Raw genomic sequence first — 57011 nt, forward strand, 5'->3', positions numbered from 1 at the left:
CATTCGACCCAGGAAAACGCCACCGTTTCCTCTGCCGTCGCCTGCACTGCTCGTCGGAAATCGGTGACCTTGCCGTCGGGGACATCGTCGCCCCAGCCCTCGATCACCCGGATGGCCCCCAGCTCGATGAAGATCGGGTCGAGCTGTCGCGCATGCTCAATGAATTTCTGCTTGTTGACAGTGGGAACCGCGATCACGAAACCGTCGATGTATGACATGGCATTCTCCTGGGGATGGAACGTCGGAACGACTCTTAGCGGCGCGCATGGCAACACGCCGCCGTGGGTTGCGGCTCGGGGGCGTAACGGTCGTGATGGCGCACCCATTCCATGGTGCGCGACAGGCCTTGCTCATCGCGGCCGCGGGGCGTGAGGTCCAGCAGCTGGTAGGTGCCCATCATGGCCTCCACGCCGCGGCCGTACGTCGAATAGGTGTGAAAGATCTGCCCGTCCGCATCGCGCTGGAACACGCTGATACCGGGCGCCTCCTCGCTCTCGAACGGCTGATCGCGGTAGTTGTAGTGCACCGGGCCAGCGGCCAGTTGCTCGGCCGTGAAGCTCACGCCGAAGTCGGCATTGAAGTCGCTGCCATGCGAAGACAACCAGTCGAAGCGCCATCCCATGCGCTGGCGGAAACGCTCAATCGCTTCCAGCGGAGCGTGCGAGATGGCGCAGAACGCCACGTCGCGCGCCGCCAGGTGCGGCAGCATGCCGTCGACATGGTCGGCCATGTAGGAGCAACTGGGGCAGCCTTGTTCCCAGCCTTCGCCAAACATGAAATGCTGCACCAGCAACTGGCTGTGGTTGCCGAACAGCTCTTCCAGGGTGCGGACGCCGTCACGGCCCTCGAAGCGGTAGGGCTTGTCCATGCGCTGCCGGGGGAGCGCGCGGCGCTCGCGTGCGATCTCGTCGGACAGCCGCATGAGTTCCTTCTCGCGGGCCAGCAACGCCAGGCGCGCGGCGCCAGGGTGTGATGTCGGGGTCTGCATGGGGCCTCCTCAGCAGTGGTCGCCATCAAGCGGCGCCCTGGACCGAATGTACTCAGCGTCGCGATTCACGGGAAGTGAAAACACGCCTAACCGAGGCTATAAAGGTAAAGCGTTTGACGGGAGGCGCTGGTGAGATCAGCCTCCGGTCGGCAGTGACTGCGCAAGGCCGCAGCGAGTTTCGGCCAGGTCCCCGGCTTCGCGAATTGGCGGTCAGCAGCAGGATCTGCGGTCGCCTTGAGCTGACGGCATGCTCGTGGGGCCAGAATAAACCTGCCACGGCACGGCGCAGTAACACTCGATAGCTTCTGACGCCACGGCAGAAGGACATGGCGCATTGGACTGGCGCCTATTCCTTCTGCCCTTTGCTACGGCAAACAACTACCAGCGGTATCCCACCGTCGCCATTACGCTCCGGCCCTGTCCATAAAACTGCGCACGGTTGGCCGTAGTGACCTTGTCGCCCAAGTTGGCGACGTTTAGTGAGAAGCGAACGGGTCCCTGAGCGTAGTGCACAGCCGCGTCCACCAAGGTGTAGCCCTCATTCCAATAGCGGTTGTAGGTGTCGGCCACTGTGGGCCCCACACGCCGCAGGCCTAAGCCCAGGCTCCACCCGCCCAGCGCCTCACCCGGAAGCGCATACCCCAGCCATAGCTTGGCAGTATTGCGAGCCGTCTGGAACGGACGTTTGCCCAATTCCTGGGCATCGTTGCTACGAGTCACCTTGGCATCCAGGTAGGTGTAACTGGCTAGCAGGTCCAGTCCCACGGTGATGCGAGCCTTGGCTTCCAGTTCCAGTCCGCGAGACCTCACCTCTCCGGTTTGAACGCGCAACGCCGCAGCCGCGGGGTCCAGCGTTGTCACGTTCTGGCGACGCAGGTCGAACAGCGATGCGGTATACAGTTGCTCCGTGCCCGCCGGCTGGTACTTGAGCCCTACCTCGATCTGCTCACTGCTCTCCGGTTGAGGCGTGCTGCGGTAGTTGGCACCGACCACCGGCACAAAGGAGGTGGAATAGCTTGCATACGGGGTCAGCCCGCTGTCCAGCATGTACAGCACGCCTGCACTGCCGGTTGTCTTGGAATCACTTGATGAAGCCGTGGCTGTCGCCGTGCCGCGCTCGGTCTCTGCTCGGTCGTGGCGCAGGCCGGCGTTCACAATCCAGGGCCCCCAACGCATTTGGTCTTGGGCATACAGGCCGACCTGCTTCACCTTGGCAGTGTTGTGCGCAGTCACCGGTGCAGTGAAAGCGGCACCGTAGACGGGGTTCACGAAATCGAGCGCCGGCGCCCGGCCGAAGCCGATGTCCTCCTTGCCCGAGAAGTCCTGGTAGTCGAGACTCACTAACAGCTTGTGCCGGACCTCGCCTGTACTCAAGTCCTTCTGAAGGTTGGTATCAACGGTAGTCACATGACTCTTGCTACGCGAGATCAGCGAGTCACGTGTGACGCTGCGCTGATCAGGTCGAACTGCCGTGGCATACACATGCTGGTAATCGAGGTCGTACTCCGCATAACGCAGGTTCTGACGCACGGTAAGGGAGTCACTAAGAGCATGTTCCAGAAGATAGCCTATTGACGCCATGTCTCGGTTGTAGCGGTCAAAGCCAGGCTCGCCGGCAAACGCATCCACCGGAATGCGCCCCCCCACATAGCTGCCCAGCAGAGACTGGTTCGGCCACCAACTCTTGGGTGTCATGCGGTCCCGCGTGAGGTCTGCCAGCACCGTGAAACTGGTGCGGGCCGAAGGTTTCCAGGTCAGCGCGGGAGCAATGTAGAGGCGATCATCTCTCGAGTGCTCGGTCTGGGTCTTGGCGTCGCGCCCCATGCCGTTGATGCGAAACAGCAGAGATCCGTCTTCATTGAGCGGGCGCCCGATGTCGAAGCCCGTCTGATAGCGGCCGTGACTTCCTGCCGAAGCGTTGACCTCATTGAGCGGCTCGGCCGTGGGCCGCTTGGAGACCTGATTCACCACCCCGCCCGGCCCGCCCTGGCCGTACAGCAGCGCCGACGGGCCCTTCAGCACCTCAACCCGCTCCACACCCTGCGGTTCGGTCAGCCAGTCGCCATAGGTGCCGGTCTTGAACACGCGCAGGCCGTCACGGTAGAGCGTGGCGTCGAAGCCGCGGATGTTCAGGCTTGCATAGCGCAAGTCATAGCCGGTCACTTCAGTCAGCACACCGGAGGTATAGCGCAGCGACTGCTCCACCGTCTGCACGCCCTGCGCGTCCATCTGGTCGCGCGTCACCACCGAGATGGACTGCGCCACCTCCAGGATCGGCGTGTCAGTTTTGGTAGCGACCAGGCTCCGACGTGCCACCAATCCCGCAACCGGACCCGTAGGAGCCTGGGGCGATGCGTCGGCGGTCACCGTCACGGCCGGCAGCGCTGCACCACTGCCATGGGTTGGTGTGGGCCGGATTACCACGGCCGCGCCTTCGGACACCGCGACCAAGCCGCTGCCAACCAAGAGCCGATCCAGCGCCTGCTGGGGTGCAAGCAAGCCCGCCACAGCCGGCGCAGACTTGCCAGCGACCAGGCTCTGCTGCACGACAAGCTGCACACGCGTCTGGCGCGCCCAGTCGTTAAGGGCTTCGGCTAGGGGCTGCGCGGCAATGCGGATTTGCAGGGGTGCGGTGGGCGTGGCGGCATTCTGGGCACCTGCGGCGGCGCAGCCGAAAGCAAAGACAAGGGCCAGCGCAAGCGGTACGGGCCGAACGGTCGGGCGGTTCATTTCAGAAAAATCCTCGGGTCATGGTCGGAACAGGAATGCGTCCTGTTCCGGTAGACGCGCGAGAAAAGCCGATTACGGTAAAGACCCAGAAATTTTTTGCAGCCGAGCCTAGCGGGCTGGCAGAACCTCGGTGGCCCCATCCTGCTCGTGCAGGCGCACCGGCAAGGCACTGGGCAACACGCTGCGCAGGGTGCGCGCATCGCGCGGATCGAAGGTGCCCGACAGGCGCAGGGCCGCTACTGTCGGGTCGCGCAGCACCAAGCCTGTGCTCCCGTAGCGCTCCAATTCAGCCAGGGCGTGGCCCAGCGGCGTATCAACGAAGCTCACTCGGTGCTCACGCCAGGGCGCAATGCCATCGCCCGGCAAGGGCGCGATGGCGGTAAGCGTCCCGTGGGCATCGCTGGACACCTGCTGGCCGGCATTCAGTTCCAGCACTTTGCCACCCAGACCGGAGGCCTGAGAAGCCGTCGTCACGCGCACACGCCCCTCCTCTACCAGCACGTGCACGCCCGCATCGGCTGCCATGTGCGGCGTATGGCGCACCGCAAAACGGGTACCGACCACAGTAATCCGCGTGCTGGCCGCCATTACAACAAAGGGACGGAACGAGTCGGCCTTCACGCTGAACACCGCCTGCCCGTCGAGCAGGCGCACCTCGCGCCGCTGGCGGTAGTAGGTGACTTCAAGCCGCGTAGCGGTGCCTAGGCGAAGCCGGGTGCCATCAGGCAACGGCACTTCGGACTGCTGCCCGCGCAATGTACTGAAGGCCTGGGTGAAAACAGGCTGAACCTGCCATTGCCGCCACGCCTGAAGTCCTGCTCCGCCCGTAATGACCGCCGTGCCGGCCACGGCCAAGGCAGGCAGCAACACCCGACGGCGGGAAGGACTCATCTTCTCGTCCTCCACCGGGCGGGCAGCCACTGCAGGGGACACGCCGGCGGACGCATAGGTGGCCTGCACGGCCTTGTCGCGCGCCAACCGGGCACGCAACAGCGACACAGCATCAGCAGGCATCGCATCCATCGCGTGCCAATGCGCCTGCCACCGCGCGTAGCCGCTGCGATGGCTTTCGTCCTCCTGAAGCCACGCCTGGAAGGCAGACTCGTCCGCTGCATTCCAGTCATCGCGGTCGCGACGGATGAACCAGCCGAGCACCTCCTCGCGCAGAAGCGAGGCGTCGTCATCGGGCGGCAGGCGCTGCAGCGGATTCATTGCAGAAAACAAGAAAGTATCGAAGAGGTAGACGGACGGGACGGCGCCAACACGGTATCGAGCGATGGTAAACAGTTGTTGCCGCTCGTCATCGCCCGGGCTGCTCCGTGCGGCCGTGCGTCGCATCCAGGCACTGCCAGCAGGCCTTCATCGCAATCTGCAACTGCATCTCTACGGTGCGCACCGAGATGCCCATGCGTTCAGCCACCTCGGCATACGACAAACCGTCGAACTTGTAGAGGATGAAGGCCTCGCGGCAACGCGGTGGCAGGGCATTGATCGTGGACAGCATTGCGCCCAGGCCCTGGACCGAAGACAACGCCACGTCGGGCTCAAAGGCCGCTGGTGCGGCGCATTCGTCCGCCTCGGCCAGTTCACCACCGTCGGCCACCTCGCCCGCCTGGGCGCGAACGGCACTGCGACGATGGTGATCGGTCACGAGATTGCGCGCCGTACGGTACAGCAGCGCGCGCGGGTCGCGTATCGCCTGCCCCGCCTGCTCGGCAGCGTAGATGCGAGCAAAACTCTCCTGCGCCAGATCCGCCGCGGTGTCGCGGTCCTTCACGGAGCGGGTGAGGAAATGCAGCAGTTCTCGGTAGTAGTGGGCAACCACGTATCGGCCCACGGCCTGCAAATGACAACGGATCCTCCTGCCAAGCAGCCATGCCAAATAACCAGGCCAAGCCACTCGACAGATGGAAAAGATTCTCATTATCACCCAAATCCATCTGCCGCGGCGGCGGGTAGGCGGAAGCAGGACACGCCAAAGCCTCCAGCTTTAAAAAGCATGAGATGCCGCTCGGTTTATGCGATAGCAGTTGGCTTGTTGTTTTTACTAACGCCACTACGTCGGCGCCTACGCGTGGCTTGCGACACAATCGAGATCTGACTTGACTAATAGTCCGCGTTCCGGGCTCAATTTCGCCCGCTCGCGTCCCTGGATGCTCGAAAGAAGAGCTCGGTTGAGATGACCAACCTGACCTCTCAGGACTAAAACAGGCCGCGCTGCGTCGAAGTGAGCGATGTAAAGCTCTCCCCCATCGGCTGCAAGATGGCATCAGCTATGGGTTGAAGCTGTGTCGTGAGGTAGTGCTCGGGGTCGATGCGAGACCGCCGCGCCTCTAGTGGTTCGGGCCCGCTACTGGTCATCACGTTTGCTCTCGGGTTGCAAAACCACCGGAACTCAGATGCATCACCCTGGTCATGAAGTGAAGTCCCCAAGCACATGGAAAAAATCATGCGCGAATCCTCCCGTGTGGCCTCATGGCGAAAGCGGGCGCAGTTAGTCGGCGCCAGCTTGGTGGTCATCGCCCTCGTCGGCTGCACTGTGGTGCGGCTAGCCTACAACCAAGCGCCTACCTGGGTGTCCATGTGGATCGACAACTACGCCGACCTGGACGAGGAACAGGCGCCCCGCGTCCGCGACGCCATTGGCGCTTGGTTCCGCTGGCACCGCGTCACACAGCTGCCGGAGTACGCCTCCATGCTGGCACGCATGCAGGCGCAGGTGATGGACAACACGACCGACGCCGCGCTTTGCCGATGGGAACACGAGATACGCGGGCGGGCCGAGGCTGCGCTGGCGCAAGCCGTGGCGCCCGCGACCGAACTGGTGATGACGTTGAAGCCGGAGCAACTGCGCCATATCGAAAAGCGCTTTGAGCGAAGCAACAAGGAATTTCGCAAGGAGCACCTTCAACCCGATCTCGAAGACCGTCGGGAAGAACGGGAAAGCCGGAGCATCGAGTGGCTCGAGAAGCTCTATGGGCGGTTGAACGACACGCAACGGGAGCGCATTTCCAAAGCGCTAGTCGCCTCGCCTTATGACGCCGAAGTGTGGCACCAGGAGCGCTTGGCCCGCCAGCTGAAACGCTCCAAACGCTGCGCAAGCTGACCGGCGATGGCCCCGCCTTACCAGCATCGGCAGCTCAAGCTGAGGTCAAGGCCGTAATGGACAGTTGGCTGCGCCCCTCACGTCCTGCTTATGCGGCTTATCAGCGCAAAGTAACGGACAACAATTGCGCCTGGTTGGCCGATTTTCACAACGGCACCACAGCCGAGCAGCGCCGCCATGCGCGCGACAAACTCCGAGGCTGGGAAGTAGACGCCAGAACTTTGGCGGCCACAACCAGTGGTGCTTGAACAGACCACGCGACTTCAGCATCGCGTTTCACGAGTCGCTGCACGCCATGAAACTTATGCCCATCATCGAGGTATAGCAGCCTGTAGGTCTTTGCCTGGCACCGTCATTCCGCGTGGAAATGAAAAGGCGCGCAGTTCTGCTGTTTTGAGCTTTTGGCAATAGTCATAAAGAGGTTTTTTTCTTGCTTGGGATCTGCATAGCATGCAGCTGGGGAATAGCCGTACCCGCCGTTGCAGCCAACCTTTTACGCAAAAGAAACACGGCGGTGCGGTCCGGCCCGGTACCCACCTTTCCATAACAGTGCAAGCGACAAGTCAGGAAGTGGTGTTTACGGTTTAGACTCGCGCAGTTTCCCTCACGAATTGATCCTCCTATGCCAACGTATGCGCAGCTGAAGAAGCAGATCGAACAACTGTCCAAGAAAGCCGAAGCTGCTATGCGCGCCGAGAAAGATGCAGTTTTGGCAAAGGTGAAAGACGCCATCAAGTCATTCGACCTGACAGTCGAAGAGGTATTCGGCGGAAGCGCAAAGAGAACGTCGAAGAGTGCCAAATCAGCGCCAGCCAAGCGCGTGCCAAAAGGAGCGGGACAAGCCAAGTATTCAGATCCGAAAACGGGAGCGACCTGGTCTGGCTTTGGTCGCGCCCCAGCCTGGATTGCATCCGCGAAGGACCGTACGAAGTTCCTCGTCGACAAGCAATCAGCCTCTGCAACACAGACCAAGCTCGACTCGGGGAAACCAAAGCCCGCGACGAAGTCTCCGAAGGCTGCAAAAACGGCCGTGAAAGCTGTTGCTGCTGTTGCACCTTCAAAGAAGGTTGCACGATCTGTGACCACCGCAACGGCAAAAAAGGCTACTAAGCCAGCTTCGACAACGAAGGCCGTTGCGGCAGCAAAGAAGCCCGCCTCCGTTGCGCCCAAGAAAACCGCCGGCAAGGCTGCGGCACCGGCCAACAAGGTCTCACGCCCCAAAATCAAGAAACAGGTGGCACTGGCCCAGGCTCCTGCCTCCGTGGTAGCGCCCACTGACAAATCGGTGGCCTGATACTCTGATCACCCCCATTTAAGTGCCCGCAGTTCGCGGGCACTTTCGCTTCTGCACCTTCTCAACCTTACTTGCATTCATGATCCGGCGGAGTCATTTGTCCCCACAGACCATTCCAGCTCAGGCTGAGGCTGCGGGAAGCTGCAGCAAAGTGCGCCGCTGTTTGCGCGACTTTGGTGCCTCAATCGCTAGCCAAGTGGAGAGATTCTCTGCGCACGGATGGAGCTTGCTGGAACTCGCGCGCCTAGGTCAGTATTCAGTGGAATTCAACAGCCTAGCGATGCCGTGTAAGCAAGCCTTCCAGTCAAGGCTCGAGTTCGGCCCAACTGCTGAGCGTAGGACGCAAGATGGATGATGTCTTGACTTGCCCGCTCTCGAGATAGATCACTGACTGTGCCAGTGCTTCTACATCGCTGGGGTCGTGGGTCACGAGCAAAGTCGGCACCTGTACGCGATCCAACATCTCAGCCAACTCTCCACGCAGACGAGTACGCAGTTGCGTGTCCAGTGCCGACAGGGGCTCGTCGAGCAGGAGCAGCTTAGGCTCGGGCGCAAGCGCTCTCGCGAGGGCGACCCGCTGTCGCTGACCACCGGAGAGGTGCCTCGGCCACGCTCCGCGTAGAGTCTCGAGATCAAACTGTCTCGTAAGTGCCGCGATGCGTTCGCGCTCCTCCTCGTTTGGCCTCTTGCCATGCCGACACAAGCCGAAGGCAAGATTCTGCTCGACAGTCATGTGCGGGAACAGAGCATAGTCTTGGAATACCAACCCGATTCGACGCTCTCGCGCAGGCAGGTTGACGCCGTGTGCGGTGTCCAAAAGCGTTCTTCCAGCCACCCTCACATGCCCTCGCGCATGCTGCGCGAGCCCGGCAATCGCCATCAGAACGGTGGACTTGCCGGATCCTGACGCGCCTATCAATGCGGTGCGCAAGGTGTTGGAAATGAACTGTGCATCCAGCACAAAGCTCCGACCGGTCGACTCGAGGGTCGTCTGCACATGGATATCCATTACCGGCGTCATATCAGTGCTTAGCTTGGAGCATGCGGCTTGAGACAACCAAGATCACGACGCATACGACAGAGATCACCAGGGTGAGCCAGAGCGCCTGGGCGTCGTTGCCCGCTTGAACGGCATCGTAGATGGCTATGGAGAGCGTTTGCGTCTTGCCAGGCAGGTTCCCAGCGATCATCAACGTAGCGCCGAACTCGCCCATCGCTCGCGCGAACGCCAGCATCAGTCCCGCGGCAATGCCCCGGACAGCGAGTGGAAGCGTGACTCGCAAAAAGATCTCGAACTCGCCCGCTCCCAGCGTACGGGCTGCGTGCAAAAAGCGTCCATCGACGTCTTCAAAGGCAGCCCGAGCCGCCTTGTAGATCAACGGGAGTGACACCAGAGCCGCGGCAATCACCGCACCTTGCCAGGTGAACATCAGGTTGATGCCAAACCAGCTGTCGAGGTACTTCCCAATCACGCCATTGCGACCAATGACGACGATGAGGTAGTACCCCAACACAGTGGGAGGCAACACCATCGGCAGCATCAGCAACGCATCCACGGCGTCCTTGCCGGCAAAGCGCCGCTGAGACATCCACCAACCCAGAGCGATGCCCACCACGCCTGCGATCAATGTGGCAAGCAGGGCAATCTTGAGCGTTAACCAGAGAGGGGCGAGCAACTACGGACCACCGGGTTCAAGGCTTGGAGAAACCGAATCCTTCAAGGATCTTCTGGCCGGCATCGCTGCGCACGAACGCGATGAACGCCTTGCCCAGCGCTGCGTTCTTGCTGGCAGCAATCTGTGCGATGGGGTAGCTCACAGGGGTTGAGGTTGGAACGGTAAGCGCGATGCGCGTCTTGTCCTTCTCGATCAAGGCATCGGTGCGGTAGACGAAACCTGCGTCGACTTCTGCACGGGCCACATAGTTCAGCACTTGGCGCACGCTCTCGCCATAGATCCACTTCGGCTCAAGCGCTGCCGTCAGGCCGGCCTCCTGCACGGAGGCCATGGTGTAGCGGCCGACAGGAACGGTACTGGGAGTTCCGGTGGAGACGCGCTTGTAGTTCTCGCCTCCAAGGTCTGCCAGCTTCTGAGGCACCTTGGCTGCAGTAGCTGGAACAATCAGCACCAGTGTGTTGCGAGCAAAATCTGCACGGCTGCCTTCAGCAAGCAGGTTGGCCTTGGCTGCACGATCCATCGTTTCCTGATCGGCGGATGCGAACACATCAACGGGTGCGCCCTGCTGAATCTGGGCCAGAAGTGGACCAGAGGCAGCGAAATTGAAAGTCACCTTGGTACCCGGCTTCGACTTTTCGAACGCTTGGCCGATAGACTGAAATGCATTGGTCAGGCTGGCTGCGGCCGATACCACCAACTCCTGTGCATGCACTGCCACTGGCCCCAGGGACATCGCGGCGAGAAATACTGCTTTTCCCAACCAACGTGAAGAGGTGTTCATTTCCTGCCCTCGCAATCGCTATTCCAAAAGGTAATAGCGCGATCATAGCAAGTGGGGCTTCCGCATGGTCGACGGATATCGACTGTGGATCGAGACAGCAACCGACCGCGATCGCTCCAAGCCGGGCTTCCCATGACTCGAATGCCCTCGGCTTTGACCCTGGTGCGGCTGGCATCAGCTGACAGGCTGCGAGGCAGGCAGTCGCAAGCTTCACACCGTTGATGCATTCGATGCCGCAAGCGCAAAGGTCTACGAACGTTGGTCTGATCGGTCAAAATCGCCACCCGATTGAAAACGGGGTCTCGATCTGCTTCCATTGGAATGCAGCCTCTCGTAACCGCTGTCCCGCTGTGCCTGGCCGTCCATTTCCAAACCGTGTCTGATTCCGCCCCGCCCGCCCCCTCCATGGACGCTGCGCAGCCCTCGCGCGCCCTGTGGGTCATGTTTCTGTGTTTGCTGTCAGGCTTCGCGCTGAGTCAGGCCTTTCGCACGGTCGCGACCATCATCGCCACGGGCCTTCAGGCCGATTTCGGCATCTCGCCCGACTCATTGGGCGCCTTCGCTGGGCTGTTCGGCCTGTCGTTCGGCGTCACGCAGTTGCTGATGGGCATCGGCATGGATCTGTACGGACTGCGCCGCATCGTGCTGACGGCGTTTCCTTTTGCAGTGGTGGGGTCGACGCTGTCTGCAGGCGCGCCGAGCTATGGCTGGTTGATGCTGGGGCAAATGATGATCGGCGTGGGCTGTTCGCCGGCGTTCCTGGCCTGCACGGTCTTCATTTCCCGGCACTTTCCAGCGCAACGCTTTGCATTCTTTTCGGGTGTTGGAGTCGGGATCGGTGGCTTGGGACTGATCTTCACGGGAACGCCATTGGCCTGGCTGGTGCAGCACGGGGGCTGGCGCATGGGTTTCGGTGTCTTGGCGGTGCTGTCCCTGCTGTCGTGGTTGCTGATCTATCTGCGCGTGCATGAGCCGGGTTCGGCCGAGGGCGCAGACCGTCCCAGAGAATCCTGGAAGCAGGCAGCGAGCCGTTTCGGAGACCTTTTCCGAATGCCGCACACCTGGGGCATCTTGGTTCTGGGGATGTGCTGCTATGCCGCGTTTCTGTCGCTGCGGGGTCTCTGGCTGGGGCCGCTGCTGATGGGACGGTTCGGGCTTTCGCTGATCGAGAGCGGCAACGTGGCGCTGGTGCTGTCGTTGATTGCCTTGTTCTGTCCGGCGCTCTTTGGCCGAATGGACCCGGGACCCGTACGCCGCCGCCGGTGGCTCGCATCCTTCTCGCTACTCATGGGTGGTCTGTTCCTGCTGATGGCGTTCCTGCACCACGCCGCAGCGGCGGTCGTTCTAATCTTCGCGATGGGAGCGCTGTCAGGCTTCGGCGTGCTGCAGTACGCCGATGTGCGGTCCTCCTACCCTGCCGAGATGACGGGCCGGGCGCTGTCGCTTTTCACCATGGCCATGTTCATTGGAGTCGCGTTGATGCAGTGGCTCACTGGACTGTTGGCGGGCTGGGCGCAGGCTCAGGGCCATGACCCCTTCCAAGCTGTCATGCTGGGCATCGCCAGCATGCTGGCGGCTGCGTCAACGGCCTTCAGATGGCTGCCGCGTTCGCCTTTGTTACCGTGAGGGGGCGCAGCGTTAGTGTGGGAGGCAATAGGCCGCTACGGGAATGAACACCCCCTCCAATACTGGTTCCCGAGCTAGAAGCTGAGAATACGCTTCTATGGGCGGCCTCGACGAACTTGGAATACCAAGCCTTCCTGCGAAGAACAAGAATGGCGATTGCAATCATCACTGGCGTGTTGCGCGAACTCAGGTCCGACGGGCATGAGCCGTCGGGGCATATCGGCTTGACGCATTTTTTATCTTGCGCTCAAAAAGGGGCCCGCTGCGCAACATTAGCGTGCTAGGCGGATTCATGGCGCTGTGCTGCATTCTCAATGTGGTGGCGGTCTTCGGAGTTTTTCGTACCCAAGGCAATGAGCCACTGCCGCATTACGCTGCTTTTCAGGGAATTCCGCCGACTGATAAGAGATCCTCTTCGGTATCCACATCCTGCACGTAGGCAGGATCGCGCATCTCGAGGAACTGCACCCGGTTCCGATTCTTTAATAACCATCCGCGAATACCCTCATCGGGACGATCAGACTCTGCTATGGCTTTCACGGCCTCCCACGACAGCAAGATTGGATGGCCCCGCACGCCGACATGCGTCGGAACGGCCGCATGAACGTCTCTGGCGAGAGCTAGCCAAGCACTGGTCAGTCGCTGGATATGCGATGACATCAGGGAGGGGAGGTCTCCGAGCAGCACCAACATGTCATGGCCTGCGTGGACTTGATAGTGATCTTGGATCGCCGCCATCTGGGAGGTGACCACATCAGTGGATCCTGTTTCATTGAGCACTAATCGGGCTTTGCAGTGGGCAACCAATGGCTCTAGCTGCGCCCGGTAGGGACCGATAACCACCGAGATCTCGCCGACGCCAGCACCTCTCAAAGATGCAACTTGGCGCTCAAGAATGGCTTGTCCTTGAACGCGAAACGCCGCCTTCGGCACATGGCCCATACGGCTTCCATGTCCAGCCGCAAGAATGCTGGCTGCAAACCTTGCTTGCCCTTCTGGTCGATCGTCCATGCAACAGCATCTCCTTGAATACCCATCCTAAGTCGACTTTTTTACCGCAACCCGTACACCACTGACGGCGGCTGGGAAAAGGCCACTTGTTGTCGCTCCGTGGAAAACTTCACGCACCGGGTTTCCTGGTGAGGGCCTCCCGGGCGTAGCCCCAGGGTTTGCCGTCCGCGTGCTTTCCATATCCCGTGTCAGCAGTCGCGTTGACCTTCGAAGTGTCTCAGCGCAAAAGCAAGCAACGCTAGTGTCGCGCTAAGCAACATTTCCCCCAGTACGAGCTAAGGGCTCCCGTCCCGAGAACGGCTGGGCAGGTGCTTGAGAACGCGCTCGAGGTCGTCGAACTCCAAGGGCTTAACCAGATGGGCATAGAAACCGGCCTGCTCTGACCGCAGGCGGTCGTCGTCTTGCCCCCAACCAGTGAGTGCAATTAGAGAGATTCCGTTGCCCCAGTCGAATTCGCGTATGCGACGGCAGGCTTGGTGACCGTTCATGCTGGGCATGCCGATGTCCATAAAGACCACTTCCGGGCGAATCTCTTGGGCAACTTCCACGGCCTCGGCACCGCTGTATGCGGCGCGCGCTTCATGGCCCTCCATCGTCAACAAAGTGACCAGCGAACGGGCCACATCCTTGTTATCGTCGACAACCAAAATCCTGCGAGGAGGTGCAGGCGCTTGTGCGGCCTGGCAGGCCGGAAGCTGCACAACGAACCCACCCCCTCTCCCACTGCCTTCGCTACGTGCTTGCACGCTTCCGCCGTGCTGCCAACAAGAGTGCGGCCTTGCCCGCAGCGTTGCCGTCGGACAAGCAGTCCAAGCTCGACAAGATGTCGGGCGCCAGGGACTTCGACAAGACTTTCATCGACGAAGTAGGAGTCGACGCCCACAAGACCGACATCTCGCTTTTCGAGAAGGCCAGCAAGGACGCTGACGATGCCGATCTGAAGGCTTTTGCGACCAAGACCCTGCCTACCTTGCAAGCGCATCGCGAGCATGCCGATGGTTTGAAGAAGGGCCGCAAATAGCACCCGTGATTAAGCGGGATCGATCCGGAAGATTGCTGACTGTCCAGTAGTTTGGAACGTACTGAGCAGACTGCCGTTGCAGCGGGCAAAAGCGCCACGACAAGGCACACACTGTCGGCAAACTGAACGGCAACTTTCAGCAGCTTCCGGCAACAGCACGGAAATCCGCCAAATCGTTGTCACCATTGAATAAGTGGTAGGGCGTGAGGGACTTGAACCCGCGACCAAAGGATTATGAGTCCTCTGCTCTAACCAACTGAGCTAACGCCCCATGCGCCAACGCCTTCAGCGGCAGGGGCAGCCGGCCTATTGTAAGTGCTTACCTGCGGTGGCTCAGCGCATTGCTGACCAGCTTGGACGTGATGTCTACGATCTGGATCATCCGGTCATAAGGCATGCGTGTGGGACCGATGACGCCGAGGGTTCCGACGATCTGGCCATCCACTTCGTAAGGCGCGCTCACCACCGACAGTTCCTCAAACGGAACCACCTGGCTTTCGCCACCGATGAAGATGCGCACGCCCTCGGCCTGGCTCGCTACGTCAAGCAGTCGCAGGATTTGGGTCTTTTGCTCGAAGAGGTCGAAGGCCCTGCGCAGGTTGCCCATGTCACTGGAGAAGTCACTGACCGCCAGCAGGTTGCGCTCGCCGGAGAACACCACCTCATCCTGCGACTGCGACATGGCTTCCGTTCCGGCATTCACCGCTGCCTGCATCAGCGTGGCGATCTCGCCGCGCAGCTTGTCCACCTCGGACTTGAGACGCTCGCGCACCTGTTCCATGGTCAGGCCCGAGTAGTGCGCATTGAGGAAATTGGCGGTTTCCACCAGTTGGGACTGGGAATAGTCCAGTTCGGTGAAGATCACCCGGTTTTGCACGTCGCCTTCAGGCGAGACGATGATGACCAGAAAGCGCCGCTCCGAAAGCCTCAGGAACTCGATGTGGCGAAACATCGAAGCCCGGCGCGGCGCCACGACCACCCCGACGAACTGCGACAGGTTGGAAAGCAAATGCGCAGCATTGGCAATGACCTTCTGCGGCTGTTCAGGCACCAACTGCGGCGCCATCAGTTGCTCGCGCTGCACGGTGAGCATGGTGTCGACGAACAGCCGGTAGCCCTTAGCGGTGGGAATACGCCCCGCCGAGGTGTGGGGGCTTGCAATCAGCCCCAGGCCTTCCAGGTCTGCCATCACGTTGCGGATGGTGGCGGGCGAGAGATCCAGCCCCGATGCCTGCGACAGCGTTCGCGAACCCACGGGCTGACCGTCCGCGATGTAGCGCTCCACGAGCGCTTTCAACAACAACTTGGAACGGTCATCAAGCATTGACTCATTTTAATGATGTAATTTCTGAATGAACCCTAAATTCCGGCGCGTTGCGCTCATCGGCAAGTACCAGACGTCGACGTCTGGCGCGGCTTCCGGCAGTTCAAGGCAGACGATCGAGGACATTGCCCGCTTTCTTGCCGGCCGGGGCTGCGCGGTCACATTGGAAGCAGAGACCGCAGCGAATACCGGAGTGACAGGCTATGAGGTGCTGGACGTCGAAGGCATAGGCACGCAGTGCGACTTGGGCCTGGTCGTCGGAGGGGATGGCACCATGCTCGGCATCGGCCGGCAACTGGCCAGCTACCGCACCCCGCTGATCGGCATCAACCAGGGGCGCCTGGGTTTCATCACCGACATTCCGCTGGAAGGTTATGAGGCCGTGCTCACGCCGATGCTCGACGGTGATTACGAAGAAGACGTGCGCCCCCTGATGCGCGCCCGCGTGATGCGGGGCGCAGAGTGCGTCTTCGAAGCGCTGGCCCTGAACGACGTGGTGGTAAACCGGGGTTCGACCTCGGGCATGGTGGAGCTGCGCGTGGAGGTCGGCGGGCAGTTCGTGTCCAACCAGCGCGCGGACGGCCTCATCATCGCGTCTCCCACGGGTTCCACGGCCTACTCGCTGTCTGCCGGCGGCCCCATGCTGCACCCTTCCATTCCCGGCTGGGTGCTGGTGCCGATCGCGCCGCACACCCTGTCCAACCGGCCCATCGTGCTGTCCGACGCCACCGAGGTTGCGGTGGAGGTGGTGGGCGGGCGCGACATCAGCGCGAATTTCGACATGCAGTCGCTCGCCTCGCTGCAGCATGGCGACCGCATCCTGGTGCAGCGCTCGGAGCACTGCGTGCACTTCCTGCATCCGCGGGGCTGGAACTACTTCGCCACCCTGCGCAAGAAGCTGCGCTGGAACGAAGGGGGCTCCTGACATGGCGCTCAAGCGGATCGCGCTGCGCGACTTCGTGATCGTCGAGGCGCTCGACCTGGACCTGCACACCGGCTTCACCGTGCTCACCGGCGAAACCGGTGCGGGCAAATCCATCCTGATCGACGCGCTGCAGATGCTGCTGGGCGCCCGCGCCGATACCGGCGTGATCCGGGAAGGTGCGCAGCGCACCGACATCTGTGCCGAGTTCGACGGTCCGGCCGCCCTGTCGGTCTGGCTGGACGAAGCCGGCATTCCGCAGGAAGACACCTTGCTGCTTCGCCGCACGATCGATGTGCAGGGCAAGAGCCGGGCGTGGGTGAACGGCATTCCGGCCACGGCCGCGCAGATGCGCGCCATCGGCGACCACCTGCTGGACATCCATGGCCAGCACGCCTGGCAGAGCCTGACCCGGCCCGAGGCGGTACGCGGCCTGCTCGACGCCTACGCCGGCGCGCAGACCCAGTCCCTGGCGGTGCTGTGGAGCGCGTGGCGCGATGCACAGCGCGCGCTGGCCCAGGCCCGCGCCGCGCAGGACACGCTGCAGCAGGAGCGCGAGCGCCTGCAGTGGCAGGTGGGCGAGGTCGACAAGCTGTCCCCCCGGGCGGACGAGTGGGACGAACTCAACGCCCAGCACACGCGGCTGTCGAACGCGCAGACGCTGCTCGACAGCGCCCAGGGCGCGCTCAGCGCCCTGGAAGACGACGACAGCGGCGCCCTGGGCCGCCTGGCGCAGGCGCAGGACCTGCTGCAGGACCATGAGCACATGGACGAGGCGCTGCAGGCGATGAGGGAAGTGCTCACGTCCTGCATCGCCCAGGCCGGCGACGTAGCCCATTCGCTGCAGGGCTACCTGCGGCATACCGACCTGGACCCGGAACGGCTTCAGGCTCTGGATGAGCGGCTGTCGCAATGGATGTCGCTGGCGCGCCGCTACAAGCGCACCCCGGCCGAGCTGCCGGGCTTGCTCGAAGGCTGGAAGGCCGAACTGCGCCAGCTCGACTCCGCGGCCGACCTGGCGGCGCTGGAAGCGCAGGAGCGCACGACGGCGGCTGTCTACCAGAAGGCTGCACGGGCCCTGTCGCAGCAGCGCACGCAGGCCGCCCCGCGCCTGGCGCAGGCCATCACCCAGGCGATGCAGGGCCTGGGCATGACCGGGGGCCGCTTCGCGGTGTCCGTGGAGCCCGCCACCGAGCCCGGACCGCAAGGCATCGATGCCATCAGCTTCCTGGTCAGCAGCCACCCCGGCATGACGCCCAAGCCCATCGGCAAGGTGGCCTCCGGCGGCGAGCTGTCGCGCATCTCGCTGGCCATTTCCGTGACCACCAGCGAACTGGGCGAAGCACCCACGCTCATCTTTGACGAGGTGGATTCGGGCGTCGGCGGCGCCGTGGCCGAGACGGTCGGGCGCCTGATGCAGCAGCTCGGCCGCGACCGCCAGGTGCTGGCCGTCACCCATCTGCCGCAAGTGGCCGCCTGCGCCCACCACCACCTGGTCGTAGCCAAGCACAAGCGCGCCGAGGGAACCACCAGCGCCGTCACGCCTGCGCGGCATGAAGAACGGGTCCAGGAGCTGGCGCGCATGCTGGGCGGCGAGCGCGTGTCGGCCACCACGCTGGCCCATGCGCGCGAGATGCTGGAGGGGGCGGCCAGGCCGGCGGCAGCGCTTGCCGATGCTCCGTCCGCCGGCATGGCCCCGAAAGCACCGGCGGCCCGCAAAGCAGCAGTGAAAAAAGCCCCGGCCCAACCCACGACGAAAGCGCGCTGACGCATGGCCCTCGACATCGTTCTGATCACCGGCATGTCCGGCTCCGGTAAATCCGTCGCACTGCACGCGCTGGAGGACGCCGGCTACTACTGCGTGGACAACCTGCCGCCGGAGTTGCTGGCATCGTTCGTCGCGCTGGAGCACCAGCACCACGGCAACCGCGTGGCCATCGCCATGGACGTGCGCAGCGCCACCGCCCTGCCCCTGGTGCCGCAGCAGCTGGAACGGCTGCGCAGCCAGGGCGTGCGCGTGCAGTCGCTGTTCCTGGACGCCACCACCGACGCGCTGGTGCGCCGCTTCTCCGAAACGCGCCGGCGCCATCCGCTGTCCAAGGAAGATCTGCGCGAGGGCCAGCGGGCCCTGCTCCAGACGATCGAGCTGGAGCGCGAGCTGCTGGCCGAGCTGCGCGAGCAGTCCCACGTGATCGACACGACGGCCCTGCGCTCGGCACAGCTGCAGAGCTACGTGAAGAGCCTGATCTCGATGGCGCAGGGCCAGCTCACGCTGATCTTCCAGTCGTTCGCCTTCAAGCGCGGGGTGCCGGTGGATGCGGACTACGTGTTCGACGTGCGCATGCTCCCCAACCCGCACTACGAAACCGGCCTGCGCGAGCTGACGGGCAAGGACCAGGCGGTGGTCGACTTCCTGCAGCTGCAGCCGGATGTCGCCCTGATGCAGACGCATATCCGGCAGTTCCTGGACCACTGGCTGCAGGCCATGGTGCAGAACCACCGCAGCTATGTCACCGTCGCCATCGGCTGCACCGGCGGGCAGCACCGCTCGGTCTATCTGGTCGAGCGGCTGGCGGCGGACTTCGGCGGCCGGCTACCGACCTTGCGCAGGCACCGCGAACTCGACGCCCGCTGAGCGGGCGGCAAACGGGGCGGCGTGACCGCGGCGAGAGCAGGAGTGAGCCCGACCCCGCCGCGGCGGGGGAATTCTGATAGAAATGGGCTGCAGCGCTTATGGAATAAGCGCATACAGCTATCATTTTGATATCACCCTACCGTAGGATGCAGCGGCAGCAAGGGCAGATCGTCCAGCAGCTTGCGTACCGGGGCGGGCAGCCCCAGATCCGGCCAGTCCGCAGGGGCAAACCAGCCGATGCCGGTCACCGACCCCTGCTCTGCACCGGTCAGAAGCGCGCTCCCCTCCACTTGCGCCACGACGGGATGCAGGTGGAGGTCCCGGTGCGTCAACACATGCAGGAAACCAGACAGGTCCTGCAGCGGTGCACGGGCCAGCCCGGCCTGCGCCACATGGTTCTCCAGCGCCGCGCGGTCGGCAAACACCGGCGGGCAGTACAGGCCCGCCCAGATGCCCGGTGACGGCCGGCGCTCCAGCCACAGGCGACCTTGCCCGTCTCGCTGCAGCAGCAACCACCAGGATTGCGCGCTGCGGCTCAGCTTGCGCGTGCGCACCGGGTAGTGCTCCGGGTTGCCCGAGCGCCGCGCAACGCAGGCCTCGTGCAATGGGCAGACGATGCAGGCCGGCTTCTTGGGCGAGCAGATGCTGGCGCCCAGATCCATCAGGCCTTGCGTGTAGCGCGGCATCGCGCGCTCTAGGTCGGCGTGCGGCAGCAGTGCCTCCGCGCGCTCCCACAGCGCACGCTCGTTGCGCGCCACGGCCAGGTCGGCGTCGAAGCCGAGCACGCGGGTGAGTACGCGCCGCACATTGGCGTCCAGGATGGGTGCACGCACGCCGAAGCAGAACGAGGCGATCGCCCCGGCCGTGGACCGGCCGATGCCCGGCAGCGCAGATAGCTCATCCACGGTGCGCGGAAAGTGCCCGCCGTGGCGCTCCACCACCAATTGCGCGCAGCGGTGCAGGTTGCGCGCCCGGCTGTAGTAGCCCAGCCCGCTCCAGAGCGCCAGCACATCGTCCTGCGGTGCAGCCGCCAGCGCGCCCACATCGGGGAACCGCGCCAGGAAGCGGGGGTAGTAATCCAGCACGGTGGCCACCTGCGTCTGTTGCAGCATGATCTCGGAGAGCCACACGCGGTAGGCGTCGCGCGTGTTCTGCCACGGCAGATGGTTGCGCCCATGCTCTGCCTGCCACCGCACGACCTGCGCGGCGACGCTGTCTTCCTGCCCGCTCATGCCGGCAAGGTCTGCGGCTGCGTATCGGCGGCGTCTGCCATCGGCAGCGCAACCAGCTGGGAGGTCAGCTCTCCCAGTCGGGTTTCCAGCTGCGCCAGATCCTGCTCCGCCTGCTCGATCTCGCCGATGCGTTCCGCCAGGCCGCTGGCCGCATGCTGGATGCGGTCCACGGCCTCGATGCGCCGGGCGAAGCTGCGCTTGCGCTCGCGCAGTTGGGCATCCAGCTGTGCCGTGGCCGACTTGCTCCACAGCTCCAAGTCGTTGGCGGCCGACTCGAAGACGGTGCGCAGGCGCATGGCCAGCGCACGCACCAGCCGCTGCGCGAACTCGGGCTGCGCAAGACGCAGCGCATGGCCGACACCCACGTATTGCAGATGCCGCTGCTCGATCTGGCCGATCTCCGCCACGAAGGGCTCCATCTGCGGCGCGGCAGGCACCTGCAGAGAGAACCCGAACTCCGAGTTGAGCTGGCGGAAGGTGCCGTTCAGCATGGCGTGGATCTCGGTCGCCGACGATTGGACCGTGTCCATGATCGCCTTGATCCGTTCGAAGGTCTCCAAGTAGACCTTGCGCGCGCCCAGCTTGAGCCCGCGGTTCTGCAGCGCGTCGGTCAGCGCCGCCAGCTCGGCCTTGAGCGAGCGCGGCCCCAGCTGATGGAACACGTCGCGCAACAGCTTGAGGTGCACGGCACGCAGCGCCTGGATCTTGGCCGTGCTGGCCTCGAACTCGTGCTGTTCCTGCTGGATGCGCCCGCGCATCGACTCGATGACCGACGCATTCTTGCCGCGCAGGCTGCGCAGTTCGAGCATCTGGTCGTCCAGATCGCGGCGGCGGATATTGATGACACGCGCGGTTTCGGCCCGCAGCCCGGCCACACCGGACGCCACGGTCGAGCGCAGGATGGCCTGCCGCTTGCCCATGACGCCCTGTGAGAGCACGTCTTCCAGGCGCGGCAGCCCGCTGCTCTCCAGCAGCAGGTCGTCGCACTGGATCTTGGCGACGAGCCCTTTCTGCGCCGAAACGGGGACCACCTGATCGAGCGGCACCCCCAGGATCTCCGCCGACGTGGCGCACTGGCGCTGCAATTGCTCGTGCACCTGCTCGGCCGTGTTGAGCGTGTCCCACAGCGTGTCGATCTTGTTGAGCACGACCAGGCGTGCGTCGGTGCTGCCTTCAGGGGCGCTCAGATGGTCGCGCCAGATGGCCAGGTCCGAACGGGTCACGCCCGTGTCGGCTGCCAGGATGAACACCACGGCGTGCGCCTGGGGAATCAGGTGGATGGTCAGCTCGGGTTCCGCGCCGACGGCGTTCAGCCCCGGCGTGTCCAGGATGACCAGCCCCTGTTTGAGCAGCGGATGCGGAATATTGATGAGCGCGTGGCGCCACAGAGGCACCTCGACCCGTCCCTGCGCGTCGGGCAGGGGGTTGTCCTCGGGCGCGTCGTCGTGCCAGAAGCCCAGGGCGCGGGCCTCGTCCTGCGTGACGCGCCGCACCTCCGAGACTTTCTGCAGCGCCTCGGCCAACTGGTCCGGCCGGGCGACGTCCAGCGCAATCTCCACCCAGCGCTCCGGCCTGTGGCGCCACTCGGCCAGCCCCTGCGGCTGCAGCCGGGTGTCGATGGGCAGCAGACGCAGGCTGGGCGGGCTGGCGGGGTCATAGCCCAGTTCGGTGGGGCACATGGTCGTGCGGCCCGCGCTGGCCGGCATGATGCGGCGGCCATAGTCGGCAAAGAACAGGGCATTGATCAGTTCGGACTTGCCGCGCGAGAACTCGGCGACGAAGGCCACCATCACCTTGTCGCTGCGCACCTGAGACTCCAGGCGCCGCAGACGCTCCTCCACCGCCGAGTCCATGAGCTCATGCGAGCCCAGCCACCCGGCGAGTTGCTGCAGTTGCTGCGCGAACGCCCGTCGCCAGGCGCCGTGCTGGTCGAACTGTTCGTTGAATGAGGGTCCCACTTTGCTCCTGGATCGCAGTGCCTGCCCAGCGCAAGCTGGCGGGGCTGGTTCACAAAATATAGCACCCCAGGGATCGCACCGGATCCGCTGCCCCGCCGCGCCTTGCGGTGTCAGGCGCGCTGGCAGCGGATGCAGTAGTACGTGCTGCGCTGGCCCTGCCGCAGCAGCCGTACGGCGGTGCCGCAGGCGCGGCATGGCAGGCCGTCGCGCCCATAGACATTCGCTTCCAGCTGGAAGTGGCCGGCGTTGCCATCGGCGCTGGAAAAATCCCGCAGCGTGGTACCGCCCCGCTCCACAGCACGTGCCAGGACCTCGCGGATGGCCGCGTGCAGCCGGCGCGCCCGCTGGGGGCCGATGGCCGACGCCTTCACCGTCGGCCGGATGCCGGCCAGGAACAGCACCTCCGACGCATAGATATTGCCGACCCCCACCACGAGCTTGCCGCCCAGCAGCAGCGGTTTGATGGGGGTGCGGCTGGCACGCAGCCCCGTCAGGAAACGCTCCGCCGTGAAATCATCCGACAGCGGCTCCATGCCCAGTCCCTGCAGCAGCTTGACCGCCACCGGATCCGCCTCGGCACCTGCCCACACCACGGCGCCGAAGCGACGCGGATCGTGCAGCCGCAAGACGCCGCGGTCGGTCACCATCTCGAAGTGGTCGTGCCCACCCGGCGGCGGAAGGCTAGGGGCGAAGCGCAGGCTGCCCGACATGCCCAGGTGGATCAGCAGCAGCCCGGCCCCCTCGTCCAGATCGACCAGCAGGTACTTGCCCCGCCGCCGCACCCCTGCCACGCGCCGGCCCACCAGCTGCGCCGGGTCGAGCCCCAGCGCCCAGCGCAGCGGCTTGCCCAGGGTGACGGAACCAATGCGCGCGCCGGCAATCGCATCGGCAAAGCTGCGCCGCGTGACCTCCACCTCGGGCAACTCAGGCATATCGACACTCTTCGGAAAGTACTCTAGGCATGGATTATTATGGGTCGATGGTGCAATCTCATCGTTTCAAGGCCATTGCTCTGGCCTGCATGCTGGCGCTGTCGGCCGGCGCCGTTCAGGCCCAATCGCAGCCCCCCGAGCCCATCCAGGCGGCTCCAGCGGAAACCGATGACGACCCCTCCTCCAGCGACGCCCGCGCCGCCCTGGACGCAGAACTCTTCTATGAAATCCTGCTGGGCGAGATGACCTCCAGCACGGGCGATCCCGGCACCGGCTACGCCCTCATGCTCGAAGCCGCCCGGCGCAGCCGCGACGGCCAGCTCTACCGGCGCGCCACGGACATCGCGCTGCAGTCCCGTTCAGCCGAGTACGCGTTGATCGCTGCCAAGGCGTGGAAGGAAGCGCTGCCCCAGTCCCGCGAAGCCAACCGCTACGTGCTGCAGATCCTGATCGCGCTCAACCGCATCGGCGAGACCCCTGAGTTGCTGCAGCGGGAATTGGCGCAGTCGACCGTGCGCGCGCGCATCGCCACCATCCAGGCGCTGCCGCCGCTCTATGGCCGGGCCAGCGACAAGAAGCTGGCAGCGGCGGTGGTGGAGCAGGCACTGGCCAACGAACTCACCCATCCGGCCGTGGGACCTACGGCATGGACCACCATCGGACGCATGCGGCTGGTCGCGGACGACAAGCCCGGCGCACTGGAAGCCGTCAAGCAGGCCCAGGCCCTGGAAGCAGGCAACGACGGCGCCGCCTTGCTGTCCATGCTGCTCGTCGAGCAAGGCGTATCGCAGGCCGAACCCTTGCTGGCACGCTATCTGGCGGGCAGCCCGCTGCCGGAAATCCGCATGGCGTACGCGCGCACGCTGATCGAGACGCAGCGGCTGAACGACGCGCAGGCGCAGGTGGATGCGGTCACTCGGGAAAAGCCGGACCTGCCCGAGGCGTGGCTGGTGCAGGCCTCGCTGCACCTGCAGGCGCAGAGGCTGGTCGAAGCACAGGCCTCGCTGCAGCAGTTCCAGTCGCTGGTGGAGCCCCTGCCCGCCGGCGATCCGCGCCGCAGCGCCCTGTCCCAGGCCTATCTGATGCAGGCGCAGATTGCCGAGAAGCAAGGCAACTTCGCTCAGGCGGAAACCTGGCTCTCCCGGATCGACAACACGGCCGACCTGTTCAGCGCGCAGACCCGCCGGGCCTCTCTGCTGGCGCGCCAGGGCAAGCTCGCGGAGGCGCAAACCCTCATCCGAGGCCTGCCCGCCGCCACGCCCGAAGACGAGCGCACCAAACTGCTGGCTGAGGTGCAACTGCTGCGCGACGCGCAGAAGCACCAGGAAGCCTTCGATCTGCAGTCGCGCGTCGTCGCCCTCAAGCCTCAGGACAACGATCTGGTCTACGACCAGGCGATGCTGGCCGAAAAGGCGGGCAAGCTGGACGTGATGGAAAAGCTGCTGCGCGAGATCATCGCCCGGCAGCCCGACTACCACCACGCCTACAACGCGCTGGGCTACTCCCTGGCCGAGCGTGGCGTGCGCCTGCCTGAAGCCCGGCAGTTGATCACCAAGGCGCTTGAACTGGCGCCCGGCGACCCCTTCATCACCGACAGCCTGGCCTGGGTGGAATTCCGCCTGGGCAACGCTGCCGAGGCGGCGCGCCTGCTGGAGGAGGCCTTCAAGAAGCAGCCGGACGCGGAAATCGCAGCCCACTGGGGCGAAGTGCTTTGGACGCTGGGCCAGCGCGAGCGGGCCAACGCGGTCTGGCGCGACGGTCTGAAGATCAACCGCGACAACGGCACGCTGAAAGACACGCTGAAACGGCTCGGAGCGAATCCGTGAGCCCGGGCATCGCCGTGGCAGCCGGGGGTTTCCGGCGCCGGGTGCGCGTACTCGCCGCATTGTGTGCCATCGGTGCGCTGGCAGCATGCAGCCAGCCGCCTGCGCCGGCCAGCGGCGCTACCGACCAATGGAGCGGCCGCCTGGCGTTGCAGGTGGAAGACGCTGCCTCGCAGTCGTTCAGCGCCGGATTCGAACTGCAGGGCCGGCCCGAACGGGGGCAGCTCACGCTGCTCAACCCGCTGGGCAATGTGATCGCCACATTGGAGTGGGAACCGGGCCAGGCCGTCCTCGTCTCGGGCCAGGAACGACGCGTTTCTGCGTCGCTCGATGCGCTGGTGCAGGAGCTGCTGGGCGGCCCCGTGCCGGTCACCGCCTTGTTCGGCTGGCTGCAGGGCGACCCCGTGCAGGCCACCGGCTGGCAGGCCGACCTGAGCGCACTGCCCCATGGCCGCATCATGGCACAGCGCTTCAGCCCGCCGCCGCAGGCCACGCTGCGCATCGCATTGAGCCAGTGAGCCTACATGCACACGCTGTACGACGTGCCGGCACCGGCCAAGCTCAACCTGTTCCTGCACATCACTGGGCAGCGCGCAGACGGCTACCACCTGATGCAGTCGGTCTTCATGCTGATCGACTGGAGCGACACGCTGCATTTCGAGTTGCGCCGCGATGGGTCGCTGACGCGTGAGGACCTGAACGTCCCGCTGCCGCAGGACGACCTCATCCTGCGCGCCGCGCGGGCATTGCAGGCCGCAACGCAGTGCCCCCTGGGCGCGCACATCGGCATCCGCAAGGCCGTGCCGGCCCAGGCCGGCCTGGGCGGCGGCTCGTCCGATGCGGCCAGCACGCTGCTGGCGCTCAACCGGTTGTGGAACCTGCACCTGCCCCGCGCGGCACTGGAGGCCATCGGCGTCACGCTGGGAGCCGACGTGCCGTTTTTTTTGCGCGGAAAGAACGCCTGGGTAGAAGGAATTGGTGACATAATTGCGCCTCTTGAGTTGGAGCAAGCACTGCCGCGAAGTCACTTCGCAGTGGTGAAGCCCGAAGCAGGGCTGGATACGAAATCAATTTTTTCGAGCCAGTCACTTAAACGGGATTCGGAGCGTGCTACAATCTCAGGCTTTGCTGCAGCACACTATCAATTCGGTAGAAACGATCTGCAGCCGGTTGCTCAGGCCCTGTGCCCCGAAGTGCTGCAAGCCATCGAATGGCTCGCTCAAAAGGGATTGCAGGCCAGAATGACAGGCTCGGGCAGTGCGGTGTTTGCGCAAATGCCACAGGCTGTTGATTTGCGGGACGCGCCCAGCGCATGGCAAGTCAGGGCATGTGAAAATCTGGAGCTTCATCCTCTGGCAGGGTGGGCAGCAGATTGAAGATATCGGTTGATTGCCTTCGGCAATCGACCCGTGTAGGGGAGTCGCCAAGTTGGTTAAGGCACCGGATTTTGATTCCGGCATGCGAAGGTTCGAATCCTTCTTCCCCTGCCAAATACCTTTCGCGTACGGGCTTTTTCTTTCAGACTGCTGGGTCTCTCATGCAAGCCAATCACCCCGACTTCATGGTTTTCACCGGCAATGCCAACCCTGGCATGGCAGCTGAAATTGCCCAGCACCTCGGCACCACGCTGGGTGCGGCCGATGTGGGCCGCTTCTCCGACGGCGAAGTCACCGTCGAAATCAAGCAAAACGTCCGTGCCCGCGATGTGTTCGTCGTGCAGTCCACCTGCGCGCCCACGAACGACAACCTGATGGAACTGCTGATCATGGTCGATGCGCTCAAGCGCGCCTCGGCCGAACGCATCAGCGCCGTGATCCCCTACTTCGGCTATGCCCGCCAGGACCGCCGTCCGCGCTCCACCCGCGTGCCGATCACGGCCAAGGTCGTGGCTAACATGCTGCAGGCCGTGGGCGTGGCACGTGTCCTGACGATGGACCTGCATGCCGACCAGATCCAGGGTTTCTTCGACATTCCGGTCGACAACATCTACGCGTCTCCCGTGCTGCTGGGCGACCTGCGCCAGAAGAACTACGAAGACCTGATCGTCGTGTCTCCCGACGTCGGCGGCGTGGTGCGTGCCCGTGCGCTGGCCAAGCAGCTGGGCTGCGACCTCGCCATCATCGACAAGCGCCGGCCCAAGGCCAACGTGTCCGAAGTGATGCACGTCATCGGCGAGATCGAAGGCCGCAACTGCGTGATCATGGATGACATGATCGACACGGCCGGCACGCTGGTGAAGGCGGCCGAAGTGCTCAAGGAGCGCGGCGCCAAGAGCGTGTACGCCTATTGCACGCACCCCATTTTCTCGGGTCCCGCCATCGAACGCATCTCCAAGGGCTCCGCCCTGGACGAGGTGGTCGTGACCAACACCATCCCCCTGGCCGATGCCGCGCGGGGATGCACCAAGATTCGCCAGCTCTCCGTGGCCCCGCTGATCGCAGAGACGATCCAGCGCATTGCCAAGGGTGAGTCGGTCATGAGTTTGTTCTCGGACCAGGAAAACCTTTTCTGATCCTTTCCGCCCTGGGCGGAAAAGCATGCCAGGCCTCCTTCGGGAGGCTTGTGCGTTGTTCGGGAACACCAAGCAGGCCGGGCGCCGTGTGGCGCCGCAGGTCTTTATCAACAGGGTCAGGCTGGTCGCGGCCGACTCTTTCAGGAGCCAACTATGAACTTCGTCGCTTTTGAGCGCGCCAAGCAAGGTACGGGTGCGAGCCGCCGTCTGCGCATTTCGGGCAAGACCCCCGGCATCGTCTACGGTGGTGCTGCCGAACCCCAACTGATCGAGATCGATCACAACGCCCTGTGGCACGCCCTGAAGAAGGAAGCGTTCCACTCCAGCGTGCTGGACATGGAACTCAACGGCCAGACCTCGAAGGTTCTGCTGCGCGACGTGCAGTACCACCCCTTCAAGCAACTGGTGCTGCACATCGACTTCCAGCGCGTGGACGCCAAGACCAAGCTGCACATGAAGGTGCCACTGCACTTCAGCGGTGCTGAAGAGTCGCCCGCCGTGAAGGTGGACAAGTGCATGGTCAACCCCGTCGCCACCGAACTGGACGTGACCTGCATGCCTTCGGACCTGCCCGAATTCATCGCTGTGGACCTGTCCAAGCTGGAAAAGGGCTCCGCCCTGCACCTGAAGGACATCAAGCTGCCCAAGGGCGTGTCCCCCGTGATCCGCGGTGGCAAGCTGAACCCGGTGCTGGTGTCCGTGGTGGCCCCGGCCGCTGAAGTGGAAGCCCCGGCCGAAGGCGCCGCTGCTCCCGCAGCCGCTCCTGCCAAGAAGGGCAAGAAGTAAGCCCTGCGCTGACTTCTACTCTCTGGGACGGGCCACCGATGCATCGGTGACCCGCCACAAAGCAAACGGCCCACGCACAGTGGGCCGTTTGCTTTGTGCAAGACGTTCTGCACGCACCCCACCGGATAATCGCCGCATGATCAAACTGTTTGTGGGCCTGGGCAATCCCGGGCCGGAGTACGAGGCCACCCGCCACAACGCGGGCTTCTGGTGGATCGATGCACTGGCACGGGAACTGAAGGTCTCGCTGGTGCCCGAACGCAGCTACCACGGCCTGGTCGCCCGTACCAGCGTGAACGGCCAGAGCGTGTGGCTGCTGGAGCCACAGACGTTCATGAACCTGTCGGGCAAGTCCGTGGCGTCTCTGGCACGCTTCTTCAAGATCACGCCGCAGGAGATCCTGGTCGCGCACGACGAGCTGGACATTCCGCCCGGCCAGTCCAAGCTCAAGTTCGGCGGCAGCCATGCCGGCCACAACGGCTTGCGCGACATCCACGCGCAGCTGGGCTCCGCGGACTACTGGCGGCTGCGCATCGGCATCGGCCATCCCGGCGTGAAGGCGGAGGTGGTCAACTGGGTGCTGAAGAAGCCCGCGCCCGACCAGCGCACGCTCATCGAGGACAGCATCGCCCATACCCTCAAGGCCTGCCCGGCCCTGTTCGCGGGCGACATGGAGAAGGCGACGCAGCAGGTGCACACTACCAAGCCGCCGCGCCCCAAGCCACCCCGCCCGGCCGCCGCGCCCGCGCCCGCACTGGAAGGCGGCGCCGCGAGCTGAGCCCCTATAACTTCAAGCCAAAATGGCCTCTGGCGCTTGATACAAAAGCGCCACCAGCTATCAATAGGTGAGCAATACGCCTCGCACCTTCAGGTGGGCGAGACGGGCGCGACAGGAGGCGTCGCCCCCGCCGATTGCAGGCGCTGGTACTTTTGGAACAGCGTCTCGCGGCTTTCCACGTGCTGTGGATTCACGGGAATGCAGGCCACGGGGCAGATCTGCACGCACTGCGGCTCGTCGAAATGGCCCACGCACTCAGTGCACTTGGCCGGGTCGATCTCGTAGATGTGCTCGCCCAGGTAGATGGCATCGTTGGGGCACTCGGGCTCGCAGACGTCGCAGTTGATGCACTCGTCGGTGATCATCAGCGCCATGCCGCACCTCCTGCGCTGTGGGGCGCAGCGGCAACGGTCAGCGGGCGGGCGGCGATCAGGGCAGACATGCCCCGATTATCCAATGCCCGCGCAAGCCCCTGATCCCGGCATGACCAAGCCACGGGCCAGGGCTTGCAGACGATGCGGCCCCGGTTTTGCCGCTATGCTGCGGCCCACGCGGCGGCGGCATGCCGACGCGCCCCACCGATGCGCAGGGCCACTCCCCAGGCACCTGCAGTGCTCACACATTCCATGGGACTTTTTCTCCTCAAGCGGTTCCTCACGCTCGTCGCCACGCTGGCCGGCGCCTCCGTCGTGGTCTTCCTGGTGCTCGAGATCCTGCCCGGCAATGCGGCCCAGGTCCTCATGGGGCCCGACGCGGCGCCCGAGGCCGTGGCCGCCCTGTCGTCCCAGCTCGGCCTGGACCAGCCCGCCCTGCAACGCTATCTGCAGTGGGTGGGCGGCCTGGTGGGGGGCGACCTGGGCAACAGCTACGCCTATGGCACTCCGGTGCAGGAGCTGGTGCTGGAGCGCCTGGCACTGACCGTGCCCCTGGCCGTGCTGGCCATGCTGCTGGCCACCGTGCTGGCCATCGCCGCGGGCCTGTATGCCGCCGCGCGCCACAACCGCTGGGGCGACGTGGGCGTGATGGGCCTGGCGCAGCTCGGCATCGCGGTTCCCAACTTCTGGTTCGCCATCCTGCTGATCCTGCTGTTCTCGGTGAAGCTGCAGTGGTTTTCCGCGGGCGGCTTCCCGGGCTGGACCGAAGCCAGCGGCGGCGGCCCCGCGCAGGCGCTGCAGGCCCTGCTGCTGCCGGCGATTGCGCTGGCCGTGGTGCAGGCCGCGATCCTGGCGCGCATCACGCGCTCGGCCGTGCTGGACGTGCTGCGCGAGGACTTCGTGCGCACCGCGCGGGCCAAGGGCCTGTCCCAGCGCGCAGCGCTTTGGGGCCACGTGCTGCGCAACGCCATGATCCCAGTGGTGACGGTGATGGGCCTGCAGTTCGCCAACCTGCTGGCCGGCACCATCGTGGTCGAGAACGTGTTCTACCTGCCCGGCCTGGGCCGGCTGATCTTCCAGTCCATCGCCAACCGCGACCTGATCGTGGTGCGCAACTGCGTGCTGCTGCTGGCGGCCATGGTGATCGTGGTGAACTTCGTGGTCGACCTGCTGTATGCGGCCATCGACCCCCGCGTGAAGGCGAACGGGCTGTGAGCGCCGCCGCGGCCCCCGCGACCCTGCCGGCGCAGCGCCTGTGGCAGCGTGCCCTGCGCCACCGCAGCTTCATGGCGGGTGCCGTGCTCACCGCCCTGCTGCTGCTGGCAGCTGGCCTGGCCCAGGTGTGGACGCCCTATTCGCCCTACGACATGGACATGGACGCCAAGCTGCTGCCGCCCGGCGGGCGCGCACTGGCTGGGCACGGACGCCTTCGGGCGCGACGTGGCCTCGCTGCTGCTGGCCGGCGCGGGCAGCACCCTGCTGGTGGGCGTGATCGCCGTGGGTATCGGCCTGGTGGCGGGCGCGGGCCTGGGGCTGCTGGCAGCGGCGCGGCGCGGCTGGGTCGAAGAGGCCGTGATGCGGCTGGCGGACTTCACCTTCGCCTTCCCGGCCCTGCTGCTGGCGATCATGCTGGCGGCAGTCTACGGCGCGGGGCTGGTCAACGCCATCATCGCCATCGGCATCTTCTACATACCCACCTTCGTGCGGGTCACGCGGGCCTCGGCCCAGGCCGTGTGGTCGCGTGATTTCATCCTGGCCGCCCGGGCCTGCGGCAAGAGCCGCTGGCGCATCACCTGGGAGCATGTGCTGCCCAACATCGCCCCGGTGCTGATCGTGCAGGCCACCATCCAGTTCGCGCTGGCGATCCTGGCGGAGGCCGCGCTGTCGTACCTGGGCCTGGGCACGCAGCCGCCGGAGCCCTCGTGGGGCCGCATGCTCAGCGAGGCGCAGACGCTGATGTTCCAGGCGCCGCTGCTGGCCGTGTGGCCTGGCGTGGCCATCGCGCTGGCCGTGCTGGGCCTCAACCTGCTGGGCGACGGGCTGCGCGATCTGCTCGACCCCAAGCTCGCGCGCCGGCGGTGACGCCCATGACCATCCCATCCACGCCCCTGCTGCAAGTCGCCGGCCTCAGCGTCGAGCTGGCCACCCACCACGGCCCGGCCACGGCCGTGCGCGAGGTGGGCTTCACCCTGCAGCGCGGCGACACGCTGGGCCTGATCGGTGAATCGGGCAGCGGCAAGTCGCTCACGGCGCTGGCGCTGATGGGCCTGCTGTCCGAGGGCGCCCGCGTGCACGGCAGCGTGCGGTTCGACGGCCGGGAGCTGCTGGGCCTGCCGGAAGCCGCCCTGTGCCGCCTGCGCGGCCACCGCATGGCCATGGTGTTCCAGGAGCCGATGACCGCCCTCAACCCCGTGCACCCCATCGGCCGGCAGGTGGCCGAGCCGCTGCGCCTGCACCGCGGCCTGTCGGCACGGGCCGCGCGCCAGGAGGCCGTGCGCCTGCTGGACCGCGTGGGCATCGCCCAGGCCGCGCTCCGGCTGGACGCGTATCCGCACCAGTTCTCGGGCGGGCAGCGCCAGCGCATCATGATCGCCATGGCGCTGGCCTGCGGACCGGACCTGCTGATCGCCGACGAGCCCACCACGGCGCTGGACACCACCGTGCAGCGCCAGATCCTCGACCTGATCGCCGAGCTGGTGGCTGAGCGCGGCATGGCGCTGATCCTCATCTCGCACGACCTGGGCGTGATCGCGCAGAACGCCGCCCGCATGCTGGTGATGTACGGCGGCAGCGTGGTCGAGAGCGGCCCGACGGAGGCCGTCTTCGCCCAGGTGGCGCACCCCTACACGCGCGGGCTTCTGGCCGCGCGCCCGCGCCTGGGCGCGCCGCGCCAGAGCGGCCTGCGGCTGCCGACCATCGCGGGCACCGTGCCGGCGCTGGCAGACCTGCCGCCCGGCTGCCCTTTCGCGGGCCGCTGCGCGTTCACCGCGCCCGCGTGCGATGCCGCCCTGCCGCCGCCCGTGGCGCTGGGCGCCGCGCACCAGGCGCGCTGCATCCGGCTGGACGCCGTCGCCGCAGCCGTGCGGGAAGGCAAGGCATGACGCCGCAGGATGCTCCTTTTTCCATAGCTTTAGGCGCTTATCCCCAAAGCGCCAGCGGCCCATTGCACTCAAAACCCCGAGGCCTGGACGAGCCGGCACCACCGCTGCTGCGCGTGACCGATCTGGCGCGCGACTACCCGCTGCCGCGCGCGGGGCTCTTCACGCCGCGGGCGCAGGTGCCGGCGCTGCGCGGCGTGTCCTTCAGCGTGACGGCCGGGCGCAGCCTGGGCATCGTGGGCGAATCGGGTTCGGGCAAGTCCACGCTGGCGCGGCTGGTGATGGCGCTGGACACGCCCACGCGCGGCACGGTCGAGCTGCTGGGGCGCAACCTGCACGCCCTGCCGGCCGCGGCCCTGCGCGCTGCGCGGCGCGACTTCCAGATGGTGTTCCAGGACCCGTACGGCTCGCTGGACCCGCGCCAGACGGTCGAGCGCATCGTGGCCGAGCCGCTGCACATGCTGGCGCCCGCGCCGCGCGCGCAGCAGCAGCGCGCCCAGGTGCTGCAGGTGCTCGACCAGGTGGGCCTGCGCAGCGCGGATGCCGACAAGTACCCGCACGAGTTCTCGGGCGGGCAGCGCCAGCGCATCGCCATCGCCCGGGCGCTGATCACGCGGCCCCGCCTCATCGTGGCGGACGAGCCGGTGAGCGCGCTCGACGTGTCGGTGCAGGCGCAGGTGCTCAACCTGATGCAGGACCTGCAGGAGCACAGCGGCGTGACCTATCTGCTCATCAGCCACGACCTGGCCGTCGTCAGCCACCTGTGCGACGAGGTGCTGGTGCTGCGCGAAGGCGCCGTGGTGGAGCGCGGCACGCCCCAGGCGCTGTTCAGCGCGCCGCAGCACCCGTACACGCGCGCCCTGGTCGATGCCGTGCCCCGCGTGGAGCGCGCGCCTTAGGCGCCTGCCACCCCCACGGCCACGCCCGCCGGGCCGCTGTAGTACAAAGCGGTGTCACCCCCCCAAAAACCACAAGCGGTGCGGCGCCCTGCAGCGCCAGCGCCGCCGCGCCACCAGGAGATTCCCCGCATGCTGAACCGCCGCACCCTGATCGCCTCGGGCCCCCTCGCCTGCGCCGTGCTGGCCACGCCGCTGCACGCGCTTGCGCAGCAGGGCAAGAAGAAGGACACCGTCACGCTCGCCATGACGCTGGAGCCGCCAGGCCTGGACCCGACGGCCGGCGCGGCCTCCTCCATCGCCGAGATCACGCTCTACAACGTCTACGAGACGCTCACCAAGATCAACGCCGACGGCAGCGTCTCGCCCCTGCTGGCGGAGAGCTGGGAGGTGTCGCCCGACCTGAAGACGACGACCTTCCGCCTGCGCAAGGGCGTCAAGTTCCACAACGGCGCGCCCTTCAACGCGGCGGCCGTGAAGTTCTCCTTCGACCGTGCGGGCGGCGACAAGAGCACCAACAAGGACAAGCGCAGCTTTGCCGCGCTGACCACGCAGGTGGTGGACGAGCACACCGTCGTCGTCATCAACCAGGACATCGACCCCGACCTGCTCTTCGTGCTGGGCCAGGCCACGTCGATCATCGTGGAGCCCCAGAGCGCCGCGGGCAACGCCACCAAGCCCGTCGGCACCGGGCCGTACACGCTGGGCGCGTGGAGCCGGGGCTCGTCCATCACGCTGGCGGCCTGGCCGGGCTACCGGGCGGCGGGCAGCATCCGCATCCGCCGCGCCACCTTCCGTTTCATCCCCGACCCGGCGGCCCAGGTGGCCGCGCTGCTGGCGGGCGACGTGGACGCCTTTCCCCGCGTCACGCCGCGCAGCATGGCGCAGTTCAAGAGCGACCCGCGCTTTCAGGTGGTGGTGAGCGGCTCGCGCGCCAAGACCATCCTGGCCATGAACCACCAGCGCAAGCCGCTGGCGGACGTGCGCGTGCGCCGCGCCATCGCCGCCGCCATCGACCGGAAGTCCGTGATCGAGGGCGCGGCCGACGGCCTGGGCGTGCCCATCGGGAGCCACTACGTGCCGGGTGCTTTCGGCTACGTGGACACCACCGGCATCAACCCGTTCGACGTGGAGAAGGCCAGGCGCCTGCTGGCCGAAGCCGGCGTGAAGACGCCGCTCACGCTCACCATGACGCTGCCGCCCACGCCCTACGCCCGCCAGGGCGGCGAGGTGATCGCCGCGCAACTGGCCAAGGTCGGCATCACCGCCAAGCTGCAGAACGTGGAATGGGCGCAGTGGCTCAGCGGCACCTACGGCAGCAAGAACTACGACCTGACGCTCATCTCCCACGTGGAGCCGTTCGATCTGGGCAACTTCGCCAAGCCCGACTACTACTGGGGCTACCAGTCGCCGCAGTTCAACGCGCTGTACGAGAAGATCAAGACCGCCGCCCGCCCCGCCGACCGCGCCCGCCTGCTGGGCGACGCGCAGCGCCTGCTGGCCGAGGATGCCGTGCACGCCTTCCTGTACCAGCCGCAGTGGGTCACGGTGGCCAACAAGAATTTGCGCGGGCTGTGGAAGGACATGCCGGTCTTCGTCAACGACCTGTCGGCGCTGTACTGGAGTTGATGCCGAACACCCCCCTGAGGCGCTGCGCGCCTCCGTGCAGCCGCCAGAGGTGGCAGCTCTTCGGGCACGTCCCAGCCCGCGCAGGCAGGCTGGGAGCCGCGGCCCTCAGCCCCCGCTCTCGCCGTGCTGCGCACGGCGGGCAGGGGGACGCAGCCCTCGCTGCGGGGCGGCCCTTGCTCGGCTGCTGCTGGGGTGGGCCGCGGCGGTATCGGGGGCTGTGGGCACCGCATCGAGCGCTTCGCGCTCTCGCTCTGTCGCGGCTGACAGACAAGGACACCGCCATACCGGAATGCGGAGGCCGCGGCCACGGCAAGGCGCCCTGAGGGGTGCACGCGCGAGTCGATAGCTCCCGAAACAATAGCTGCCAGCGCTTGCCACATAAGCGCTGGCGACCTTCTCGAATGAAAGGATCCCCTGCCATGACCGCCTTGCACGACCTGCCCGCCTACGAACTCCTGGCCGCGTACCGGCAGCGGCAGCTGTCGCCGGTGGAGGTGACGCAGGCCGTGCTGGACCACATCGCGCGGTGGGAGCCCCACCTGCAGGCCACCTACCTGCTGCGGCCGGAGGCCGCGCTGGCGCAGGCCCGGGCGAGCGAGGCGCGCTGGCTGCGCGGCACGCCGCAGGGCCTGTTGGACGGCGTGCCCGTCACCGTCAAAGAGAACATCGCCACGCAGGGCGACCCGACGCCGCTGGGCACGGCCGCCACGGTGCTGGAGCCTGCCGCGCAGGACGCGCCGCCCGCTGCCCGCCTGCGCGAGGCCAACGCGGTATTCATCGCCAAGACCACCATGCCGGACTACGGCATGCTGTCCTCGGGACTGTCCACCTTCCACCCGCTCACGCGCAACCCGTGGGACCTGCGCAAGAACCCCGGCGGCTCCAGCGCCGGGGGCGGCGCGGCGGCGGCGGCGGGCTATGGGCCGCTGCACGTGGGCACGGACATCGGCGGATCGCTGCGGCTGCCGGCCGGCTGGTGCGGCGTCTTCAGCCTCAAGCCCAGCCTGGGGCGCATCCCCATCGACCCGCCCTACACCGGCCGCGCCGCCGGCCCCATGACGCGGACCGTGCGCGACGCCGCGCTGATGATGCAGGCCCTGGCCCGGCCCGACGCGCGCGACAGCATGGCCCTGCCGCCGCAGTCCATCGCCTGGGACCAGTTCGACGCCGGCACGGACCGCCTGCGCGGCCTGCGCCTGGGCCTGCTGCTGGATGCCGGCTGCGGCCTGGCCGTGGAGCCCGCGGTGCGCGCGGCCATCGAGGCGGCGGCGCACCTGTTCGAGCAGGCTGGCGCGACCCTGGTGCCGATGGCGCCCTTCCTCGCGCCCGCCATGCTGGACGGCATGGACCGCTTCTGGCGCATGCGCTCGCACACCGATCTGCAGGCCCTGCCGCCCGAGCGCCGCGCGCGCGTGCTGCCCTACATCCGCGCCTGGGCCGACAGCGCGGCGGGCATGACCGGCGCGCAGGTGTTCGAGGCCAGCCAGCAGTTCCACGCCACCCGCGTGGCCACGGTGCGCGCCTGCAGCGCGGTCGACTACGTGCTCTCGCCCGTGGCGCCCATGCCGGCCTTCGCGGCCGAACTGCCCTCGCCCACCAACGACCCGCTGCGCCCGCTGGAGCACATCGCCTTCACCGTGCCCTACAACATGTCGGAGCAGCCGGCCGCCTCCGTGCCCTGCGGCTTCACCGCCGACGGCCTGCCCATCGGCCTGCAGATCGCCGGCCAGCGCTTCGACGATCTGGGCGTGCTGCGGCTGTCGCGGGCGTTCGAGCAGCTGCGCGGGCCGCTGCGGGACTGGCCGGCCCCGCCGCAAGTGCAAACCCAGGCGCGCGGCCATCAAAAAGCATAGCAGCTTGCGCTCATCTCATATGGCTTTGCGGTTTCTGCAGCACTCAAAGCCCCTGACAACCAGCGCACACTGCTACATTCCCCGTAGCACGATGCGCGCAGGCACAATGCCTGCGGCCTCCCGCCCGCCGCCCACCCACCGGTCTTCTCGCCGCCTCCTGTCAGCCCCCGGCTTCCGCCTTCGCCCGCCCATGGACCTTCTTCTCGTCGCCTTGCTCCTCGCCTCGGGCATCTACGTCCTCAATGCCCAGCAGCAACGCAAGCGCATCGCCCTGCTCGGGCACCACCTGCGCAACTACCAGATCGAAAAGCTGATGGAGACCCTCACCCAGGGCTACCTGCGCGCCCTGGGCGAGAAGGACGAGGCCCGCCGCGAGCAGATCTGGGGCCTGCTGGCCAGCAGCGAGGAGCAGCTGACCGACCAGTTCCAGCGCTTCGCCGCCGAATTCGCGCGCGTCGACCCCGCGCTGGCGCGGGTCAGCCGCCTGCCCTTCGCCCTGCCCTTCGCGCAGCAGTGGCTGCCCTCCGCCACGTTCGACATGCGCCAGCTGGTGGCCGTGCACGCCAACGGCATCGGCCGCGTGGCGCGCAACGAGGCCGGGCGCTCCCCGCGCGACAAGGCCTTCATGATGACGGCCGAGCTGTTCCTGATGCAGCACAGCTGCCACTGGTTCTGCAAGTCCAAGACGGTGGCCTCGGCCCGCATGCTGGCGCGCCACCAGACGCCGCTGGCCCAGCTGGTGGACTCGGTCTCGCCCGAAACGCGCACGGCCTACCGCGCGCTCACGGGCGGCTAGCCGAGGCAGCCGCCGTGCCATCGCCCGCCCCGCAAGCCGCCGTGTCCACCACACCGCCAGCCCCCCGCTCCGGCCGCAGCTTCAGCTTCCGCAACCAGCTCACGCTGTGGTTCGGTGGCCTGTCGCTGGCCGCGCTGCTGGGCGGCGGCGCCTACGTGGGGCACATCGCCACCGGCGAGATGGCCCAATCGGGCGGCGAAGCGCTCTACATCAACGCCCGCTCCGCCGCCGACCTGCTGGCGACCAACCTGCGCGAACGCGCGCAGGAGATCGACCTGCTGCGGCTGTCGCCCACGTTCACGCGCGGCGACCTCGCCTCGAAGGATGTCCGCCAAGCGCTCGATGCGCGCAAGGCCGCACACAACGAATACGCCTGGATCGGCGTCACCAGCGCCCGCGGCGTGATCACGCAGGCAACGGACGGCATCCTGGTGGGCGAGACGGTGGACCACCGGCCCTGGTTCAGCGCTGCGCTCAAGGGCAACTTCGTCGGCGACGTGCACGACGCCGTGCTGCTGGCCAAGCGCCTGCCCAACGTGCGGCAGGACCAGCCGCTGCGCTTCATCGACTTTTCCGCGCCCATCCTGGACGAACAGGGCCGGCTGCGCGGGGTGCTGGGCGCGCATGCGCACTGGTCCTGGGTGACCGACACGGTCGAGGCGGTCGTCAGCGGCCCCGGGGCCCTGAGCCGGGCCGAGGTGCTGATCGCCGACAAGGCCGGCAACATCCTCTATCCCTTCCGCTACGCCGGCGTGCTGAAGCTGCCGCGCGGTGCCGATGCCAACCCGGGAACGCACTACACCTCCGTGGCATGGGACGATGGCGAGCGCTACCTCACCAGCCTCGTGCCCGTGGCGTCGCCGGGCGAGTCCCAACTGGGCTGGCGCGTGGTGCTGCGGCAGCCCGCCCAGGTGGCCCAGGCGCCCGTACGGGCGCTGCGCAACCAGTTGCTGGTCCTCGGGCTGGGCACGGCATTGCTGTGCGGCCTGCTGGCGCACCGCCTGGCCTCGCGCGTCAGCCGCCCGCTGGAACATCTGGCCGACGCCGCCCGACGCATCGAAAGGCGCGAGGCCGCACCACCCTACCCGGCTGGCCACCACGCGGCCGAGATCGACCAGCTCAACCAGTCCTTCCAGTCGATGACGCAATCGCTGCTGGAGCGCGAGCAGCAGCTCTCGCAGCTCAACGCCTCGCTGGAAACACTGGTGGACGAGCGCACGCAGGCGCTGCACCGGGCCAATGCCGAGCTGGAAAGCCTGGTCGTGCGCGACCCTCTCACCGGTCTCTACAACCGGCGCCGCTTCGACGAGCGCCTGGCCGAACTGCTGCAGCTGTCCCAGCGCACCGGCCATGCCTTCGCGCTGATGCTGGTGGACGCCGACCATTTCAAGCGGGTCAACGACACCTTCGGGCATCCGGCCGGCGACGCGGTGCTCAAGCAGCTGGCCCGCCTGATCAGCGACAGCGTGCGGGTCACCGACTTCGTGGCGCGCTACGGCGGCGAGGAATTCGTGGTGCTGCTGCCCGACGTGCGCGATGTGCGCGAAGGCCTCACCGTGGCGGAGAAGCTGCGGGCTGCCGTGGCCGCCCATGATTTCGGCGCCGTGGGCCCGCTCACCGTCAGCATCGGCCTGGGCTGCACCCACTCTGGCGACCGCGTCCCGGACGACCTCGTCGGGCGCGCCGACAAGGCGCTCTACCAGGCCAAGCAGCAGGGCCGCAACCGCACCGTCGCCCTGCCGCTGGCCACCCCGGAGACCCCCGCCGGCAGCGCTGCGTTTTTCGCGGAACAGAACGGTCGCACATAGGATTCACATGGTGGCTGGGGGAATTGGATTGCTCCTAAAATCCCGCTGTACCGCGCCTCTCGACCTCGATTGTGCCGGGCTCCATGAGGAATCCCGTGTCGCAGTACACCCTTGAAGCGCCTCCGCGCTCCGCGCCTCCCGCCGCCGCCAGCGATGCCCTGGCCGCGCTGCGCCGGGCGACGCAGGAGCGACACGCCCGCCTGGATGCCGGCTTGCGCATCGCCCGCCCCGAAGCCACCCTGGACGACTACGCCGACCACGCCGCCGCCCTGCGCACCTGGCTCGCCGCCCTGGCGCCCGAGCTACAGCAACTGGCCGCGCAGGAGCCGCGCTTCGCGCCGGATCTCGAACGCCGCCTGCGGGCCCTGGACGACGACCTGCGGGACGCTGGGCGCGCCACCGGCCAGCCCGCCAACGCCAGCGCTGCCACCCAGACAGAAATCCGCTACGCCCTGGACCAGGCCCCCCTGACGCCTGATGCCGTGCGCTGGGGCATGGCCTATGTGCTCGAAGGCTCCCAGCTCGGTGGTCAGGTGATGCACCGCCAGCTCGCCGGCCGCCTGGCGCCGCACCCGCTGCGCTACTTCCAGGGCCGGGGCGCCGACACCGGCGCCGCCTGGAAGGCGTTCCTCGCGCTCTTGCGCGCCCATCTCGATTCCCCACAGGCCATTGCAGCGGCCTGCCTGGGTGCGAACGCCGCCTTCGCCGGCCTGGAGTTCCACCTGCACGTCCAAGGACCCCGGACACCATGAGCCTGCCCTATCCGGCCCCCACACTCGACAACTGCGATCGGGAGCCCATCCATATTCCGGGCGCCATCCAGCCCCATGGCGCCCTGCTCGCCCTGGACGCGGCCGGCCATGTGCGCAGCGCCAGCGCCAACGCGGCCGACTTGCTGGGCGTGCCCGTGCCGCTCGGCCAGACGCTGCCCACCGCCCGGCTGGACCGGGGCGGCAGCCGGCTGGCGGAGGCCGTGGCCGAAGGCCTGGCCTCCCTGGCCGGCCGGGGCGACCTGCCCATGCCGCTCGAATGCACGCTGCACGGCCGTACCTTCGACATGGTGCAGCACGTGTCGGCCCCGTGGCTGGTGCTCGAATTCGAGGAACGCCGGCATTCGTCGGCCGAGCTGGCGGGCTTTGCCGTGCAGGCCCACCGCGCCATGGAAAAGCTGCGCCGCCCGCGCGCTTCCATCGACGAACTGCTGCAGCTGGCCACGCAGGAGCTGCACGCCCTGACGGGGTTCGACCGCGTGATGGCCTACCGCTTCCGCCACGACAGCAGCGGCGACGTGGTGGCCGAATCGCGCGTGCCCGAGCTGGATGCGTACGTGGGCCGCCGCTATCCGGCCAGCGACATTCCTGCGCAGGCGCGCAAGCTGTACGTGGCCAACACGCTGCGCCTGATCGCCGACGTGAGCTCGCAGCCGGTGCCGCTGCAGCAGGACTTTCCCGGGCCGCTGGACCTCAGCTCCAGCCTGCTGCGCAGCGTGTCGCCGATCCACATCGAGTACCTGTCCAACATGGGCGTGGGTGCCTCGATGAGCATCTCCATCGTCATCAACGGTCAGCTGTGGGGCCTGCTGGCCTGCCACCACATGGGACCGCGGCAGGTGCCCTACAGCGTGCGCATGGCCTGCGACGTGATCGCGCAGATCCTGTCGGCCAACATCCAGAGCGCACTGTCGCGCCGCCAGGCCGACCGCCACCAGGAGGTGTCCGCCCTGCGCACGGCCATCATGGAAAGCGTGCTGCATTCCGACGACGAGTTCGCCGCCCTGTGCCACTTCTCCAAGCCGCTGGCCGACTCGCTGCACGCCGAGGGCGTGGTGGTGTCGGAGCGCAGCAAGCTGTGCCGCGAGGGCCTGGTGTCGCAGGCCACCGCCGAAGCGTTGGTGCAGTGGCTCAACACCACCCAGCCGCAGCAAGGCCATGCGATGTACCGCACCCATGCGCTGCCGCTGGAGGCGCCCGAGCTGGCGCAGATCACCGCGCCCTGGTGCGGCGTGCTGGCATTGCCGCTGGACCGGATGCACGGCAGCTGGCTGATCTTCCTGCGGCTGGAGCAGATCAAGACCATCCACTGGGGCGGCCGGCCGGAAAAGGAAGTGCGCCCCGGCCCGCTGGGCCCGCGCCTGACGCCGCGCGGCTCCTTCGACCTGTGGATGGAAACCGTCCGCTCCACGTCCGAACACTGGAGCGCCGAGGACGTGGACATCGCGCAGCAGCTGCTCAACGAACTGGTGCGCGCCCAGAACGCCCGCCATGCCGAACTCAACCGCGCCCGCAACCAGCTGATGGCGGTGCTGGGGCATGACCTGCGCGACCCGCTGCACTCCATCAGCATGGCCGCGCGCGTGCTGGAAAAGAGCGACCCGGGCGACGAGCGGGCCGGCAAGCTCGGCCAGCGCATCCAGTCCACCAGCAGCCGCATGCAGCGGCTGGTGAGCCAGGTGATGGACATGTCGCGCCTGCAGAGCAAGCTGGGCCTGGACCTGGAGCCGGTGGAGTTCGACCTCGTGCCCCTGCTGGCCGATCTGGTGGACGAGGCCCGCACGGCACACCCCGGCATCGCCATGGACATGCGGGTTCCCGACGCGCTGCCTGTGCATGCCGACCCCGACCGGATAGCGCAGGTGGTGGCCAATCTCATCAGCAACGCCCGCCACCACGGGCAGGTGGGGCACCCGATCGAGGTCATCGCTTTCAGCACGCCGCGCGGCCAGATCGTGCAGGTGCGCAATGTGGCACCTGAAATCCCGGCCGAGATCGCGGGCGACCTGTTCAAGCCCTTCAAGGCCACGTCGCTGGGCAACACCCGCAACCGCAACGGCATGGGCCTCGGGCTGTACATCGCCCACCAGATCGTGCTGGGTCACGGCGGCAGCATCACCTATGTGCATGAGGCGCCACAGGTGGTGTTTTCCATCACGCTGCCCCTGCCGCCGACCTGAGCACATCGCCCTGCGCGACCGTCCACGCGGTGGGTGCGTGGGGCTTCGCCCGCGGCCAAAAGGCGGCAGCGTCCTACCCGTCACCATCGCCTCGCGGCGCCCAAATCGCTGAGAATGGCAGCAGTTCCAGCGCCCCTGCGCTTTCCCTGCTACTTTCCATGCCGCCCGAGATCCTCATCATCGACGACAACCAGGACGCCACCGAGCTGCTCCGCGAACTGCTGGAAATGCAGGACTACGCGGTACGCACGGCCCACACTGGCGCCGAGGCCCTGCAGCGCATGCGGGATAAGCCCGCGCAGATCCTGCTGGTGGACCAGAACCTGCCCGACATGCCCGGCTCGGCCCTGGCCCCGCAGCTGCGGGCCATCGCAGCGGAGCTCGGGGTGACCGAATGCGTTGCCATCGCCATCACGGGCATGGCGCCGGGCCCGCAGTCCGGGCTCCAGGGCTTTGACCACGTGCTGGGCAAACCGCTGGACTTCGATGCCTTCGACGGGCTGATGCAGCGCACGGTGGCGCAGTTGCAGTCCTCCACGCCGCGCGGTTGACGCGCCGCCTCCATCCGTTCCCATGACACAGTCTCTCTCCCCGAGCACACAGGCCTGGATGGCCGCGGGTGTGCAGCACGCCGTGCTGATCCGCGCCCTGCCGGCCGTGCGCCACGACCTCGCCAGCCCCCTCTCCGTGATGCGCATGGGCATGACCGTGCTCAAGCGCCGGCTCGCGAACGGCGGCGACGCGCAGCCCCAGCAGTCGGTGGAACGTGTCGAGCAGCTGGAAGAGCAACTGGGCGTGCTGGGCGACCATGTGCGCCGCCTGCGCAACTGGGATCTGAACGTACAAGAGCAGCAGCCTGCCCGCACCACGCTGCACCAGGCCGTGGAACTCGCCAAGCCCCTGCTGGCGCTGCGCGGCGTCCTGATCCAATCGCTGGCCGACCCGGAGCCCACGGCCGAAGACACGGTGGTGGCCCACCACCCATTGCTGTATGTGGTGCTCGGTGCGATCTACCATTTGGGCGAGCTGCCTGGCGAGCCCCCGGCGGAGGTCGCGGTGGACATCTCGCCCACGGCCATCCGCCTGCGGGCCCAGGGCCAGCCCGAGCCCGGCGCGCTGCCACCCCTGGTCACCGCGGGCGCCCAAGGCACGCCGCCCATCGACGCACCTGCGCTGGCCTGCCTGGCCCAGCACCTGGGCGTCACGCTGCACTGCGAAGCCCGCAGCGTGGAAATCACGCTCTAAAGCTCCTCCGCTGCCAGCACGCGGCCGCGGTATTACCTGGCGGGAATCACAAACACGCGCGGCTTGGCCTGGCAGCCGGGGCCATCGAACGGTGCGCTGTCCCGCTCCCAGCCCGGCCCGGGAGTGACCTGCGCGCACACGCGCCTGCCATCCACCTTGCTGCGCCAGTAGTACCAGGGCGCAGGCGCGGCCACCGCAGCCCCGACCCACAGTGCGATCAGACCGGCGACAAGGCCGCCCGCGGTGCCGCGCCTCCAGCGGCCGAGGGCGGGGCGGCTGGAACGGGCATCAGGTCTGCGAACGGCATCCATGCCGCCATTGTCGGCGCCGTCGGGGGCAGGCTTCGCACGGCACCGCCCGAAACCCGTGGCCGCCTGGGTGTACCCGCCCTTCTGCCGGCTTGCGGAGCACTGCAGATCAAGCGCCGTCCTGGGGCCAGGGTGCCGTCACGATCCAGCCCTCCAGAGGGTCCAAGCCGGGTGGCAGGCCGTACAGCGGATCGCCCGCCGCATGTGCGCGCCAGGCCCAGGCCGCCTGGACCAGGCACAGCACGGCGTCGAGCGCATCGCCGCTGGCATCGGCCGCCAAGGCGTCCCGCTGGGCATTGGTGAGCTTCAGCCGCCAGCCGAGGCGCGTGCTGCCCAGCTCCAGTGCGGTGATGAGGTCCTTGCGCGCCAGCAGGCGGTCGGGCGTCTGCTTGGCGCGGTCGTCGCTCTTGTAGGAGCGGCGGCCCAGCACTTCGCGCGCCAGCAGCCCCGGATAGGCTTCCAGCGCCACGCGGGAGCGGTCACCCTCGTGCAGGCCCGGCAGATGCACCCTCGCGTCCAGCAGCAGGGGCATGCCGGCATGCAGCATGTAGGCGACCGGCGGGTTCACCCACTTCATCGACGTGCTGGAGCCCGCCGGTCCATCCGTGGCCCGGTGCACGAACTTGGCGCCCACGGGCCGCGGGGCGCAGAAAGCCGCGAAGGCCTCGCGCACCTGCGGCCGCGCCATGGCCCGGTAATGCTGCATGCTGGCCAGCCACTCCATCGGCCAGCCCAGCGCAGCCAGCAGCCCGCGCGGCAGGCCGAAAGGCATGTCGAATCCGCCGACCCAGGCGCGGGGCTCCGCGAGCCAGGCGCCGAAAGCCGCCAAGGTGTCGAAGCGCTCCAGCCGCTCCAGGACCACCCGCCCGGCCACCGCATGGCCGAGGGCCAGCACGATGGGCTTGGCGCGGCGCGGGCTGCTGGTGAAGTCGCACCCGAGCAGCAGGGGGGACACGGGGGCGGAGGCGGGCGGCACGGCCATCGCGGTTACCCCAGCGCCAGCGCGGTCACGCCCGCGGCGATGAGCAAGGCGCCGCCGATGCGTGCGGCCCGGTCGCCCTCGTTGAGCAGATGCCCACCGATCAGCGCGGCAAACAGCATGGACACCTCGCGCGCCGGCGCCACGTGCGACAACGGCGCCTCGCGCATGGCGAACAGCACCAGCACATAGGCGATCGGGCTCACCACGGCCACCAGCAGGGCAAAGCGCCACTGGCTGCGCCACAGAACTGCAGCGGTGGGCAGATCGCGCAGCACCGTGGGGGCCAGCACGGCCACGCGCACGAAGTTGCCCATGTAATCCACCAGGATGGGCGACATGAGCAGCACCTTGACCGCATAGCCGTCCACCACCGTGTAGCTGGCGATGAACGCGCCGGTGAGCAGCCCGTAGAACATGCCCTTGTGCACCCGCGCGCGCGAAGCCGGGTCGTGCGCCGCGCGCAGCAGCCCCGGTCCGCCGGCGATCAGGAAGACGCCGCCCACCACGCCCAGGATGCCCAGCGCGCCCAGCGCCGAAATCTGCTCGCCCAGCAGCGTGATCGCCACCAGGGACGACAGCAGCGGCCCGGAGCCGCGCGCCAGCGGGTAGACCACCGTCAGATCGGCCTTGCGGTAGCCGCGCAGCAGGATCACGTAGTACGCCACGTGCAGCAGCCCGCTGGCGACGATGAAGGCCCACTCCACCGTCCCCCAGCCCGGCACGGCGTCACGCCCCAGCCACCACCCCAGAGGCGCCCAGAAGACCATCATCAGCACCGAGGTGAAGAACGCAAACCGCGAATCACCGCCGGCCTTTTTTGCAGCGATGTTCCAGCCCGCATGGATGAGGCCGGCGAGGATGATGAGGGCGAAGGCGTTGAGGGTCACAGGTTAGACGGCGTGGCTTGAATGCAAAAAGCCGCAGCGCCTTGGCGGCTGCGGCCCGGTGTGGTGCACATGGGTCTATCGATCAAATAGGGCTGAATATCGCCCGGGGCATCTGCAACTGGCGCGACCCGAGCCGGGGGCCGCCGTGCAAGGGCCGCCAAGCTGCGCAAGCAGCGCTTCGCCGGCGTGCACCGGTGGCGTCCCCTGCCCGCACCGCGCAGCGGTGCGATAGCGGGGGAAGGCGTGGCGCCTCAAAGGGTGGCCTCTATGCCCTGCCGATGATGGCGGCGGTCGCCATCAGTTCCTCGAGCAGCGCGAACGACACCTTGCCCGACACCGCGTACGGGTCGAGCTCGGGCTTCTCGGAATACTTGAGCAGGATCGAATGGTTGATCTTGGAGAGGTTCACCTGCCCCATCGTCCAGCCGCCGAAGCGGCGCTCCGCGATCTCTTCGTAGTGCAGCAGCTCCACATTCTTGTGGCGCGGGTCCTTCTGGATGTGGCCGTACAGGTCGCTCACCGCGGAGCGCCCGCCCTCGATGGCCTGCAGGAACACGCCGCCGCCGTAGCAGAGAACGCCGGTGATGCCCGAGCCCGGGTTGTGCTGGCGCGATTGCGTGAGGATGGCCTCGATGGCGGCGGGAGAGGTGTCCACCGCGCGGCTGGCATAGAGCAGGCGTACCAACATCGGTCAGTTCCTTCCCGGAATGAGTGACAGGAATTCGCGGCGCAGGGCGGCGTCCTTGAGGAAGACGCCGCGCATGACGGAGTTCAGCATCTTGCTGTCCATCTCGCGCACGCCGCGCCACGACATGCAGAAGTGGCTGGCCTCCATCACGATGGCGAGGCCGTCGGGCTGGGTCTTTTCCATGATCAGGTCGGCCAGCTGCACCACGGCCTCCTCCTGGATCTGCGGGCGGCCCATGACCCAGTCCACCAGCCGCGCGTACTTCGACAGGCCGATGACGTTGGTGTGCTCGTTGGGCATCACGCCGATCCAGATCTTGCCGATCACCGGGCACAGGTGGTGGCTGCAGGCGCTGCGCACCGTGATGGGGCCGACGATCATCAGCTCGTTCAGGTGCTCGGCGTTCGGGAACTCGGTGATCGCCGGCTGCGCCACGTAGCGGCCCTTGAACACTTCGTTCAGGTACATCTTGGCCACGCGCCGCGCGGTGTTCTGCGTGTTGTGGTCCGCCGCGGTGTCGATGACCATGCTGTCGAGCACGCCCTGCATCTTGGTCTCGACCTCGTCGAGCAGCTGCTCCAGCTCGCCGGGCTGGATGAACTCGGCGATGTTGTCGTTGGCGTTGAAGCGCTTGCGGGCTGCGGTCAGCCGTTCGCGGATCTTGACCGAAACGGGCGTGCCCTCGTCGGGCGTGGCAGCGCTCTGGTCGGCGGCGAGAGATGTGAACATGGCGGCGATGGTACCAGCGAAAGGCCTTTTCGGCTTTACAAGGGTTTTAGGCCTCCAGCGCTTATGCAGCAAGCGCAAGTAGCTATTATTTTAATAGCAAACAGGCTTTCTGCCGTCAGTAGCGCTGGCCGGTCACCCAGAGCGCCATGCGCATGAGGCCGAAGGCGACGCGGTCCAGCACCCGCTGGCGCCAGGGCCGGCCGGCGTAGCGGTCGGGGTCCATGCGGCTGCCTGCGTGGGCCATGGCGTCCAGCAGCCGGGCGCGCAGCTCGTGGGCGAAGCCGGCATCCTCCACCACCACGTTGGCCTCGCGCGCCAGCAGCATCGACAGGGGATCGAGGTTGGACGAGCCCACCGTCGCCCAGGGATGCGCGCCATCGGCGTCGATCACCGCCACCTTGGCGTGCAGGAAGCTCGGCGAGTACTCGTGGATCTCCACGCCCGCATCCAGCAGCGCGCCATACACCGGCCGCGCCGCGTGGTACTGCATGAAGTACTCGTAGCGGCCCTGCAGCAGCAGCCGCACGCGCACCCCGCGCCGTGCCGCCAGCACCAGGGCGCGGCGCAGCTTGCCGCCGGGCATGAAGTAGGCGTTGGCGATGATGACCTCGTGCCGCGCGTTGCCGATCGCGCGCAGGTAAGCCTTCTCGATGCGGGTGCGGTGGCGCACGTTGTCGCGCAGCACCAGCGCGGCCCGCATGCCCTGGGCGGCCTCTGCAGCCTGCTGCGCCGGCAGGCGGGCGGCGCTCGCCTTGCGCAGATCGGCCAGGGCGTGGGCCAGTGCGCGGCGGCGCACGTCCCGCACGGCCCGCATGCGCCACCACAGCTGCTCCATCGTGTCGCTGGCCTGCGCCACCAGCGCACCCGTCACGCGCACGGCGAAGTCGAAGCGCGGCGCCTCCAGCGCGCCGTGGTTCGGGTCGTGAAAATCGTCCAGCACGTTGATGCCGCCGCAGTACAGCACGCAGCCGTCGACCACGCACAGTTTGCGGTGCAGCCGCCGCCAGCGGCGCGGCAACAACAGGCCGAGCGGCCCGAGCGGCGAGTACACCTGGACCTGCACGCCGGCCTGGGCGAAGCGCTCCGGCCACGGGCTGGGCAGTGGGCCGGTGCCGAAACCGTCCACCGCCAGGTGCACGCGCACGCCGCGGCGGGCCGCACGGATGAGCGCCTCGGCGATCTCGGCGCCCGTGCCGGTGGCGTCGAAGATGTAGGTCTCGAACTGGATGTCCGACAGCGCGCCGTCCATGTCGGCGATCAGCGCGGGAAACAGCTCCTGCGTGCCCTGCAGCAGGCGGATGCGGTGGTCCTCGCACACCACCGGGGTGGAAGACGCTTGTGCCGCGCCGGCGCGGGCCTGCGTGCGCGACCTCACAGCCGGAACTCGGCGATCAGCGGCAGATGGTCCGACATGCGCCACCAGATGCGGCCGCGCGGCACGTACAGGCCCACGGGCGTGAGGCCCCGCACATAGACGTGGTCCAGCTGCACCATGGGCAGCCGCGCCGGGTAGGTGAAGGCACGCGGGTCCTCGTCGTACTCGTGCAGGCCGAAGCCCGCCAGCATGCGCTTGATCTGTAGGCCCCAGTCGTTGAAGTCTCCCGCCACCACCAGCGGCGCGCCGGCCGGTATCTCGCGTTCGATGAAGCGCTGCAGCTGCGCCACCTGCCGCACCCGGCTGCCCGGGATCAGGCCCAGGTGCACCACGATGGCATGCACGCGCCGGCCCTGGATCTCGACCTCCACATGCAGCAGGCCGCGCTGCTCGAAACGGTGGTCCGAGATGTCCTCGTGCTGGTGCCCGACCACCGGCCAGCGCGTGAGCAGCGCATTGCCGTGCTCGCCGTGGCGCGTGTAGGCATTGGTGCGGTAGACGGCCTCGTAACCCTCGGGCGCGAGGTACTCGGCCTGCGGCACCTCGGGCCAGCGCTGGAAGTACTGCTGCTCGCGCCGGTGCAGCTTGCGCACCTCCTGCAGGCAGACGATGTCGGCATCGAGCTGCTCCACCGCCAGCCCCAGGTTGTGTATCTCCAGCCGCCGTGCCGGCCCCATGCCTTGAACGCCCTTGTGGATGTTGTAGGTGGCCACACGCAGGATGTCGGAAGAGTCCATGGCCGGATTGTGTACCAGCCGCAGAGCCGCGCCGGAGGCGGCGGCCGGGCCAGGCGCCGCCACGTCCATCGCCACCGTGGGCGGGTTCAGCCCTAGGGACAAATGTATCTTCGTGTTTCAAAATACCGCCAACCCACTACACTGCGGCCTTCACTTCGCGGAGCCCCCGCGCGCCGCGTACGCCATGCCCTCCGCCAAAGAAGCCGCCGATGTCCCGGAATCCCGGGCGCTCGTCATCGACGGAAACGCCACCTCCCGCAGCATCCTGGTCTCGCAGCTGCGCCAGTACGGGGTGACCCGCGTGGTGCAGTGCAGCCGCGTGCAGGATGCCCGCACCCGGCTGGAGCACATGCTCTTCGACTACGTGCTGTGCGAGCAGTACTTCGCCGACGGGCAGTCCGGGCAGACGCTGCTGGACGACCTGCGGCGCGCGCAGCTGCTGCCGTTCTCCACCGTGTTCTTCATGGTGACGGCCGAGGCGTCGTATGCGGCGGTGGCCGAGGCGGCCGAATCGGCCCTGGACGGCTATCTGCTCAAGCCGTTCACGCCCAGCGCGATGTTCGAGCGGCTGGCCCTGGCGCGGCTGCGCAAGACGCACCTGCACCCGGTGTTCGACGCCATTGGCCGGGAGGATTTCGAAGGCGCCGCAACCCTCTGCATCCAGCGCTTCGAGGCGCGCCAGCCTTACTGGCTCTACGCCGCGCGCATCGGCTCCGAACTGCTGCTGCGCCTGGGCCGGCACGACCAGGCCCGCGCGCTGTTCGAGGCCGTGATCGAGGCGCGTGCCCTGCCCTGGGCCAAGCTGGGCGTGGCGCGCTCACAAATCGAGTCGGGCCAGGCCCCGCGGGCCATCGCCACCCTGCAGGGCCTCATCGGAGAAGACCCCTCGTTTGCCGACGCCTACGACGTGCTGGGCCGCGCCCAGGTCGAAATGGGCCACTTCGCCGATGCCATGGCCACCTACCAGCTGGCCAGCACGCTCACGCCGGACTCGGTGGTGCGGCTGCAGAAGCTCGGCATGATGGCCCACTACACCGGCGACCGCGCCACCGCCACGCGGGTCCTGGCGCGCGCGGCGGTCCTGGGCATCGAATCCAAGCTCTTCGACTACCAGTGCCTGGTGCTGCTGGCGTTCTCCTACCTCACCGACAACGACCGCAAGGGCATGGACCGCTGCATGGCGGACTTCGCACGCATCCTGGAGCGCTACGGTCATAGCCGGCGGCTGCAGCGCTTTAGCGAAGTGGTGACCACGCTCCAGCTGATCCAGAAGCGCCAGTTCGCGCAGGCCGTGGCCGCCACCCGCGCCATGGCCGCCGAGATGCTCGGCAGCACGTTCGACTTCGAGGCGGCCTGCAACCTGGCCGCGCTGCTGTCGGTGCTGGCCGATACGTCCATCGAACTGGCCGAAGGCCCCGAGTGGATGCGCTGCATCGGCATGCGCTACACCAACACACGTGGCCTGTGCGAACTGCTGGCCAACACCTGCCAGACCCATCCGCCCTACGCCGAGGTGGTGCGGGGCTGCCTTTTGCAGGTCAACAAGATGGCCGAGGCCGCCGTGGCCCAGGGCCTGTCGGGCGACCCCCAGGGCGCCGTCGCCGCCCTGCTGGACCAGGTGGGCGCCACGCTGAACACCAAACTGCTGGACATGGCCCAGCAACTGCTCACGCGCCATGCCGCACGTATCGGCCACGCACCGGCCCAGCAGGCCACCATCGACGCGCTGCGCCAACGCTGCGGCACCTCCGCCACGCGGGCCATGCTCGGGCACGACAACGAACGCAAGCCGGGCGAGTTGCGCCTGCGCACCCAGATGGCCTCCGAACCATCCCCCCCGCGACCGGCCAGCGCGCCCTTGGGCGAGGCGGTCGACCCGGCAGAGACGCTGCGGTTGCGTCCGGTCTGAGCGCCGGGCAGTACACCGCGCCGACGGGACGGAAGGCAGGCACGCCCGCAGGCCAGGCGCTCAGCGCGGCGCGAGGGGCGTGAAGCGCGGCAACATCAGGCAGGCCTCCGCGTTGGAGGGCGAGAAGCACGCCAGGGCCGCCTCGCGCCAGGGCAGCCAGCGCCACTGCACATGCTCCCGCGGGCTCAGGCGGACGGGCGTGCCCTGCGGTACGCACAGGCCGAACAACCGCTCGCGGTTGCGCTCCACCCCTGGCGCGTAGCGGTGCAGCCACTGGGGCCAGATGTCGTAGACATTCTCCAGGGCCCAGTCGGTCAGCACGCATTCCTCCGCCCGCGCGTCGATGCCGGTCTCTTCCCCGACCTCGCGCACCGCGGTGGTCGCGAACGGCTCGTCCAGCGTGTCCTTGCTGCCGGTGACCGATTGCCAGTGATCGCCGCCATCCGCCCGCTCGAGCAGCAGCACTTCCAGCGCTGGCGTGTGGATCACCACCAGCACCGATTCGGGAATCTTGAAAGGCCGAGGCAACGTCATGCTTTCAGCGCTGGTGGACGATCCCGCGGAAGGCGCGCAGCGGGAATTGCGGGCCGGCATGCCAGGCGCGGTGCACAGCGGCGAGTCCCGCGTGACACCCGCGCCGCGACGCCGCAGGCCGATCACGCATGCGGCCCGTCCGCAGCATCCCCGCATCCCGGTGACGCTCCAACGCGATGCGCTCCCAGGTCGCCACGGGCGCTTTATGCCGCGGCCAGCAACGCATCCATGTCCTGGGGAACCTGGTCATCCAACGCCCCCTGCGCGCACTGCTGCAGCCACGGGTCGGCAATGCGGCACAGCATGCCCTTGCCCGAGCCACCGCCGGCTACCGGCAGTGCCGCCACCGCGTCGATCAGCGAGGTGCCGGCGGCCCGGCCCTGCATGCCCACGCTCTGCAGTTCGCGCCGGTCCAGTTCGAGCATGGGGCCCAGCACGTCCACCCGCATCGCGAATTCGCGGGGGGCTCCGCCTTCCGGCGCCACCCGGATGACGACCATCTGGCGTTGCGGGTCGGCGGCGCGGGAGGGCATGGCCCGCCCCGCCGTATCCATCACCATGCTGCGCAGATCCACGACGGAGCAGACACGCGGGCCGATCTGCGCCAACCCGAGGAACGGCGGCGAGAAGCTGCCGGCGCCGAGCACCGCCACATCGGGCGCAGCCGCGACGACGTGCCGCGCATCCACGCCCAGCCAGTGCCGCCCGACCAGGAAAGTCGCCATCTGCACCCGGTGCGCCGGCTCGACATGCGCGAGCGGCGTGTGCGCGTTCAGCGCCTGCGCCGCATCCGCGCCTGCGCGCTCCTCGCACAGGTGGCGCAGCACCAGGCAACCGAGGCCGTGGTCGTAGCCATCGCTCGTGCGGAACTCCCGGTAGCCCTGGCCACCGGAGCGGCCGATGCCGTACAGATGGCCACCGGCCGACACGGCATGGCGCCCCTGGGCGCTGGCGCTCCAGGCCGCCGGCACCAAGGCGTCGGCTCCCGCTCCCACGGTGCAGACGCAGCGGCCCTGCCCATCCACGAACGCCAGGCGGTCCGCGACGGCTATGCCCACGGCGCAATCCGCGAGGATGGACTGCATCTGGTTGGCGGCATCCCAGACGATGCCGATCCCACCCAGCACGCTCCCCGTGCCCGCTCCTTCCGTCTCCCGCACAGCCGCGGAGTACACGAAGGTGGGCGACGGCCCGTAGAAGCGGCTGGTTTCGTAGGGGCTGACCACGTAGGCCTGGCTGTCCTGCAACCGCAGGCACTGCGCCACCCAGGCCTCGTCCAGCACCGTGCCCACGTGGTGGGCCTGGTCCGGACGGGAGACGGCGACGACGCAGCCGCGCCGGTCGAACAGGACCAGGCAGGCATAGACCGTGTACAGCGCGTTGATCTCCGCCAGCACCGCCGTGGCCTGCTCGCAGCCCCCCTGGCCCCGCGCGAGCGAGCGGCTGAACTGGGGCGTGAGCGCCCACCACCGACAATCGTTGGCACGCTCGTAGAGATTGCGATCCAGGATCTGCATCGCCAGCGAGGACCGGCTGTCCGCATCGCGCAGCAAAGAGCGCATGACCACACCGTACAGGTCCTGCAGTGCAGCCGCGAAGGCCTGGGCCGTCTTGCGTGCGGTACTGCCGATCTCGGACAGCAGCGTCTTGGCGAACAGCAGCTCGCGCGGAGCCACATCGTGGCTGGACGCACCGAGCTGGTTGAGCTCCAGCAAGCCGTTCCACACGGAGCGCTCCAGCGCCGACTGGATGGCGGCAGAGCGGGCAGGAATGGCCCGCAGCTCCTGCGACAGCAGGTCGGCGTGGCCCGACAGCTCGGCGGCCAGCGCAGTACGGGGCGCGCCGTCGTCCCCCTCGCCGTCCTCGTCGAACGCGGTATCCAGGGGCAGCAGGGCGAGCCCGCGCCAGCCCGGGCCGACGTAGCCCAGGAAGCCCTGGGTGTCGCACACCGACATCAGATAGCGGCGGCCGCCGTGGCGCACAGGGCGCACGCCCTGCGCCGCGGCCTCCTCCAAGCGCCAATCGTGCGGCAGCTGCAGCGGGTCACTGGACAGCAATACCCGCCCTTGCCGGTCCACCAACGCCAGCACGGCATCCCGGCCGGGGCCGGCCTGTGCGGTGCCCTCCTCCCGGGCCGAGCGGAAGATGGCCGCCATCTCGTCGGCCAGCTTGAACTCCAGGCACAGCACCCCCACCGTGCGTCCTCCGGCGGCGACCGCACGGGCATAGACCAGCGTGCGTTCGGCCACACCACTGAAACCGTGCACGGCATGGTGCTCCACGTACGCGTCCTGGCTGTCGAGCACGCTGCGCAGGAAACGCTGGTCCTGGCGGCAGGCGTCTGCACTGCCGGCCTCCACCGGGTGAAGGCAGGCGCACAGCAGACCCGCCGTATCGAACAGGTAGATGTTGCTGTAAACGGTGTACTTGCTGGCGTATTCGCGCAGCCGCGCTTCCATGGCAGGGCGATGCTCCGGCGCGGCGTCGCTGAGGTAAGCAGCCACTTCGCCATCGGTGGCGAAGAACCCGACGTCCGCGGTGCGTTCGAACAGGTTGCGCACGAGGACGTCGATGCAGACCTGCGCGCGGGCCTGAAGATCGTCGAGCCGGTTCTTCAGGGCCTCGCCGGCCAGCCCCCGCATCAGGTCCGTCGACAGCGCAGCAAAGTCGTGCCGCGCCCGGGCCAGGTCACCGCCTGCGGACGCCTTGGTCGAGAGCAGGGACAGCGATGACAGCAGGGCCAGATGGTCCCAGGTGTTCTCGACCAGCCGCAGTTCCTGCCGCTGATGGAGCACGGCCGGCATGTAGCGCAGCCAGAGCTCGGGTGATGACAGGGTATGGGGCACGACGGCGTCCTTTCACGGCAGGACGATCCCTGCCGACGGTACAGATCGTAAGCAAAAGCAAATTTTGCACCAGTACGCCCCCCATCCAGATTGCCGGGACGCTTTCCTGGCGACCTGATGCAAGGACTCGCACGCAGCCCCGCATCAACGGCACAAACGAAAAAAGGCAGGCCCTCGGCCTGCCTTTCTTCGTGGACGGCCGCCGCAGCGGCCACAGGGACTCAGCCCGCCTTGACAGCGTCCGGATTGCGCAGACGGATATGCAGTTCGCGCAGCTGCTTTTCGTCCACGGGCGAGGGGGCCTGCGTGAGCAGATCCTGGGCGCGCTGGGTCTTGGGGAAGGCGATCACGTCCCGGATCGACTCCGCACCGGTCATCAGCGTGATCAAACGGTCCAGGCCAAAGGCCAAGCCGCCGTGCGGAGGGGCACCGTATTGCAGTGCGTCCAGCAGGTAGCCGAACTTGGCTTGCGCGTCTTCCGGCGTGATCTTGAGTGCCGAGAACACCTTGCTCTGCACGTCGGCCCGGTGGATACGCACCGAGCCGCCGCCCAGTTCCCAGCCGTTGAGCACCATGTCATAGGCCTTGGCGATGCACTGGCCCGGATCGGTGTCCATCAGATCCTCATGCCCGTCCTTGGGGCTGGTGAAGGGATGGTGCACAGCCGTCCAGCGGCCCTCTTCCTCGTCGTGCTCGAACATGGGGAAGTCCACGACCCACAGCGGTGCCCAGCGGTTCTCGAACAGCCCGCTCTTCTTGCCGAATTCGCTGTGGCCGACCTTCAGGCGCAGCGCGCCGATGGAGTCGTTGACGATCTTTTCCTTGTCGGCGCCGAAGAAGATCAGGTCGCCGTCCTGCGCGCCCGTGCGCTTCAGGATCTCGGCAATGGCTGCGTCGTGCAGATTCTTCACGATGGGCGACTGCAGGCCGTCACGGCCCTTGGCCACTTCGTTGACCTTGATCCAGGCCAGGCCCTTGGCACCATAGATCTTCACGAATTCGGTGTAAGCATCGATCTCGCCCCGCGAGATCTGTGCGCCGCCCGGCACGCGCAGGCCGACCACGCGGCCGCCCTTGGTGGTGGCGGGCGCGGAGAACACCTTGAAGTCCACGTCCTTCATCACTTCCGTGAGCTCGGTGAATTCCAGCTTCACGCGCAGGTCGGGCTTGTCGGAGCCGAAGCGGAAGGCCGCGTCCTGGTAGGTCATGATGGGGAATTCGCCCAGGTCCACGCCCAGCTGGGTCTGGAACACCTCGGTGATCATGCGCTGGAAGATGGCGCGGATCTCTTCTTCGTTCAGGAACGAGGTTTCGCAGTCGATCTGCGTGAACTCAGGCTGGCGGTCGGCGCGCAGGTCTTCGTCGCGGAAGCACTTGGTGATCTGGTAGTAGCGGTCGTAGCCGGCCACCATCAGCATCTGCTTGTACAGCTGGGGCGACTGGGGCAGCGCGAAGAACTGGCCGTCATGCACGCGACTGGGCACCAGATAGTCGCGCGCGCCTTCGGGCGTGCTCTTGCCCAGCATGGGCGTCTCGATGTCGATGAAGCCTTCCTTGTCCAGGAAGTTGCGCACCTGGATGGCCGTCTTGTAGCGCAGCATCATGTTGCGCTGCATGTGCGGGCGGCGCAGGTCCATCACGCGGTGCGTGAGGCGCGTCGTTTCCGACAGGTTCTCGTCGTCCATCTGGAACGGCGGCGTGACGGACGGGTTCAGCACGTTCAGCTCGTGGCACAGCACTTCGATCTTGCCGCTCTTGAGGCTGTCGTTGCTGGTTCCCTCGGGGCGCGAACGCACCAGGCCCTTGACCTGCACGCAGAATTCGTTGCGCACGCCTTCGGCGGTCTTGAACATCTCGGCGCGATCGGGGTCGCAGACCACCTGCACATAGCCTTCACGGTCACGAAGGTCGATGAAGATCACGCCGCCATGGTCACGGCGACGGTTCACCCAGCCCGACAGGGTGACGGTTTCGCCCAGGAGGGCTTCGGTCACGAGACCGCAGTAGTGGGAGCGCATGGCCATGGTTCAGATCTTCCTGCGCTCCAGCGAGCGCGACACAGGGATGCATTCCTGGCGCGCCACCGGCGCGCTGGAACAGGGTTTCACTTGGGTTCGGAGGGGATGGCGGTATCCGGCGGAGTGACCACGCCCATCGACACAATGTACTTGAGCGCAGCGTCCACGCTCATGTCCAGTTCGACGCAGTCGCTCTTGCGCAGCATCACGAAGT

The 57011-nt window shown here is 67.0% G+C and carries 51 protein-coding genes, 2 tRNA genes and 1 pseudogene (2 of these 54 running past the window's edge); 27 read left to right on the plus strand and 27 right to left on the minus strand.

The window, feature by feature from the left end:
- The 5 genes from QE399_RS00785 to QE399_RS00805 all read right to left on the minus strand — a co-directional run.
- A protein-coding gene (locus tag QE399_RS00785; RefSeq protein ID WP_309825417.1) for a DUF1428 domain-containing protein crosses the window boundary here: on the minus strand, window positions 1-218 show its 5' portion. 151 nt of this gene lie to the left of the window's left edge; only the first 218 of its 369 coding nucleotides appear in the window; its start codon is at window positions 216-218; its stop codon lies beyond the left edge, outside the window.
- Window positions 219-253: 35 nt separating this feature from the next.
- Window positions 254-988, minus strand: a complete 735-nt coding sequence (locus QE399_RS00790; protein WP_309825418.1) for a DUF899 domain-containing protein — start codon at window positions 986-988, stop codon at window positions 254-256.
- 378 nt (window positions 989-1366) lie between these two features.
- Window positions 1367-3718 carry a TonB-dependent siderophore receptor gene (locus QE399_RS00795; RefSeq protein ID WP_309825419.1) on the minus strand — a complete coding sequence of 784 codons (2352 nt, stop codon included), beginning with the start codon at window positions 3716-3718 and terminating at the stop codon, window positions 1367-1369.
- 108 nt (window positions 3719-3826) lie between these two features.
- A complete protein-coding gene (locus tag QE399_RS00800) occupies window positions 3827-4930 on the minus strand; it encodes a FecR family protein (protein WP_309825421.1) in 1104 nt (367 codons plus the stop codon).
- A gap of 88 nt (window positions 4931-5018) precedes the next feature.
- Window positions 5019-5543, minus strand: coding sequence for an RNA polymerase sigma factor (locus QE399_RS00805; protein ID WP_309825423.1), 525 nt, complete (start codon window positions 5541-5543; stop codon window positions 5019-5021).
- Between the two features lie 612 nt (window positions 5544-6155).
- Between QE399_RS00805 and QE399_RS00810 the strand changes: the two genes are divergently transcribed.
- Both QE399_RS00810 and QE399_RS00815 read left to right on the plus strand, forming a co-directional pair.
- A complete protein-coding gene (locus tag QE399_RS00810) occupies window positions 6156-6824 on the plus strand; it encodes a DUF6279 family lipoprotein (RefSeq protein WP_309825425.1) in 669 nt (222 codons plus the stop codon).
- A 622-nt stretch (window positions 6825-7446) separates the two neighbouring features.
- Window positions 7447-8118 carry an H-NS histone family protein gene (locus tag QE399_RS00815; RefSeq protein WP_309825426.1) on the plus strand — a complete coding sequence of 224 codons (672 nt, stop codon included), beginning with the start codon at window positions 7447-7449 and terminating at the stop codon, window positions 8116-8118.
- Between the two features lie 304 nt (window positions 8119-8422).
- Here QE399_RS00815 and QE399_RS00820 read toward each other — a convergent pair whose 3' ends face one another.
- The 3 genes from QE399_RS00820 to modA are packed head-to-tail and all read right to left on the minus strand — an operon-like array spanning window position 8423 to window position 10575.
- Window positions 8423-9139 (minus strand): sulfate/molybdate ABC transporter ATP-binding protein, encoded by a 717-nt coding sequence (locus QE399_RS00820; RefSeq protein ID WP_309825427.1) that lies wholly within the window; start codon window positions 9137-9139, stop codon window positions 8423-8425.
- A 1-nt stretch (window position 9140) separates the two neighbouring features.
- Complete coding sequence (gene modB / locus QE399_RS00825) at window positions 9141-9794, minus strand: molybdate ABC transporter permease subunit (RefSeq protein ID WP_309825428.1); 654 nt, start codon at window positions 9792-9794, stop codon at window positions 9141-9143.
- 16 nt (window positions 9795-9810) lie between these two features.
- Window positions 9811-10575, minus strand: a complete 765-nt coding sequence (gene modA, locus QE399_RS00830) for a molybdate ABC transporter substrate-binding protein (RefSeq protein ID WP_309825429.1) — start codon at window positions 10573-10575, stop codon at window positions 9811-9813.
- Between the two features lie 405 nt (window positions 10576-10980).
- On the opposite strand from modA, the gene QE399_RS00835 reads away from it, so the two are divergent.
- Window positions 10981-12201 (plus strand): MFS transporter, encoded by a 1221-nt coding sequence (locus QE399_RS00835; RefSeq protein WP_309825430.1) that lies wholly within the window; start codon window positions 10981-10983, stop codon window positions 12199-12201.
- Window positions 12202-12582: 381 nt separating this feature from the next.
- On the opposite strand, the gene QE399_RS00840 is transcribed toward QE399_RS00835, so the two are convergent.
- Both QE399_RS00840 and QE399_RS00845 read right to left on the minus strand, forming a co-directional pair.
- The gene (locus QE399_RS00840) at window positions 12583-13212 is read right to left on the minus strand and encodes a nucleotidyltransferase family protein (protein ID WP_309825431.1); all 630 of its coding nucleotides are present in this window, start codon (window positions 13210-13212) and stop codon (window positions 12583-12585) included.
- Window positions 13213-13487: 275 nt separating this feature from the next.
- On the minus strand, window positions 13488-13859 hold the full coding sequence (locus QE399_RS00845; RefSeq protein WP_309825432.1) for a response regulator: 372 nt from the start codon (window positions 13857-13859) through the stop codon (window positions 13488-13490).
- An 89-nt stretch (window positions 13860-13948) separates the two neighbouring features.
- Between QE399_RS00845 and QE399_RS00850 the strand changes: the two genes are divergently transcribed.
- Entirely contained in the window at window positions 13949-14233 is a 285-nt protein-coding gene (locus tag QE399_RS00850) for a DUF4142 domain-containing protein (RefSeq protein ID WP_309825433.1), read from the plus strand.
- 194 nt (window positions 14234-14427) lie between these two features.
- On the opposite strand, the gene QE399_RS00855 is transcribed toward QE399_RS00850, so the two are convergent.
- Window positions 14428-14504 (minus strand) — tRNA-Ile (locus QE399_RS00855).
- A gap of 48 nt (window positions 14505-14552) precedes the next feature.
- Entirely contained in the window at window positions 14553-15557 is a 1005-nt protein-coding gene (gene hrcA / locus QE399_RS00860; protein WP_309825434.1) for a heat-inducible transcriptional repressor HrcA, read from the minus strand.
- 28 nt (window positions 15558-15585) lie between these two features.
- Between hrcA and QE399_RS00865 the strand changes: the two genes are divergently transcribed.
- From QE399_RS00865 to rapZ, 3 genes are read left to right on the plus strand one after another with little or no spacing between them, the layout of a single operon-like run.
- On the plus strand, window positions 15586-16482 hold the full coding sequence (locus QE399_RS00865) for an NAD kinase (protein WP_309825435.1): 897 nt from the start codon (window positions 15586-15588) through the stop codon (window positions 16480-16482).
- A gap of 1 nt (window position 16483) precedes the next feature.
- Window positions 16484-18247: a DNA repair protein RecN gene (gene recN / locus QE399_RS00870; protein ID WP_309825436.1), complete on the plus strand. Its 1764-nt coding sequence runs from the start codon at window positions 16484-16486 to the stop codon at window positions 18245-18247.
- A gap of 3 nt (window positions 18248-18250) precedes the next feature.
- On the plus strand, window positions 18251-19114 hold the full coding sequence (gene rapZ, locus QE399_RS00875) for an RNase adapter RapZ (protein ID WP_309825437.1): 864 nt from the start codon (window positions 18251-18253) through the stop codon (window positions 19112-19114).
- 131 nt (window positions 19115-19245) lie between these two features.
- On the opposite strand, the gene mutY is transcribed toward rapZ, so the two are convergent.
- From mutY to mutM, 3 genes are all read right to left on the minus strand, one after another.
- Complete coding sequence (gene mutY / locus QE399_RS00880; RefSeq protein ID WP_309825438.1) at window positions 19246-20346, minus strand: A/G-specific adenine glycosylase; 1101 nt, start codon at window positions 20344-20346, stop codon at window positions 19246-19248.
- Window positions 20343-22304, minus strand: a complete 1962-nt coding sequence (locus QE399_RS00885; RefSeq protein ID WP_309825439.1) for a dynamin family protein — start codon at window positions 22302-22304, stop codon at window positions 20343-20345. The genes mutY and QE399_RS00885 overlap by 4 nt, the downstream gene beginning before the upstream one ends.
- 110 nt (window positions 22305-22414) lie before the next feature.
- Window positions 22415-23236 carry a bifunctional DNA-formamidopyrimidine glycosylase/DNA-(apurinic or apyrimidinic site) lyase gene (mutM, locus tag QE399_RS00890; protein ID WP_309825440.1) on the minus strand — a complete coding sequence of 274 codons (822 nt, stop codon included), beginning with the start codon at window positions 23234-23236 and terminating at the stop codon, window positions 22415-22417.
- 29 nt (window positions 23237-23265) lie between these two features.
- Here mutM and QE399_RS00895 point away from each other — a divergent pair, with 29 nt between their 5' ends.
- The 7 genes from QE399_RS00895 to pth all read left to right on the plus strand — a co-directional run bounded on the left by QE399_RS00895 (window position 23266) and on the right by pth (window position 29135).
- A complete protein-coding gene (locus QE399_RS00895; RefSeq protein ID WP_309825441.1) occupies window positions 23266-25062 on the plus strand; it encodes a tetratricopeptide repeat protein in 1797 nt (598 codons plus the stop codon).
- Window positions 25059-25577, plus strand: a complete 519-nt coding sequence (locus QE399_RS00900; protein WP_309825442.1) for a lipoprotein insertase outer membrane protein LolB — start codon at window positions 25059-25061, stop codon at window positions 25575-25577. The genes QE399_RS00895 and QE399_RS00900 overlap by 4 nt, the downstream gene beginning before the upstream one ends.
- 6 nt (window positions 25578-25583) lie before the next feature.
- Window positions 25584-26435: a 4-(cytidine 5'-diphospho)-2-C-methyl-D-erythritol kinase gene (gene ispE / locus QE399_RS00905; RefSeq protein WP_309825443.1), complete on the plus strand. Its 852-nt coding sequence runs from the start codon at window positions 25584-25586 to the stop codon at window positions 26433-26435.
- 37 nt (window positions 26436-26472) lie between these two features.
- Window positions 26473-26549 (plus strand) — tRNA-Gln (locus QE399_RS00910).
- 47 nt (window positions 26550-26596) lie between these two features.
- On the plus strand, window positions 26597-27571 hold the full coding sequence (locus QE399_RS00915; RefSeq protein WP_309825444.1) for a ribose-phosphate pyrophosphokinase: 975 nt from the start codon (window positions 26597-26599) through the stop codon (window positions 27569-27571).
- A 153-nt stretch (window positions 27572-27724) separates the two neighbouring features.
- On the plus strand, window positions 27725-28357 hold the full coding sequence (locus tag QE399_RS00920) for a 50S ribosomal protein L25/general stress protein Ctc (protein WP_309825445.1): 633 nt from the start codon (window positions 27725-27727) through the stop codon (window positions 28355-28357).
- A gap of 136 nt (window positions 28358-28493) precedes the next feature.
- Window positions 28494-29135, plus strand: a complete 642-nt coding sequence (gene pth / locus QE399_RS00925; protein WP_309825446.1) for an aminoacyl-tRNA hydrolase — start codon at window positions 28494-28496, stop codon at window positions 29133-29135.
- 89 nt (window positions 29136-29224) lie between these two features.
- Here the strand turns inward: pth and QE399_RS00930 are convergent, their stop codons facing one another.
- Window positions 29225-29509 (minus strand): YfhL family 4Fe-4S dicluster ferredoxin, encoded by a 285-nt coding sequence (locus QE399_RS00930; RefSeq protein WP_309825447.1) that lies wholly within the window; start codon window positions 29507-29509, stop codon window positions 29225-29227.
- A 252-nt stretch (window positions 29510-29761) separates the two neighbouring features.
- On the opposite strand from QE399_RS00930, the gene QE399_RS00935 reads away from it, so the two are divergent.
- The 12 genes and pseudogenes from QE399_RS00935 (at window position 29762) to QE399_RS00990 (ending at window position 43784) form a co-directional block, all read left to right on the plus strand.
- Window positions 29762-30724, plus strand: coding sequence for an ABC transporter permease (locus QE399_RS00935; protein WP_309825448.1), 963 nt, complete (start codon window positions 29762-29764; stop codon window positions 30722-30724).
- Window positions 30725-30795: 71 nt separating this feature from the next.
- Window positions 30796-31591 (plus strand): annotated as a pseudogene (locus tag QE399_RS00940) (ABC transporter permease).
- 5 nt (window positions 31592-31596) lie between these two features.
- The gene (locus QE399_RS00945) at window positions 31597-32610 is read left to right on the plus strand and encodes an ABC transporter ATP-binding protein (protein WP_309825449.1); all 1014 of its coding nucleotides are present in this window, start codon (window positions 31597-31599) and stop codon (window positions 32608-32610) included.
- Entirely contained in the window at window positions 32607-33506 is a 900-nt protein-coding gene (locus tag QE399_RS00950) for an ATP-binding cassette domain-containing protein (protein WP_405042984.1), read from the plus strand. The genes QE399_RS00945 and QE399_RS00950 overlap by 4 nt, the downstream gene beginning before the upstream one ends.
- Before the next feature lie 129 nt (window positions 33507-33635).
- Window positions 33636-35132, plus strand: a complete 1497-nt coding sequence (locus QE399_RS00955; RefSeq protein WP_309825451.1) for an ABC transporter substrate-binding protein — start codon at window positions 33636-33638, stop codon at window positions 35130-35132.
- Window positions 35133-35551: 419 nt separating this feature from the next.
- Window positions 35552-36985, plus strand: coding sequence for an amidase (locus tag QE399_RS00960; RefSeq protein WP_309825452.1), 1434 nt, complete (start codon window positions 35552-35554; stop codon window positions 36983-36985).
- 190 nt (window positions 36986-37175) lie between these two features.
- Entirely contained in the window at window positions 37176-37781 is a 606-nt protein-coding gene (locus tag QE399_RS00965) for a hypothetical protein (protein ID WP_309825453.1), read from the plus strand.
- A gap of 14 nt (window positions 37782-37795) precedes the next feature.
- Window positions 37796-39589, plus strand: coding sequence for a sensor domain-containing diguanylate cyclase (locus QE399_RS00970; RefSeq protein ID WP_309825454.1), 1794 nt, complete (start codon window positions 37796-37798; stop codon window positions 39587-39589).
- Between the two features lie 95 nt (window positions 39590-39684).
- A complete protein-coding gene (locus QE399_RS00975) occupies window positions 39685-40341 on the plus strand; it encodes a biliverdin-producing heme oxygenase (protein ID WP_309825455.1) in 657 nt (218 codons plus the stop codon).
- Window positions 40338-42539 carry an ATP-binding protein gene (locus QE399_RS00980; protein WP_309825456.1) on the plus strand — a complete coding sequence of 734 codons (2202 nt, stop codon included), beginning with the start codon at window positions 40338-40340 and terminating at the stop codon, window positions 42537-42539. Before QE399_RS00975 ends, QE399_RS00980 begins: the two co-directional genes overlap by 4 nt.
- A gap of 158 nt (window positions 42540-42697) precedes the next feature.
- On the plus strand, window positions 42698-43090 hold the full coding sequence (locus tag QE399_RS00985) for a response regulator (protein ID WP_309825457.1): 393 nt from the start codon (window positions 42698-42700) through the stop codon (window positions 43088-43090).
- A gap of 22 nt (window positions 43091-43112) precedes the next feature.
- Window positions 43113-43784: a hypothetical protein gene (locus QE399_RS00990; protein WP_309825458.1), complete on the plus strand. Its 672-nt coding sequence runs from the start codon at window positions 43113-43115 to the stop codon at window positions 43782-43784.
- 32 nt (window positions 43785-43816) lie between these two features.
- On the opposite strand, the gene QE399_RS00995 is transcribed toward QE399_RS00990, so the two are convergent.
- From QE399_RS00995 to QE399_RS01025, 7 genes are all read right to left on the minus strand, one after another.
- Window positions 43817-44095, minus strand: a complete 279-nt coding sequence (locus tag QE399_RS00995; RefSeq protein WP_309825459.1) for a hypothetical protein — start codon at window positions 44093-44095, stop codon at window positions 43817-43819.
- A gap of 106 nt (window positions 44096-44201) precedes the next feature.
- Complete coding sequence (locus tag QE399_RS01000) at window positions 44202-45074, minus strand: DUF429 domain-containing protein (RefSeq protein ID WP_309825461.1); 873 nt, start codon at window positions 45072-45074, stop codon at window positions 44202-44204.
- A 5-nt stretch (window positions 45075-45079) separates the two neighbouring features.
- Window positions 45080-45961, minus strand: a complete 882-nt coding sequence (locus tag QE399_RS01005) for an EamA family transporter (protein WP_309825462.1) — start codon at window positions 45959-45961, stop codon at window positions 45080-45082.
- Window positions 45962-46226: 265 nt separating this feature from the next.
- The gene (locus tag QE399_RS01010; RefSeq protein ID WP_309825465.1) at window positions 46227-46649 is read right to left on the minus strand and encodes a BLUF domain-containing protein; all 423 of its coding nucleotides are present in this window, start codon (window positions 46647-46649) and stop codon (window positions 46227-46229) included.
- Window positions 46650-46652: 3 nt separating this feature from the next.
- Window positions 46653-47378: a GTP cyclohydrolase I gene (gene folE / locus QE399_RS01015; protein ID WP_309825466.1), complete on the minus strand. Its 726-nt coding sequence runs from the start codon at window positions 47376-47378 to the stop codon at window positions 46653-46655.
- 115 nt (window positions 47379-47493) lie between these two features.
- On the minus strand, window positions 47494-48699 hold the full coding sequence (gene clsB / locus QE399_RS01020; protein ID WP_309831877.1) for a cardiolipin synthase ClsB: 1206 nt from the start codon (window positions 48697-48699) through the stop codon (window positions 47494-47496).
- Window positions 48700-48749: 50 nt separating this feature from the next.
- Window positions 48750-49490, minus strand: a complete 741-nt coding sequence (locus QE399_RS01025; RefSeq protein WP_309825469.1) for an endonuclease/exonuclease/phosphatase family protein — start codon at window positions 49488-49490, stop codon at window positions 48750-48752.
- A 184-nt stretch (window positions 49491-49674) separates the two neighbouring features.
- Between QE399_RS01025 and QE399_RS01030 the strand changes: the two genes are divergently transcribed.
- Window positions 49675-51399, plus strand: coding sequence for a tetratricopeptide repeat protein (locus QE399_RS01030; protein ID WP_309825471.1), 1725 nt, complete (start codon window positions 49675-49677; stop codon window positions 51397-51399).
- Window positions 51400-51459: 60 nt separating this feature from the next.
- On the opposite strand, the gene nudB is transcribed toward QE399_RS01030, so the two are convergent.
- The 4 genes from nudB to QE399_RS01050 form a co-directional block, all read right to left on the minus strand.
- Window positions 51460-51933 carry a dihydroneopterin triphosphate diphosphatase gene (gene nudB / locus QE399_RS01035; protein ID WP_309825473.1) on the minus strand — a complete coding sequence of 158 codons (474 nt, stop codon included), beginning with the start codon at window positions 51931-51933 and terminating at the stop codon, window positions 51460-51462.
- Window positions 51934-52136: 203 nt separating this feature from the next.
- A complete protein-coding gene (locus tag QE399_RS01040) occupies window positions 52137-54779 on the minus strand; it encodes a cache domain-containing protein (protein WP_309825475.1) in 2643 nt (880 codons plus the stop codon).
- A 221-nt stretch (window positions 54780-55000) separates the two neighbouring features.
- On the minus strand, window positions 55001-56803 hold the full coding sequence (aspS, locus tag QE399_RS01045; RefSeq protein WP_309825477.1) for an aspartate--tRNA ligase: 1803 nt from the start codon (window positions 56801-56803) through the stop codon (window positions 55001-55003).
- A gap of 80 nt (window positions 56804-56883) precedes the next feature.
- On the minus strand, window positions 56884-57011 hold the final stretch of the coding sequence (locus QE399_RS01050) for a DUF502 domain-containing protein (RefSeq protein ID WP_309825479.1). Its footprint extends 496 nt past the window's final position; 128 of the gene's 624 nt are visible here — the last part of the coding sequence; its start codon lies off the right edge, out of view; the stop codon is at window positions 56884-56886.

The organism is Paracidovorax wautersii (assembly GCF_031453675.1).
GTDB lineage: Bacteria > Pseudomonadota > Gammaproteobacteria > Burkholderiales > Burkholderiaceae_C > Paracidovorax.

Bases quoted from the DNA above. Each gene is read 5' to 3' on its own strand.
- QE399_RS00800 (WP_309825421.1), bottom strand. From the start codon at position 4,930: ATGAATCCGCTGCAGCGCCTGCCGCCCGATGACGACGCCTCGCTTCTG.
- hrcA (WP_309825434.1), bottom strand. From the start codon at position 15,557: ATGCTTGATGACCGTTCCAAGTTGTTGTTGAAAGCGCTCGTGGAGCGC.
- QE399_RS00810 (WP_309825425.1), top strand. From the start codon at position 6,156: ATGGAAAAAATCATGCGCGAATCCTCCCGTGTGGCCTCATGGCGAAAG.
- QE399_RS01000 (WP_309825461.1), bottom strand. From the start codon at position 45,074: ATGGCCGTGCCGCCCGCCTCCGCCCCCGTGTCCCCCCTGCTGCTCGGG.
- QE399_RS00995 (WP_309825459.1), bottom strand. From the start codon at position 44,095: ATGGATGCCGTTCGCAGACCTGATGCCCGTTCCAGCCGCCCCGCCCTC.
- QE399_RS00985 (WP_309825457.1), top strand. From the start codon at position 42,698: ATGCCGCCCGAGATCCTCATCATCGACGACAACCAGGACGCCACCGAG.
- QE399_RS01025 (WP_309825469.1), bottom strand. From the start codon at position 49,490: ATGGACTCTTCCGACATCCTGCGTGTGGCCACCTACAACATCCACAAG.
- QE399_RS00990 (WP_309825458.1), top strand. From the start codon at position 43,113: ATGACACAGTCTCTCTCCCCGAGCACACAGGCCTGGATGGCCGCGGGT.
- QE399_RS00930 (WP_309825447.1), bottom strand. From the start codon at position 29,509: ATGGCGCTGATGATCACCGACGAGTGCATCAACTGCGACGTCTGCGAG.
- QE399_RS00795 (WP_309825419.1), bottom strand. From the start codon at position 3,718: ATGAACCGCCCGACCGTTCGGCCCGTACCGCTTGCGCTGGCCCTTGTC.
- nudB (WP_309825473.1), bottom strand. From the start codon at position 51,933: ATGACGTTGCCTCGGCCTTTCAAGATTCCCGAATCGGTGCTGGTGGTG.
- ispE (WP_309825443.1), top strand. From the start codon at position 25,584: ATGCACACGCTGTACGACGTGCCGGCACCGGCCAAGCTCAACCTGTTC.
- QE399_RS00865 (WP_309825435.1), top strand. From the start codon at position 15,586: ATGAACCCTAAATTCCGGCGCGTTGCGCTCATCGGCAAGTACCAGACG.
- QE399_RS00820 (WP_309825427.1), bottom strand. From the start codon at position 9,139: ATGACGCCGGTAATGGATATCCATGTGCAGACGACCCTCGAGTCGACC.
- aspS (WP_309825477.1), bottom strand. From the start codon at position 56,803: ATGGCCATGCGCTCCCACTACTGCGGTCTCGTGACCGAAGCCCTCCTG.
- QE399_RS00915 (WP_309825444.1), top strand. From the start codon at position 26,597: ATGCAAGCCAATCACCCCGACTTCATGGTTTTCACCGGCAATGCCAAC.
- QE399_RS00840 (WP_309825431.1), bottom strand. From the start codon at position 13,212: ATGGACGATCGACCAGAAGGGCAAGCAAGGTTTGCAGCCAGCATTCTT.
- QE399_RS00960 (WP_309825452.1), top strand. From the start codon at position 35,552: ATGACCGCCTTGCACGACCTGCCCGCCTACGAACTCCTGGCCGCGTAC.
- mutM (WP_309825440.1), bottom strand. From the start codon at position 23,236: ATGCCTGAGTTGCCCGAGGTGGAGGTCACGCGGCGCAGCTTTGCCGAT.
- QE399_RS00935 (WP_309825448.1), top strand. From the start codon at position 29,762: ATGGGACTTTTTCTCCTCAAGCGGTTCCTCACGCTCGTCGCCACGCTG.
- mutY (WP_309825438.1), bottom strand. From the start codon at position 20,346: ATGAGCGGGCAGGAAGACAGCGTCGCCGCGCAGGTCGTGCGGTGGCAG.
- folE (WP_309825466.1), bottom strand. From the start codon at position 47,378: ATGTTCACATCTCTCGCCGCCGACCAGAGCGCTGCCACGCCCGACGAG.
- QE399_RS00980 (WP_309825456.1), top strand. From the start codon at position 40,338: ATGAGCCTGCCCTATCCGGCCCCCACACTCGACAACTGCGATCGGGAG.
- QE399_RS01010 (WP_309825465.1), bottom strand. From the start codon at position 46,649: ATGTTGGTACGCCTGCTCTATGCCAGCCGCGCGGTGGACACCTCTCCC.
- pth (WP_309825446.1), top strand. From the start codon at position 28,494: ATGATCAAACTGTTTGTGGGCCTGGGCAATCCCGGGCCGGAGTACGAG.
- QE399_RS01030 (WP_309825471.1), top strand. From the start codon at position 49,675: ATGCCCTCCGCCAAAGAAGCCGCCGATGTCCCGGAATCCCGGGCGCTC.
- QE399_RS00950 (WP_405042984.1), top strand. From the start codon at position 32,607: ATGACGCCGCAGGATGCTCCTTTTTCCATAGCTTTAGGCGCTTATCCC.
- QE399_RS00835 (WP_309825430.1), top strand. From the start codon at position 10,981: ATGGACGCTGCGCAGCCCTCGCGCGCCCTGTGGGTCATGTTTCTGTGT.
- QE399_RS00895 (WP_309825441.1), top strand. From the start codon at position 23,266: ATGGATTATTATGGGTCGATGGTGCAATCTCATCGTTTCAAGGCCATT.
- QE399_RS00815 (WP_309825426.1), top strand. From the start codon at position 7,447: ATGCCAACGTATGCGCAGCTGAAGAAGCAGATCGAACAACTGTCCAAG.
- QE399_RS00790 (WP_309825418.1), bottom strand. From the start codon at position 988: ATGCAGACCCCGACATCACACCCTGGCGCCGCGCGCCTGGCGTTGCTG.
- rapZ (WP_309825437.1), top strand. From the start codon at position 18,251: ATGGCCCTCGACATCGTTCTGATCACCGGCATGTCCGGCTCCGGTAAA.
- QE399_RS00920 (WP_309825445.1), top strand. From the start codon at position 27,725: ATGAACTTCGTCGCTTTTGAGCGCGCCAAGCAAGGTACGGGTGCGAGC.
- QE399_RS00965 (WP_309825453.1), top strand. From the start codon at position 37,176: ATGGACCTTCTTCTCGTCGCCTTGCTCCTCGCCTCGGGCATCTACGTC.
- modA (WP_309825429.1), bottom strand. From the start codon at position 10,575: ATGAACACCTCTTCACGTTGGTTGGGAAAAGCAGTATTTCTCGCCGCG.
- QE399_RS00955 (WP_309825451.1), top strand. From the start codon at position 33,636: ATGCTGAACCGCCGCACCCTGATCGCCTCGGGCCCCCTCGCCTGCGCC.
- recN (WP_309825436.1), top strand. From the start codon at position 16,484: ATGGCGCTCAAGCGGATCGCGCTGCGCGACTTCGTGATCGTCGAGGCG.
- QE399_RS00945 (WP_309825449.1), top strand. From the start codon at position 31,597: ATGACCATCCCATCCACGCCCCTGCTGCAAGTCGCCGGCCTCAGCGTC.